Consider the following 57671-nt stretch of genomic DNA (forward strand, 5'->3'; position numbering starts at 1 on the left):
AGCCATCGCCCGTTCGCTGATGAATGACCCAGAAATCATTTTAGCGGATGAACCAACCGCAAGTCTTGATTCCAAAAGAGGCAGGGATGTTGTTGAAATGCTTGCACATGAGGTGAAGTCAAGAAATAAAGCGGCCATCATGGTAACACACGATGAAAGAATGTTGGATTTATGTGATCGAGTAGTCAATATTACAGATGGCAAGGTTTTTGGATGAAGTCATAAAACAAACTCCCATGAGTTGATCATTACAATAAGCCATAAAATGGTCGCCGCCTTTCCAAAGGAATTAGGGGAGGCGGCGGCAGAAATAACCTGGTCAATCGGGCCTGCAATCATGTATAATATTTTGCTTGTATCCCAGGGTTATCTTCGGATTGATCATGTTTTTTAATTTTAAAGAACAAACAGTGATAGGTTGCTTTCACACCTGGTTCATTTCGATATTCTTTGTCGTATATGTTGATTAACTCTCGAAAAAAGGAAGGGCGTTGACAGTAGTTTTCTTTGTTGCTGTTAGCCGCACCAATCTTTTTAATTGAAGTGAAAAATTCACGTACTGTCTGAAAGTGCTCCAGTTCAAACTTTTCCATTTTTGTAATCTCGATTGGAACTGATGATGAAAAAGGGATTGCATCTTCACAAACTTGGGATAATTCTTCTAGAGAATAAAACATTTGACCTGGTGAACTATCAATGGCAAGCTGAAGCTTGTCCTTCGCCTGTTCAAATGACATATGAAGTTCTTGAAATGTATCTATTCCGAACGTTGAAAATATGAGGCTTCCTTTAGCCGTTAATCGTGTAAAAAGTTTTTCAAGGGTTGCAGGAAGATCATTCAGCCATTGAAACGTTGCATTGGAAATAATCAAGTCGTAATTTTCATTAAACGCCATTTCTTCGATATCAGTACATAAAAATGTAACACGTTCTTCATCTGTCATTCCTTTCGCCACTTCGACCATTCCTGGTGCCAAATCAACAGCCGTAATAGCGGCATTAGGGAATGTTTTGACGAGTAACCTGGTTAAGTAACCAGTGCCGCAGCCAATTTCAAGAATATTGATTACATGGTTGGTGTTTATTTTAGGAAGCAAATCCATTAATTGTTTTGCCATGTTTTTTTGAACATTGGCATACGCATCATATGTTTTCGCATGTTCACTGAACCGCTTACTTAACAATCGTTTATCAATCATGAATGTACTCCTTTTGAATAAATGTTTTTATATGCTGCATACATTCCTGTGGTTTTGTGAAAAACGGAGTATGGCCAGCATCCTCGATAATATGAAACTCGGCTTTCCCACCCAGGTTTTCTTTAATGAAAGATGAGGCTTCGAGTGGACAAATGTTGTCTTCCCTCCCATGAAGCAATATAATGGGGGCTTCAATCCGGTCGAGTCTTGCTCTAGCATCTTTCTGAAGTAAATAATCCAAGCCAATAAGAAGCGAAAACACATCATCTCCATGAAACTCGCTTTGAATGGTCTTGATGAATTGATGATATAAACCTTCATCTTTTTCAGCTTCGCAAAACATCGCTTCATAGAAAGAAGCCAAAGTCTTCTCTTTATTGCGCTGTAGTTGTTTCTTCATGCGCCCGACCATTCGTGGATCCCAGCCAAATGAATAATTTTCTCCTGTTATAAACCGACTTGTTGCACCAAAAAAGATAAAACCTTTTATTTTTTCTCGATACGAACTTGCAAGTTCAAGTGAAACCAGTGATCCTAATGACCAACTCAGTATATAAACAGGACCATCGATGGAAGCGATTGTGTCTATGACTCTTTCTTCAAAGTCATTTAGTGCTTTCATATCCCTCCATTCTATAAATGAAAGGTGAAATACATCTGACAGAGGTTTGATTAACGGTTCAAACGCACCTTTTTCCATTCCCCAGCCAGGAAGCATGACTAAATTCGGCTGTTTCATTCAATAACACCCATTTCTTTTCCAATGATTGAAATCTTTTCAACTGCCCAATCAAGATCTTTTTTATCGTGGAGAGCTGTTACGGTAAACCGGATTCTCGCCTCATTTTCAGGAACGGTCGGCGGCCTGACAGCAATAGCTGCAATTCCTTCTTTCTGCAAACGTGCGGCAAATTCCATCGCTTTTTCGTTTTCCCCGATGACGATAGGAACAATTTGTGATCGACTTCCGCAAATATTAAACCCGTTATATGCGAGTTCTTCTCTAAAGTGTTCTGAATGTGTTTGGAGCAGTGAGCGGCGTTCTGGTTCTTGCTGTACAAGTTCAATCGCTGTTTTTATGGCACCGAGAATGGCCGGGGGAAGTGCAGTTGAATAAATGAATCCGCGCATGCGATTTTTTAAATAGTCGATTAGCCATTTTTTCCCGACGACATAGGCCCCGAATGAACCGAGCGCTTTACTGAATGTTCCCATTTGGATATCTATTTTATTTTGAAGTTGGAGATGACCGGCATAACCTTCACCGTTTTTACCGTAGATGCCGCTTCCGTGTGCTTCATCTGTCATTAATAATGCGTTATAACGATCCTTTAACCGAACGAGGTCTTCAAGATAAGCAAAGTCACCGTCCATGCTGAAGACTGTATCCGTAACGATTAATTTACATGCTTCAATTGGTGCTTTTTTCAAGAATGCCTCTAAATGATCTAGATCATTATGACGATAGCGTATATGCTTTGCACGGCTTAAAAGGGCTCCATCGACAATGCTTGCATGATTCAATTTATCGCTATAAATAATATCGTTTCGGGACAGCAGGGTGGAGATGATTCCAAGGTTCGCGTTATATCCACTGTTAATAATGAGTCCTGCCTCGGCTTTCTTCCAATCGACAAGAGCTTGTTCCGCATGCTCGTAAAGGCGATGATTGCCAATAATTAAACGTGAAGCCGTTGCTCCTGCACCATATGTATGTACTGCATCCACCATAGCCTTTTTCAGCCGCTCATCCCCTGCATATCCTAAATAGTTATTAGAAGCTAGATTTAGCATCCTGCACCCATTGATCATAAGCCATGGCTGCTCGGCGAATGCCGTCGATACGAGTTCGCGTTTTTGTGATATCTCTTCTAAATAAGCCAGTTCTTTCTTTATTTTTTCTTCCCAACAAGGTAATTGTTTTTCACTGTGCATGCCCATTCTCCTTTTATATGTTAACTAAAATAACTATAGGTTAACATATAAAATATTCTAATCATGACTCAATGAAACTGTCAAGCTTTGAAAAGGGACTGATAATAAATTAATAATCCATTAATCTGGGAGAAATCAAAGGTCGAAAAAAGACACTTATCAAAAGCTCATTGGTTATTTGCACCAAGTCGAGGAACATGAAACTAACTAGAATAAGTTTAAGGAGAAGGAGGCTAATGATGTTTGATTGGGCAGCGGCTTTGTTAAGCTAATGTATAAAAGAGCTTAGTGAAAATTAGTGCCTTTGTATGTATTAAGCACGTTCATTGAAGATAATCTAACTTCCAAGGTAGTCTTTTTGTTAAACCTTCAAATCTTTGAAGGATTAAATGGAATTCCATGTTACTATAGAGCAGTGAAATTACCGAATTCACATTAACCATTACATAAAGGAAGGGTAATAAATATGAAAAAGATTTCTTTAGATGTTTTCTTTATATTAATAGGAGCTTTTATTTTTGCTTTGGCAATAAACCTTTTCGTCATTCCCAATGAACTTGGTGAGGGGGGAGTCACGGGGATAACCATCATTTTATTTTATCTTTTTGAATGGTCACCAGGGCTGTTAAGTTTGATCATTAACGCTTTCCTGCTCATCGTCGGTTATAAATATTTGTCGAAAATAACAACGGTATATACAATCATAGCCGTTGCATTTAATTCACTTTTCCTTCATTTAACCGAAAGTTGGACGATCTCTTCAGATGAATTGGTCATCAATGCGATATTTGGCGGGGTTTTTGCCGGTGCCGGAATTGGCATGATCATTCGTGTTGGAGGCACTACTGCCGGTACGACGATACTGGCCCGAATTACGAATAAGTATTTAGGATGGAGCTTAAGCTATGGACTTCTGTTCTTCGATTTAATCGTTGCGTTCTCATCTTATTTCATCATTGGTGCAGAAGGCCTGATGCTCACTATCCTTATGCTTTATATTGGAACAAAAACGATGGAATTCATCATTGAGGGATTGAACCCGAAAAAAGCGATTACCATCATTTCAAATGAAGCGGACCAAATTGCAAAACAAGTAACCGAATTGATGGACCGGGGGGTCACTGTTTTTAGCGGTCATGGATACTATACAAAAGCATCCAAGGATATTTTATATATCGTTATAAGTAAGCAAGAGGTACTGAAATTAAAGAGAATAGTGAAGTCGACGGATAGCAATGCTTTTATAGCCATACATGATGTTAGGGACGTATTTGGTGAAGGATTCCTGGATATCTCGAAGTCCTGATGCGATTTGTGGAGGCGGATATGTTATATGTGAATGAAAAGGCCTAATAGGCTTTTTTATTTTGCACTGCAAAAATTCTGTAAATTCCTAATTTTTTGTTATATTATGTAAGTAAGAAAACACACACCTTGAGGAGTGCAGCCATTAAATGTGGAGGTGTCCAAGATGATCCTTTTAAAAGTGGATGACAGAAAGTCCGGGAAAAGCAATATCAAGTACAGTGTCGTTGATAAGGAAACGAATGAATTGATCATTAGCGGTGTGTTTAAAGAATTTGGACAAGCAAGCGATAAATATTATGAATTGAAGGATGAATACGGTTCATCCAATGTGAAGATGATATTGAAGTGAAAAGAGGGGAGCCGACGGGTTTCCCTTTTTTTCGTAGGTAATGCGACGAATGAAGTGGCCCGTACAATAAATAATCGGATAAAGGAATAATCATAGGTTTCTGAATCATATAATTAGGTTAAGAGAGTTCTTGAAATCCTTTTTTTACAATATACTACAATTTTATTGTAAAGTATGGAATTTGGTGGTAATATAAAGCGCATAAATGTAAACGTTTGCAAAAGGTTTTGTGAGGAGGTGATGTAAAAGAAGTACGATAGACTTTGATTTTTATAGAATGAAAGGCTTTTATTTTACTATTTTATGCAAACGTTTTCTTAAAATTGCATGAATCTTATGAAAAAGGGAGAGTCGGTAAGCATGAAGCGTAAAAAATGGTACGGGGGAATTCTTACTGTTTTATTAATTTTTAGTGTGATTTTGGCTGGATGCTCCTCTTCAACTGGTGGAAACAGCGACTCAAAGGATGTCGTGACGCTGGATATATTTCAATTCAAGGTAGAATTCAAGTCGCAATTCGAGGCATTGGCAAAACAATATGAAAAAGAGAATCCAGATGTAAAGATCAAGGTATCGACAGTTGGCGGCGGAAATGATTATAAATCAGCCATTACCGCAAAGTTCGCTTCAGGTGAGGAGCCGGCGGTCTTTAACATTGGCGGACCGGTGGATGTCGAACAATATAAAGATAGATTAACAGATTTAAAGGATACGAAGGCTGCAGCTGCAGCACTTGATGGCACTTTGGATGGTGTGGAAGAGGACGGGCAAGTCCTTGGACTTCCATTTAACCAGGAAGGATATGGCTTGATTTATAACAAACGGATATTTAAAGAAGCCGGAATTAATCCTGATGAAATTACAAGTTATGAAGCCTTAGAGGCGGCAGTCAAGAAAATGGATTCACAAAAGGACAAATTGAAAATCGATGCAGTTTTCGCTTATCCGGTCAAAGAGAAGTGGGTGACAGGAAATCATTTATCCAATGTTTTCTTAGCACCGGAGTTTGATGGGAATGTATTAGAGGCAAGCAAGGCTCCAACGGTTAAATTCACCGATGGTGACAAGTTTAAACAACTGGTCGATATCCAAAATGAATATTCCGTCCAGCCGACAGCAAGCCTCGATTACTCCCAACAAGTGGAAGAGCTGTTCTCACTTGAAAAGGTTGCGATCATTCAGCAAGGCAACTGGGTGTATAACACAGTGTATGATATGGACCCTGAGTTAGCTGAAAAGGGAATTGGCATCATCCCGATTCCAAATGGAGACTCTGCAGGCATGCCGGTCGGCGTACCGAACTATTGGGCAGTGAACAAGAAATCGGATGAAAAGGTACAGGAAGCAGCGAAGAAGTTCCTCGACTGGATGTATACATCCGAGGAAGGGAAAAAAGCCGTTTTGGAAGACTTTAAATTCATTCCTGCATATGAAGGATATGATGTCGAAAAAATTGCCGATCCAATTTCAAAAGAAATTTATAAATACTCCCAAGAAGGAAACACGATTGGTTGGGTGTTTAATGGATATCCGGTTGGTTGGAATGATGATCTTGGGGCAAGTGTCCAAAAATACGTAACCGGTAAATTGACTTGGGAGGAACTTGTCAAACAGAACATTGAAAATTGGGAGAAGATTCATAGCAAATAAGAAATGCAAGTGACCGATCGGCATGAAAACTGTGCCGATTGGTTGTTCCTTGTTATAGAAAAGCCGCTTAGGGAAATTGCCTCGACAAGGGATTCATCAAATAACCCAGTCATGATCTAAAACCATAAACTATTAAATCATTTCAAGGAGGTCGGTTTCGTTGAGAAATCGGGATGCTGCATATTGGCTGTTTTTGACACCTGTTCTTGCTGCACTCATTTTGGTTGTGATCGTGCCACTCATCTACGGATTTTATTATTCCTTTACGAATTGGAACGGTTTAGGGACGCCGGATTTCATCGGTTTTAAGAATTATATAGACTTGTTTACGGATAAAGGGTTCCTTGATACATTTTGGTTCACCATTAAATTTTCCGTAGCGGCAATTGTGGTAATCAATATCATCGGATTAAGTTTGGCTCTCATCGTGACTTCGAAAATTAAATCAAGCAATATACTGCGGACGGTTTTCTTTATGCCCAATTTAATTGGCGGTTTGATTCTCGGCTTTATTTGGCAGTTCATTTTTATTAAGGTCTTCGGTGCGATTGGTGATTTGACTGGGATCGAAGCATTTAATGGATGGTTATCAACGACTGATACAGGTTTTTGGGGATTGATCATTTTAACATCATGGCAAATGGCCGGATATATCATGATCATTTATATTGCCTATTTGCAGGCTGTTCCTGAAGACTTGATCGAAGCGGCAAAAATTGATGGAGCTAACAGCTTCCAGCGCTTTCGCCATATAACTTTTCCACTGGTGGCACCTGCTTTTACCGTCAGTTTGTTTTTGACGCTTTCCCACTCGTTCAAGATCTATGATCAAAATCTTTCTTTGACGAATGGAGCTCCCTATAATTCAACTGAAATGGTTGCGATGAACATTGTAAAATCGGCCTTCACCGAAAACGATATGGCATATGCACAGGCCAAGGCCGTTATCTTTTTCGTGATCGTGGCGGTCGTTTCGCTGACACAAGTCTATTTCAATAAAAAACGGGAGGTTGAGCTGTAATGAGGGGAAAATGGAAATTGTGGCTGATTGGATTCATCGGATTCATTTTGGCCATATTATGGCTCACTCCGTTTTATTTAATGCTTGTAAATGCCTTTAAAATGAAACGGGATATATTTGCCGATACACTGGGACTGCCTGAAACCTGGACATTCGAAAACTTCACTCAAGCTTTCGAGCAATTGGATTTCCTCCGGACTTTATTCAATTCTTTATTGATATCGGGCGTCAGTGTAGTCATCATCATCATTTTTTCTGCGATGGCAGCATACGCTCTTTCCCGAAACAAAAGTAAAATAAGTTCCCTGCTTTTCTTCGTGTTTGTGGCAGCCATGCTAATTCCGTTTCAGTCTGTGATGATACCGCTCGTTGCCCAATTCGGACAGCTTGGGATGTTGAACAAGGCTGGACTGATTTTCATGTATTTAGGTTTTGGCTGCAGTCTTTCCATATTCTTATATCATGGTACCTTAAAAGGGATTCCCATCTCACTTGATGAGGCAGCAAAGATTGATGGTGCTAACCGGTTTCAGGTATTTTGGTATATCATATTTCCATTATTAAAACCGATGTCGATTACAGTTGGTATCTTAAATGTCATTTGGATATGGAATGACTATTTACTGCCATCCCTTGTTATTGGCGGAGCGGGGTCGGAGACCATTCCGCTTAAATTATTCTTCTTTTTCGGTCAATATACGAAGCAATGGCATCTTGCCTTGGCTGGACTTACTTTATCCATCATTCCAGTCATCATTGCGTACTTTTTCGCTCAGAGGCAAATTATCAAAGGAATTGCAGATGGAGCCGTTAAATAACTATTTAAATATAGGGAATATTAAACCATGTGCGGTGAACGGGGAGTGTTGATGAATTTGTCTGTTACTATAAAAGACGTTGCAAAAAAAGCGAATGTCGCTCCATCAACTGTATCGCGTGTAATCCATAACAGCCCGACTATCAGTGAAAAGACAAAGCGTAAAGTACGCAAGGTATTAAAGGAAATGGGCTATCATATGAATGAAAATGCCCGGAACTTAGTCACGAAGTCAACTAAGGCCATTGGGATCGTCATGAAAAGCTCGGCAAGGGAATCACTTTACAATCCCTTTTTCCCAGAAGTGATCCGAGGCATCGGGGATTTCTGTAATAAAGAAGGGTACAGTCTTTCTCTGACAACGGGCGAGACGGAGGATGCCATCTTTGAGGATGTTGTGAAGATGGTTCAGGGCAGAAGAGTGGATGGCATGATTGTTTTGTACTCTAAAAAGGACGATAAAGTGGTGCCGTATTTATTAAAGCAGGGCTTCCCGTTCGTTTTGATCGGGAAGCCAAGTACGAACATGAGCGGTATCACATTCATTGATAACGATAATGTTCAAGCGGCCAGGGAAGTATCGGAGTTTGTAATCAGTCTTGGACATGAGCGAATTGCCTTTTTAGGGGGCAGTCCCGAGTTTGAGGTGATCCAGGACCGCTTGACAGGCTTTCAACAAGCGATGGAACAGGCAGGGGTGGATGTACGACAGGAATATATCAAATTGATTCCTTTAAATCGAACGGATGGAATAAAGGCGATTGACGAATTGCTGGAATTGAAAGAGGCACCAACCGCTTTTTTGGTAATGGATCTATTATTGGGTGTTCTCTTGCTTGGAGTGTTGGCTGAGAAGAACTTGAAAGTGCCACAGCAAATAAGCGTTGTCTGTTTTAACCACTCAGAATTCATAGAATTTTTAAGTACACCGCTGACAACGGTTGATATCCATACGTATCAGTTAGGGTATGAGGCGGCAAAATGCGTGTTCGATCTAATTGCAAATCCGGAAATGATGGAAAAGAGTATCAGCATTCCTACCAAAATCATAAAGCGGGAGTCGCATTTTGTTGCCGAAAAGGAAATTAAAAGAAAAATGTAGAAATGTTTTACCAATTAAAGCTTGATTTTTGCTAACATAAATTTACAATATAGATTACCACTATTATTTTTGAAAATTCATACTTTGAAGGCATAAAGTATGTTCTTATAAATTGATCTTCTCTAACGCAAACGTTTGCGTTATGAATAAAGAGGTAATAGTTAAACATGCAAAGCAAGTTGCCGTGAAATGAATGGAGGAGGTTGTTCATGAGAGTCCTGGTATGGAATGAGTATCGCCACGAGAAAACAAAGCCTGAAGTAGCAAAAGTATATCCGGATGGTATCCATGGTGCAATTGCAGGCTTTTTACAAAGTGGGCAGGTCGAGGTGAGAACCGCCACTCTCGATGAAGAAGAGCATGGATTAACCGAAGAAGCACTGAAACAAACCGATGTACTTCTTTGGTGGGGGCATGTTGCACATGATGAAGTTCAGGATGAAATCATTGCAAGGGTTCACAATCGAGTGCTCGAGGGAATGGGTCTCATCGTCCTCCATTCCGGTCATTTTTCAAAGATCTTCAAACGATTAATGGGCACGACTTGCGATTTGAAATGGCGGGTGGCGGATGAAAGGGAACGGCTCTGGGTAGTTGATCCAAGTCATCCTATCGTTGATGGAATCGGCGAATATATAGAGCTTGAGAAGGAAGAGATGTACGGGGAACATTTTGATATTCCTGCACCAGATCAATTGATATTCGTCAGTTGGTTTGAAGGCGGGGAGATATTCAGAAGCGGTTGCACGTATCAGCGGGGAAAAGGGAGGATTTTCTATTTCCGTCCAGGTCATGAAACATATCCTACCTACCTTAATCCCGAGATTCAACGAGTGATCAAGAATGCCGTTAATTGGGTCAAGCCGGAATTTGGAATCGTAACGAACTACGGGAAAGCCGAACCGTTGGAATCCATCTCAGGCAAAGATCTGAAGTGAAGGAGAGAACAAAATGGGTAAAGTGAAGGTAGGAGTCATTGGATGCGGGAGTATTGCAAAAAACAGGCATTTTCCGGAGTATGATGCACATCAAGAAACGGAGATCATTGCCGTTTGTGATATAGTACCGGACCGGGCGAATGCAGCAGCACAAAGGTATGGCGCGCAAGCATATACTGATTATATAGAACTTTTGAAGAATGAGGAGATTGAAGCGATCAGTGTATGTACCCCGAATTACCTGCATGCACGCATCACAGTTGCGGCCTTGGAAGCTGGTAAGCACGTCCTTTGTGAGAAACCAATGGCTACTTCTTTAGTAGACGCTGAAAAAATGAATGCAGCAGCAGCGAAAAGCGGCAAAATACTAATGATTGGTCATAATCAGCGTTTTGTTCCCTCACATCAAAAAGCGAAGCAGCTTATTGAGAGCGGGGAGGTGGGGAAGGTCTATAGCTTCCGGACGGCTTTTGGACATTCCGGGCCGGAAACCTGGAGCGTGGACGGACTGGAAAGCTGGTTTTTTAAAAAGGATCAGGCAGTCATTGGTGCAATGGGCGATTTAGGCGTTCATAAAGCTGATTTATTAAGGTATATCCTTGGAGAAGAATTTGTTGAAGTGGGAGCCTTTGTGGAAACGACTGCCAAGAAAAATACAGACGTTGATGACAGTGCGGCCTGTATCCTCCGGACGGAGAGCGGTATCATCGGAACGCTTACCGCCAGCTGGTCTTATGCAAAAGAAGACAATGCTACGGTCATTTATGCGGAAAAAGCGGTATTGCGCCTTGAAGACGATCCGAAATACTCACTGATCATCCATCATGATAATGGAAAGACAGAAACCATCCAATTAGGAAGCATCCAGACTAATGACTCAGAAGGACAGCATGACTCCGAAGTGATCAGCCACTTTGTAAAATGTGTGGTGGACAATGAGGAGCCACTTGCCTCAGGAGTTGAGGGATTAAAATCATTAAAAGTCATTCTTGGCGCGATGGAATCAAATGCATCCCGAAAAATCATCCGCTTATAAAGGGGTTAAAAGTCATCATGTACAAATTAAAAATGGGTATTATCGGTGCTGGCGGCATTGCCCAAAAAAGGCATATCCCAGCTTTTCAAAAATTTCAAGATAAAGTGGTTTTATACGCCATTCAGGATATAGATGAAATGAAGGCGCGAGAAGTGGCGCGTGAATTTCATATCGAGAAGGTTTTCACCAATTATGAAGAAATGTTTGCCGAAGTGGATGCTGTTACGATTGCAACGCCAAATAAGTTCCATGCGGAGATTTCCATTGCTGCTCTGCAAGCGGGTGTACATGTGCTATGCGAAAAGCCAATGGCCATTACAACTGAAGAATGTTTAGCGATAACCGAGGCTGCAAATATATCGGGTAAAGTTTTATCGACCGCTTATCATTACCGCTTCATGAAGGAAGCCCAGGCTGCAAAGAAAATGATTCAGGCAGGTGAAATCGGTGAACCATATGTAGCGCGTGTACAGGCAATCAGACGACGAAAAGTCCCTGGCTGGGGAGTGTTTACAAGCAAGGAATTGCAAGGCGGGGGAAGTGTGATCGATTACGGCTGCCATTTGCTTGATTTGGCTTTATGGCTGATGGATGACCCAGAACCGATTGAAATCGTAGGTTCGACATATAATTATGTCAGTAAGGGTGTCGATCAAGTCAATTTATGGGGGAATTTCGATGCCTCTGTATTTGAAGTGGATGACCATGCCACTGCATATATCAAATTCGCCAACGGAGCATCGCTATTATTCGAAACATCCTGGGCCGCGAATATACGTGAAGAAGCAACTGTTTTAAGTTTATCCGGGACGCAGGGCGGACTTGATGTGTTCCCGCTGGTCTTAAATCAGGCTAAGCACGGCATGCTCTTAAATAGTGAGGCAGTATGGATGCCAGGGGAGGATACACCAGACCTGCAGCAGGCAGAGAACTTTATTAATAGCTGTCTGGGGTTGGCAGAACCATTGGTAAAACCATCGGAAGCCATGAAAGTTTCGAAAATAATCGAAGCCATTTATCAAAGCTCGGCAAGTGGGAAGGTCATGAGCATAAATTAATGAAAAGGTGAGGTGGGGCTTGTGAAATTAGGGGTTTTTACAGTGCTATTTGCTCAAAAATCATTCGAGGATATGCTTGATTATGTCGCAGATTCCGGATTAAAAACAGTTGAAATCGGTACAGGCGGGTATCCAGGCAATATCCACTGTCCGCTCGATGAACTGCTGGAAAGTGAAGAAAAACGCCAAAAATACCTCGAAGCCGTTCAAACAAGAGGATTAACGATCAGTGCATTCAGCTGCCACGGCAATCCGATCTCTCCAGATGAAGCATTCGCTAAAGAAAGTGATGAAACATTGATTAAAACAATCAAGCTTGCATCCTTATTGAACGTCCCGGTAGTCAATACCTTTTCTGGTACAGCCGGTGATCACGAAGGAGCTAAATATCCAAACTGGCCTGTCGCCCCATGGCCGAATGAGTATACAGATGTGCTGAAATGGCAATGGGAAGAAAAATTGATCCCCTATTGGAAAAAAGCAGCCGCGATTGCCGATGAGCACAATATAAAAATCGGACTTGAACTGCATGGGGGCTTTCTCGTCCACACACCCTACACCTTGTTAAAGCTGCGGGAAGCTACATCTGATGCAATTGGCGCCAACCTTGATCCAAGCCATCTTTGGTGGCAGGGCATCGAACCAGTCGGGGCCATCAAAATCCTAGGGAAAGCGGGAGCAATCTACCACTTCCACGCAAAAGACACATACTTGGATCAGGATAACATCAATATGTATGGATTAACCGACATGCAGCCATATGGAAATATCCAGAGCCGTGCCTGGAACTTTCGCTCTGTAGGATGCGGCCACAGCCTGCAAGAATGGTCCGACATCATGAGCGCCCTTCGCACATACGGTTACGATTACGTTGTCAGCATCGAACATGAAGATCCGCTGATGTCAGTTGAAGAAGGATTCCAACGGGCTGTTACCAATCTGAAAACTGTACTCATTAACGAAAGCCCAACTGATTTATGGTGGGTATAATTTATAGCCATAACGAGCAGCCTATTGCAGGTTGCTTTTTATATTGGTCCTTACTCGTGAAAAAGTGGAATTCACGAGTAAAAGCGTGAAACTCACGAGTAAAGTGGAATTCACAAGTAAAAGCGTGAAATTCACGAGTAAAAGCGTGAAATTCACGAGTAAAAGCGTGAAATTCACGAGTAAATGAGCAAAATTCACGAGTAAAAGCGTGAAATTCACGAGTAAAAGCTCAAAATTCACTATGGCTTTAACCAATGTAGATAACTGGTTTAAAAAAAATTCAAATTGACAGTCACACTACTACGTGTTACGGCATACCTTATAGTAAGTAGCACTGGATACCGACAGCACTGAATAGTGAAGTTGCAAAAAATATTTTTAAGAAAAAGTTGACACCTCTGCTACTCGGTGATACAGTTTAGATGTAATAAGTAATACTAAATAGCGTGTTTTCCCAAAAGCTATTCAGTAAAAATTCCCCTCAGAACTAAGTTTTACTTAATATAAGTCACAAAATAGAGGAGGCTCTGAACATGGAAAATTTAACTGAAATGCTGAAGGGTTCGCTGGAAGGCTGCGTACTGGAAATCATCAGCCGCCATGAAACCTATGGCTACGAGATTACCCGCCGCCTGAACGAGCTTGGGTTCACTGAAGTCGTGGAAGGGACGGTCTACACCATCCTCGTGCGATTAGAAAAGAAAAAACTGGTGAACATAGAGAAGAAACCGTCAGATATGGGGCCGCCCCGCAAGTTTTACTCACTTAATGAAGCTGGCCGCCAGGAACTTGAATTATTTTGGAAAAAATGGGATTTTGTATCATCGAAAATCAACGTCTTAAAGTCAATCTAGCTTCATAAGATATTCCGTACGATATTTTTAGGAGTGTCTTGTTCTGCTTTATAAAAAAGGAGGAAAAATAACATGATGGAATTGTTCAAAAAAATGATTGGTGATAAAAAAGAGTATAAAATGATGATGGCCCGGGTTGAAGCCCTGCCAGAGGACTACCAGTTTGTATTTAAGAAAATTCAAAACTACATGTGGAATTTCTCAGCGGGCAACGGGATGGATATGCTGCGTATGCAGTATGAATTAATCGATTTGTTCGAAGCCGGTGCGGCGGAAGGCAGACAAGTGCTGGAAATCACTGGGGACGACGTGGCGTCATTTGCCGACGAACTAGTGGCAAATGCTAAAACCTATTTCGCCAAGTATCGTGAAGATTTGAATGAAAGTATCATGGAGCGATTGGGAAAAAATAAATTCAATAAATAATTTCGACTGAATAGCTGGTTACAAATGTGAAATGCCACCTACGCTATTCAGTAATATTTTAGCCCGGTAATAAGTTATACTGATTATCAGTCAGACTAAATAGAGAAGTATAGACAATCTGTTCCGCAAGGCGCTCGGAAGGATAATTAGGGTTCCTACAAGAGGCTTTGCTGCGCTATTAACTATTAAAAGGAGGAAAAAGTATGAGCAATGCAGCGATTTCTGTAAAAGGGTTAAAAAAAACCTTTAAAGACAATGAAGTCTTAAAGGGGGTGGATTTCGAGGTACGGCGTGGTGAAATTTTCGCACTGCTGGGCTCGAATGGAGCGGGCAAGACGACGACGGTCAACATCCTCTCGACTCTGATGAAGGCCGATGGCGGCGAAGTAGGTATTTGCGGCTTTGACGTTCAGCGTCAACCTGATCATGTTCGCCAGAGCATCAGCCTGACAGGGCAGTTTGCAGCTTTAGACGGCATGCTTACAGGGCGGGAAAACCTGCTGATGATCGCCAAGTTGCGGGGAGTTTCCAATCCCGCTCAAGTCGCCGACAATCTGCTTGCGAGATTCAGCCTGACCGATGCGGCCAACCGCCGGGCGGATAAATATTCCGGCGGGATGAAGCGCCGGCTTGACATCGCCATGAGCCTGATCGGGACGCCAGCAGTCATTTTTCTAGACGAACCGACTACAGGGCTTGACCCCGAAGCACGGATTGAAGTCTGGGATACCGTCAAGGAGCTTGCCGGCGGCGGCACGACAATCTTGCTGACGACCCAGTACCTGGAGGAAGCCGAACAACTGGCGGATCGTATTGCCATCCTGCATGGCGGAAAAATCATCTCGACCGGGACCCTTACCGAACTCAAGGAGATGTTTCCGCCAGCGAAAGTGGAGTATATCGAGAAGCAGCCGACATTGGAGGAAATTTTCCTCGCGATCATCGGCAAAAAGGAGGAGATGTAAATGAATAGCAAAACAGGGGTATTACTAGGGCGTTTAATGCGCAACATCATGCGCAGCCCGGATACAATTATCACGGTGGCGATAACGCCGATTATGATGCTGCTGCTGTTTGTCTACGTATTTGGTGGCGCCATAGAGGCAGGCACGGACAACTACGTCAATTATTTATTGCCGGGAATATTGCTGATGGCTATCGCATCCGGCGTCGCTTACACTTCCGTGCGGCTGTTTACGGATGTAAAGAGCGGGCTGATGGCGCGTTTCATTACCATGCCGATCAAGCGCTCGTCGGTATTGTGGGCTCACGTGTTGACCTCGCTTGTATCCAATGCGCTTACTGTCGTCGTGGTTATCCTCGTCGCGCTCTTGATGGGCTTCCGTTCCAGCGCTGATATCCTGGATTGGCTCGCGGTAGCTGGGATTCTCGGGCTGTTTACGTTGGCGCTGACATGGCTGGCGGTCATTCCAGGATTGACAGCGGGGTCTATGGAAGGGGCGACAGCCTACTCGTACCCGCTGATTTTCCTGCCGTTTATCAGTTCGGCCTTTGTCCCCACCGAAACCATGCCTAAAATTGTCCGTGCGTTCGCTGAGAACCAGCCAGTGACTTCAATCGTGAATGCGATTCGTGCCTTCTTGTATGAAGGGTCTGTTGGCAATGATATCTGGATCGCGCTTGCCTGGTGCGTCGGCATCATGGCCATCGCTTACTTCTTTGCCAGTAAAGTATTTAAACGCCAGTTAGGGTAAGGACATCATTATCGGATTAGCCATATCAATAGTCAGGTGCTGCGATGAATGCATTTGCTATCACATGGAAGGCTGCTTAAATGCTGGGGCAACCATTGATGAAAACATGGAAACCTTCAAAATTGGTGTGTTTGGTGGCGCCACTTATCCCAACATGAGATTTGCCATTAGAAGAATTTACAGTGAACGGGTAGTGGTCTTTCGCAGAAGGAGAAATTAAAAGAATAAAGCCCATAGATGTAATTGACAGGTAAAGAGTGGAAGCAAAACCGCTTTAGTTATCAATGTCTTTAAGGAAAAATAAATTCCTTTCATTATCATTAAAAGCGTGAAGCTTACAAGTATATCCGCAAAACTTAAAGCAAATGTTTGCTGAAAGTTCTTCTGAAATTAAAAAAGCGATGCCCCCGGAAATCTGGGGGCATCTTCATTATCATCTTTGCCTTGGGGTATAATCCAATTCCTTAAATAGTTCCGTCAATTCATCCTCGGTCAGGTCGCGCCATTGTCCGATCGCCAGTCCGTCCAGATGGATGTTCATGATCCGGATTCGATGTAAATCACGGACTTCGTACCCTAGTGCGGAGCACATTCGGCGGATTTGTCTATTCAGTCCTTGCATCAAAGTAATGTTAAATGTATATTTGGTCAACTGCTCAACCTTACATGGAAGTGTTTTCGTATCCAAAATCTCCACTCCGGATGACATATCTTTAATGAAGGAAGCGGTAAGTGGTTTATCCACGGTTACGATGTATTCTTTTTCATGTTTGTTTTCTGCACGAAGGATTTCATTTACGATGTCTCCATCATTTGTAAGAAGGATCAGACCGCTTGAGTCTTTGTCCAGCCGTCCAATATGAAAAATGCGAAGCGGATGATTTACAAAATCAACGATATTCCCTTTTATGTGTTTTTCCGTCGTACTTGTAATACCTATCGGTTTATTCAGTGCAATATAGACATTTTGCTGTTCCACTTTTATCGGCTTGCCATCTACACGAACATCATCACCGGGTTCAGCTTGACTGCCGAGCTCAGCTACAGTGCCATTAATCGTCACACGGCCCTCGGCAATCCATTTGTCTGCGCCTCTTCGCGAGGTAATTCCGGATTCACTGATAAATTTATTGATCCTCAACTAAAGCACACCTTTACAATCAGATTTTCTTCTTTAAAGGATAACGTAAATCATGGTGCATAGACAAGGGGAAAAGACAAGAAAGCATAGTTGGTGAGAATTACTGGATGCTCTTTAAGTTCTTCGTGAAATCTTCCGGATATGCTTTTTTCTTTTTGCTTGTCAGGTAGACGCCAATGAAGACAAAAAGACCTCCTAGGATTTGGATGATCGTAATCGCATGACCCAAAATCAGGCTAAGAATGGCGGTAAATACAGCAATCAGATTTAGATAAATTCCAGCCTGGCTAGCATTGATATGACGAAGGGAAATATTCCAGAAAATAAAGGACCCGACAGATGGGAAGATTCCAATATATAAGAGACCCGTGACGGCTTCACTGCTTAAATCAAGGTTGATTCCCGAGCCAATGGCGAATGGAGCGACGAGAATCAATCCGAGAAATACGGAAACGGCAGTGGCTGAGATTATCGGAATGTTTTTTAGTTTTTTACCAATTATTGAATAGAAGGTCCAAACGAGAATTGCCAGGATCATCAATAAGTCGCCTTTATTGTATGTGAGCTGAAAAATATCCAGAAGGTGACCTTTTGTCAAGACCAATAAAACGCCGAATAAAGATATGATAAGTCCGAGTGCATGAAGGGATGAAATTTTCTCCTTTAACAGCAAAGCGGAAAAAAGCACAATTAAGGCAGGGTTCATGGAATTGACAAGAGCGGCATTCATGGAAGTTGTATAGGTCAGAGCCCAATAAAGGAAAAAATTATAACTGATGATTCCGAGCACACCCATGACTAACAGCAATCTCCATTCTTTCCATACACTCTTCCAATTTGGCTTTTCGATCCATTGGCCTAAAGGAAACAATAAGAAAACGGCTATTAGCCATCGCGAAAATGTTAGTTGGATCGGGGAAAGTTCGGTCACAACGTATTTTCCGAAAATGTAATTACCGGCCCAAAACAAATTTGCCAAGATAAGAAATAAAATAACAATGGATTTTTTCATCAGACTGCCTCTTCCTTAATTGATGGAATATTCACTAAATATATCAAAATAGGAGTACCTAAGCAATATAACGAGCCTAGTAGTCAATTTTTGTACAAGGATGTACCAAAGGGCAGGATAAATAGAAAAAGGCCGTTCAACATGAGCTGAACAGCCTTTTTTCACATCTATGTTAAGCGAAAATGGCACTGATTTCGGCAATTTCATCCATGGTTAAATCGACATCCAATGCTTGTAAGTTGCGTGTGACCTGTTCTGGCTTTTTCGCTCCGGGAATCAGTACATCTATCGAGTGCCGAGTTAAATACCAAGCTAGTACGACATCGGCGACATCGGTATGCTTCCTGTTGGCAATCGCCCGGACTTCTTCCACTTTTTGCAGGTTGCTTACAAAGGCTTGTCCTTGGAAAAGCGGACTTTTTGCCCGGCCGTCCTCGAATGTTGATTCCTGATTATATTTGCCGCCGAGCAGACCGGAAGCAAGGGGGAAATAAGGAATGAAGGAAATATTATTTTCGGCTGTATATGGCAGTAGGTCTTGTTCTGCCTCCCGTTTGAATAGATTGTACTCGGATTGCAACACATCGACATAGCCGTCTTTATTCGCTTCCTTCAATTGTTCGAACGAAAAGTTCGAGACGCCGATCGACTTGATTTTGCCTGCATCCTTCAATTCCTTTAAGGCACCTACAGCTTCATCTTTAGGGGTATCCTCATCAGGGAAATGGATATAGAATAAGTCGATGTAGTCCGTTTGTAGCCTTTTTAGACTCGATTCCACAGCACTTTTCAGAAAAGCCGGAGAGTTATCAAAGACGATGTTGCCATCGGCAAATTTATGTGCCCCTTTAGTGGCAAGGACTATATCCTCGCGTTTGCGACTCTCTTTAAGGATTTCACCGATAAGTTCTTCTGAACGCTCAGGACCGTAAATGTAAGCTGTATCCCAAAAGTTGATTCCCTCTTCCAATGCCGTTCTCAAAACATCCCTTCCTGTATCCTCACTTAGATTAGGGAAAAGGTTATGTCCGCCAATTGCATTCGTGCCAAGGCCAATCGGATTTACATACAGATCTGTTTTTCCAATACGGGTTTGCTTAGACATATTACTTATCATCTCCTTCGACCCCATCATAACAAAAAGTGGATGCCGATTTCCAAAATAAAGCAATGCAGGCGTGTACAAAATAAGCAGATGACCGGTAAAATCACCTGCTTACTTCATTATTATAGTGTTTCGATTTCCAACTCTTCAGCTTTAGCTGTTTGTCCAAATTGACTGAGAAGAAGGCCAAAGGCTGTACCGACGAGAGCAGGGATGATCCACTCCATGCCGTAGGCAGAAAGGGGAAGGGCATCACTCAACGTTTGCACGGGTCCTAATTGTAAGCCGAAAGCATTCAGTCCGTCCATCAAGGCGAAAACTCCTGTGAAAATCATTGCACTGCGATAAACCATCTTCGGGTTTTTGAAATGACGGCTGAAGAATGTCAGGACAATCAGGACGATCGTTAACGGATAAGCCATCACAAGGAATGGTACAGATACTTTCAAAATTTGATTCAGACCCATATTTGAAAGGATGAAACCGATGATTGTTACAATCAGAATGACGGTTTTATAGTTCAGCTTGGGGAAAAGTTTCGAGAAATACTGTCCGCAAGCAGTCGTTAACCCGACTACGGTGGTGAAGCATGCTAAAGTGAAAATGATGCCGAGAAGTACCTTCCCGCCAGTTCCAAGTAAAAGGGTGGATGCGACAGTGAGGATATCCGTTCCGTTTTCGAATGCCCCATCGGCTGCCATGCGTGCTCCCATTACACCTAAGGAAATATAAACTAAAGAAAGCAAAACACCAGCGATGAGCCCCGCCTTTACTGTATATCTCGTCAATTGTTTTCGTTCGGAAATCCCCCTTTGCTGGATTGAAGTAAGGATGACGATCCCAAAAGCCAAGGAAGCTAGAGCATCCATCGTGTTGTAGCCTTCGATGAACCCCTTCGAAAATGCTCCTGCAGCATATGCTTCGGTTGGAGCTTGGAATGGGGCATCAAGCTTTATGAAACCAACGACACAGAGAATGACCATGGACAAAAGTAGAACGGGTGTAATCCAGCGTCCCATGAAGGTTTCCATTTTTTCTGGATTCAATGAAATGGCATAAACGATGATGAAAAATATGGTTGTGAAAATGAATAGGAATAGTGATTGATTCATTGAGTCGCCAAGGTATGGCCTGAAGCCCATTTCATAGGCAACATTCGCATTCCGTGGAATGGCTAGAAAAGGCCCGATGCTTAAATAAATGACTACCATGAATAACGTGCTGAATAGAGGATGCACACGGGCCCCGATAGTTTGTGCCCCGCCTTTAACAAGTGAAACTGCAAGAAGCACTAAAATTGGCAAGCCGACTCCGGTGGTGACAAAACCGGCAATGGCGAGCCAGAAAGAAGTTCCTGAAGATGCTCCTAAAAAGGGAGGGAAAATTAGATTCCCCGCTCCGAAGAACATTGAGAAAAGCATAAGGCCGATAAATAATGTGTCTGTTTTTTTCATGGTGATTTCTCCTTTTTTTAAAATGATATCTCCCGCCGACTGGCCTGAAAAAGGCTGATTAAAGTGTTTTTTGCAAATAAAAAACTCGCCCCTGAAAATCAGGGACGAGTTTGTGCTCGCGTTACCACCCATATTCCGCGCTTCAAAGAAGCTGCGGCACTCAGTCAACGTACGTATTCATACGTGATCCATTGTAACGGCGGAAACCCGTCAAAGCCTACTGCATTTTCAGCTTTGCATCTCAGAGATGATTTTCGGATAGGCCTTGGACATCGACTTCCACCACATGTCGACTCTCTGTGGAACAGGGTTCTCATCGTACTCTTTCTCTTCATAGATTTTATAATATAAAGATAATTTAGCAAATTCTGATTATGAAGTCAACATAATTTATCATTAATCCTTTTAAAGGAGCAGGAAATTAGTCCCCCGTTGGCGAAACTTCCTTTATCCAGAAGATTTTTTGAAGAAGAATAGGCTATTACTCCCTATTATCTTTCTAATCGCAACTATATTATAATAGAAGGCAGAACACTAAAGGAGACAACAGTATGTCTGAAAATAAAAAATTAAGCCTGGCGGATGCAGTCAAACAAAAACTGGCTCAAAAGCAAGCGGGATCAAGTAAAGATAAATTGGAAACAGGCGTTGTGAAGAAAACGAAACAGCTTAAAAGCCAGTTGACCAAAAAGCCGAATAACCAACGTAAGCGTACAGGGGTATAATCCTAATTTGTCAAAGGACAACGACTGTTCGGAGCTTATCAGAGAGCAGTTACCTTTTATGAAATAGGGTACTGCTTTTTTATATGAACAAAAAAAATGGGAATTTAGTAATGGACGAGGTGAAGTGATTATTTTTTATTACCGTTTTTAAGTAGTTGAAGGGCTGGGCTTCTGGTAATTTAGAGGTATAAAGAATGGTTCGCTCACTTCTATCTGATATGTGGTAAAACTAGAAAAAACATATTTTCTCGAATATGGAAATGACATTTATGTATCGCTTTATTAAAAACATTACAGTTCCATTTGTTTCTGTTTTAAAATTGTAAGAGTGGTGACATGTTGTTACCATATTGTTTTGCTAAAATAATATTTTAAGGTTTTGTAAATGATTTTTTAACTAAAGGAACCTATAGATTGAAGTTAGGTCTACTAGAAGGCATATAGAATCAGTGATCATCCTTTAATTGAAAATATGAAATATATCGGGGGAATAAAGATGGACGAACGGCTGATCGGCAAAAAATATTATGAAACGATGATCGAAGATACAAGGAAGCACCCGATTCAAGCTTTGGGTGAAATGTTTCTCGTGGAACAAAAAAAGGAAATAGCGGATTTAACCGCAATTCGATTTGCCCAAGGAGAAGTATATTTTCAGCATCATGACTATGAAGCAGCCATTTTTAAATGGGAGAACATAGAAGGGGAACTTGGTTCATGGGCGAAGAAAAACATCGCTGATGCTTATTTTGAACTGGAAATGTACTCTACCGCAGAGGATATCTATAAATCCGTCAATACGGATGAAGCGGTCTTGAAAACAGAGGTTCTTTTGCAACTTTTTTCCCTGTACATAGTGGAATCGAGAAATGACCTGGCTTCCAAAGTCGTGAAAGAAGCAGTCGAGTTTCAACCGGATTACCCGAATGTCACGGAAATCGCACGCGCCTTTTTCGAAGAACAAAAGGATTGGAACAGTGCGGTGGTATTAGCGGCCAATGAAAGTATCCGTACAGAATCAATGGGCTGGTTCGATGTGCTGAAGACGTATATCCAGCAGGGTGTTGCCCAATCCATGGATCCGGATTATTTTTCAACTGTCCTTGGTTCTCTATACACACTCGACCAGGAACGTTTTGAAAAGGTGACTGTTGCCCTTTGGAAAAATTATAAATATACGGATTCTTATTTCGAATGGCTTAGAGTGATTAATAACTTGATAGATACCATCGAATTGAACGATGCGGATATATGGGATGAGCTTTCCGACTATTACAGGGATGCATATGCAGGTCTGTTAGAAGGAACGCACCTAATCAAAGAATTAAGTCCCGTCGTGCCAAGGTTGCTGGAAAACTGGCTCAAAATCGCAGATGGGGAACTCTCGCTGTTTGCGGCGGCATCAGCTTTGTCATGGAATGAAATCTTCCCGGATACGATCAATGCGCTGGTCATTCAGGATGCAGAAAGCCTGCTTTCGAAATCCCCTAAATTAGGGGGCGGACTGGAAGCGGGAGAGAAACTGTTCAATTCCATTATCCAGTGGGCTGAAGATAATGATTTAAAGGTTGGCAATAAGCTTAAATGGATGGTAGAGGGGCTTAAGGATACCCGGAATTTCAATCTTCTTCTTGCAGGAAGTACAGGAAATGGCAAGACATCCTTCATTCAGTCAATCGTGGGTGAGAGCATTGCCGCTGAAGATCATTCGTCACTAGTCAGTGTCAAAGACGGGGATGATTTGGAAATCCTTGAAATTACCGATACAGATAGCAAAGTTGTCATGGAGCTAACTGATTTGGATGAAACACGCCGCCAGCGCGGGACTATTGTCGATGTGACAATCATAAGTGACTACTTAAGAAATAATCATCTGAGATTATTGGATACACCGGGGTTCAATGGGGAAAAAAGCGTGGAATCCGATTTCCAAGGCTATTTACATGGCAGTGATGGCCTGATGTTCGTCCTTGACGCCCGGGCTCCTTTCACTGGCAGCGAACGGGATCTGTTATTGGAAATTCAAATGATGGCTCCGAAACTGCCGATTCATTTCTTATTAAATAAAATGGACACGATATATAGTGATCAGGTCGCAGTCCGGATGGAAGACGAAACATGGGATAAAGTGAATGCATATTTCCCGAATGCGAAAGTATTCGCTTTCTCCAAACATTACGACAGCAGGCAGCAATTGAAGGACCTTTCAGCCTTCCTTCAATCGAATTATCAAGATGATAATTGGAAGGAAAGAAGATCTGAAAAAATCCTGGCATTCATTCGTAAAACTTTATCTTATCTGTTAGAAAAACGGACAGCCAATGAGCGGAAATGCGAGCATTCCATCTCTTGGAATGAATCGATGGAAGTCAAACTGAATGGGGCGGTCAATCAACTGGCTGATTTGGAAAAAGAAAAAAGTGAAAATATCATAAGGTCGTATCGTCTGCTTAAGGATGAAGTGAAAAATCAGCTTTCTTCTAAAATTCCTGAATTACTGAGGGATTGCTCTAAATCATTAACGGAAAGCAGTGATTTCAGCCAGGTCCATGTACAGTTAAACCAGGAAATGAATGAGCGGATTCAAAACTTCATTTCTGACAAGATCATGCCTCAATATTACCGTTCTCTTCAAGACTGGATTGCCAGTTCCCAAATGGAGTTCTCACAAAGCCAGCAGTTTATGGATGAGATGAGTGCCGGATTCAATGAATTATACAAAGAAGAACGGATTACGCTTGCAGGTGACTTCAGGGTATTGGATGACTGGCGCCGGGATGCCGATCGGATGACAAGCAGTATCCGCATCGAAAACGTTAATATCCTTTTGCGCAGGACTCCATCACAATTGCTGCTTAAAGGAGCAGGAAAGCTGTTTGGGGCGATACCGCAAAATAAAGCCAATATGTACAATCGTTATAAGAAATATCTGGAAAGTGAAGATTACCTGGATGTTGCGGAAATGATCACGGAACGTTTCCTTACCCAATTTGGATTGTTTGAAAAATCTTTGGATCGGGACATTTCACTTTTCTATCGCAGTTCATTTGCCTTACTTCAAAAAACGATTGAACAAACGCAGACCGAGATAAAAGACTACCAGGCTGCATTGGAGCATATGAAAGAAAATCCGGAAGTTTACCGTGACCCGATCACTTTGTTCGAAGTGAAATTAAGGCAGTTGGAGCGGCTTGAAAAAATCGAGAAAAAGCGTCTAGCCCAGCTTCAAAGAAAATGAAAAATAACGGGGAACATTTCAAATATTCAAAAATCTATTGACTTTACGACTATATCCCTATAAAGTGATAATTACGAAAACGTAACACAATATATCTCTTATCAAGAGTGGCGGAGGGACTGGCCCTAAGATGCCCAGCAACCGTTCCATTAGGAATTGGTGCTAAATCCTGCAAAACAGAAATGTTTTGACAGATAAGAGAGGGACAAGTCTGCAAAACAGCTGATTAAACCTCTCTATATTAGAGAGGTTTTTATTTTGGGATTTACACCAACTTAACTGATAAGACTAATTAGAAAACATGGAGGGAAACAAGATGAGAAGATCTATTAAAGGGATATTCATTTCAGCCATCGCTTCGGCTTTGCTTTTAACGGGTTGCTCCACTGGGCAAAGTTCCACAGAATCAAAGAAAGAAGAAAAAGTATCATTTGAAAATGTACCGGAAAGATTTGCAGATGGGGACGGAGCCAAGATCAAAGTGATCCGTAAAATTGGCGGTGATGATCATACGGCCCAATACCTGGCGGGGGCGAAGGAAGAAGGAGAAGCACTGGGGTTTCAAGTGGATACATATACAGCCAATGGTGATACGGCTAAATTCCATGATGCGATAGCGCAGGCTTTGGAGGAAGATTACGACGGCTATATCATTTCCCATGGTGATGATGCAGCAACTGTGAATGACGTTCAAAAGTTGGTTGATGCAGGTAAAAGCGTTGTCACGTTCGATTCAATAAGCGATCTATCTAAAATAGATGGCGTGACATTAACCTCACAGGATGATGAAGAGTTGGCAACACTGGCTTTTGATAAACTGATAAAAGAGCAGAAAGGTACAGCGGCAATTGCCTATCTTTGGGTGGATGGCTTCCCACCAATGGTAAGAAGAAATGCAGTCTATCAGGAAAAACTAAAAGAAAATCCTGGGATTAAAGAAGTCGAAAGATTCGGAGTGGCATCTGCTGATACTTCTGTTCAGACACAAAATGCTGTAGCCGCAATGCTGAATAAATACCCTAAAGGTAAATTGGATGCCATTTTCGCAACATGGGATGCCTTTGCCATCGGTGCAGCCCGGGCGATTAAAGAAGCGGGCCGCGATGAAGTGAAGATATATGGTATTGATGTATCTAACGCAGATCTCCAGGAAATCCAATCTGCTGATAGCTCATGGTCCTACACGGCAGCGGTCGATCCCAAGTTGATCGGTGCAGTGAATATGAGGTTATTGGCTAAAAAATTAGCGGGCGAAGATACTCCGCAAACCTATGACTTAGAGGCTTCACTTATTTCACAAAAGCAAGTCCAAGCTTCAAAAGAAGCGGTAAACATGGCCAATTTGTCTGGTATTGTCGATGGCTGGGGTGAATCTACGGAATTTGAAGAAGATTGGATGAAAGTTTTGAAAGATCATTATAAAAAGTAAAAAGAGACACTCTCTTTCCAGTGAAGGGAGTGTCTGTTCAATAAGGGGGAATGGACATGGGCACGCAACTAGAAATGAAGAAGATTTCGATTGAATTTCCGGGGGTGAAGGCGCTGAGTGAAGTTGATTTTTCCGTACAATCAGGGACAGCCCACGCATTGGTCGGTGCAAACGGAGCAGGGAAATCGACATTAATGAAAGTTTTATCGGGAGCCCATGTTCATTATTCAGGTGACATTTTCATTGATGGGGTGAGGCGGGATATCCTCTCGCCAAAAGCGGCTCAGGAACAAGGCATTCAAATTGTTTATCAGGAAGTGGATACAGCCCTAATCCCTTACTTAACGGTTGGGGAAAATGTAATGTTGAATGATATGGTCCAAAACATGGGAAAAAAACAGAGGGTCCGATGGAAAGAGCTGCACAAACGAGCCTCTTATATTCTTGAAGATATGAAAATTCGTGTCCCTTCGAAAAAGCTGGTAACAGACCTTACCTTGGCTGAAAAACAGATGGTCCTGATAGCAAGAGCTGTTTCGACAGAATGTAAGTTCCTGATTCTCGATGAGCCAACTGCTCCGTTAAGTCATACGGAAACGACAGAACTTTTTCGAATTGTAAATGAATTAAAGCAAAAAGGCGTGGGAATCATTTTCATTTCACATCGTCTGCCTGAGATCTTTGAAATCTGTGAGGAAATTACGATCATGAGGAATGGGGAGCGTGTCACTTGTCGAAAGAAGGAGGACATAACCCGTAACGAAGTCGTAGAGAATATGCTCGGGAAAACCATGGATGAACAGTTTCCAGAAGTGAATGCTTCGATCGGAGACGTCATTCTGGAAGTGAACGGATTGTCAGATGCCGTGAAAGTCAAGAATGTCAGTCTGAACATTAAAGCAGGCGAGATAATCGGCTTGGCAGGGTTGGTCGGGGCGGGAAAAACGGAGCTGTGTAAAACCCTTTTCGGTCATACTTCGATAACAACGGGGGAAGTGATCTTGAATGGTCGAAAGCTTTCTTTGAAATCACCGCACGTAGCAGTAAACAGCGGTCTGGCACTTGTACCTGAGGAACGCAGGAAAGAAGGGGTCCTCGTTCAGGAATCAGTCTCGGCGAACTTGACTGCAGCCAGTCTCGGCAAATTCTGTAAGACGTTCAGTTTCGTGGATCGTAAGGCTGAAAAGGAAAAGGCGAAGGAAATGATCGCAAGTCTCGGCATTAAAACTCCTTCAGGGGAAGTGAATGTCGAAAACCTTTCAGGTGGTAACCAACAAAAAGTTGCCATCGGAAAATGGCTTATGGCCGATGCGGATGTATACATATTCGATGAACCAACCAAAGGGGTCGATGTTGGAGCCAAAAAGGATATATTCGAATTGATTGCAAAGCTTGCAAGGAATGGGAAAGCGATCATTTATGCATCATCCGAGCTTTCCGAAATCATTGGCATTACCAACCGGACATATGTGTTATATGACGGGAGCACTGTCATCGAACTAGAAACGAACAAAACGAATGAAGAAGAACTACTATTCTATTCAACAGGAGGAAAATAGGATGAGCATACCCATTCCTGTTACACAAACAGCGAAAGCGAAGAAAAAGCTGGAACTATTCGACTTTTTCTATAAATACGGCACAATATTGACGATTATCATTCTGATTGGGATTTTTGCCGTGTCCAATCCATCTTTCATTCAAACTACTAATCTGGTCAACATCCTGCGTTCCATTTCAATCGTGACCATCATTGCGATCGGCATTACGATATCCCTGACGGTGGATGGCTTCGACCTTTCCGTCGGCTCCGTCGCATCATTGGCCAATGCCATCGTCATATCAATGTTCGTCTGGTTTTCGCAGGATACATTAATCGCCATATTAGCTGCTATCGGCGCCTCGCTTGTCGTAGGGGCTTTGAATTCATTCATGATCGTTAAATTGAGAATTCCCGACATGCTGATGACATTGGCTACCATGTTCATTATCCAGGGAATTGCCCTTACTTATACAAAAGGGGCAACGGTTTCGCAAAATATGGTCATGCCCGACGGAACATTCGCAACAGGACTGATCAGTCCATTTTTCGCCAAAATTGGCCAGGTACCATGGATAATCCTGATCATGGCAGTCATTGTGATTGCGACCCATATCTTTTTGACTTATACGAAGCATGGTCGTTATATGTACATTATTGGTGGAAATAAGGAAGCGGCGAGACTTTCCGGGATATCGGTCAATAAATACAAAATCCTTGCCTATCTGCTTTCAGCCCTATTAGCTGCAATCGGGGGGATTGTTCTAGCTTCAAGGGTCATGACCTCGGAAATCAATTCAGGTTCCCCCTATTTAATGGACGCCGTTGCAGCAGCCTTCATTGGCTCCTCCGTTTTAGGAGCGGGAAAACCGAATGCCTTTGGAACCTTTGTCGGTGCAGTCCTGATCGGAATCCTTCAAAATGGTTTGATCATGATGTCCGTTCCGTATTATGCGATGGATATCGTCAAAGGAACAGTGCTGGCCCTTGCGCTCGCGGTAACCTATTACAAACAAAAACACTAAAATGGTTTCGTCCCGTTAATCTACAGAAATCCTATAATTGTGAATTTTGAAGATTGATAAAAATCCTGTTGGAATGCAACAGGATTTTTTCCTTTTAAAAAGGGGCGGGCTATGGATATAAATTTTCGCCATCTTACTTAATGATATTTATTTACACTAATATGGAGTAGCCACGATAGCGAAACTTAAAAGGGACCTTATTTACCTTTTAATAAGATTGATAATGATCTATTGTAAAGTATGAACATTCATACCCTATACTTTTCTAAAGGAGAGTGTAAACTTATGCGCGAAACCTGTGTTCCGACTGGCGTGAAACCAAATGACACTGGCTTTGGATATACGTTGTCTTTAATAGGCGGCAAATATAAAATGATCATAATGTATTGGCTGTCTGAAAATAAGGTTATGCGGCATAATCAGCTGAAGCGAAGTATCGGTACCATTTCATTTAAAACGCTAAGCATCATGTTAAAAGAGTTGGAGGCTGACGGTCTTGTCATACGCAAGGAATTTCCCCAAATACCTCCAAAAGTAGAATATTCATTATCTGAACGTGGTCTATCTCTCATTCCATTGTTAAATATGATGTGCGAGTGGGGAGAGAAAAACAGTTTGCAAGCTCAGGAGACTGTACAGCCGAAGGTGTAGCCATTTTGATTAAATCAAAAGAAGTATTTCCTTAACAAGGAAATACTTCTTCAATGAAACCGCCTATTAAAGGTTGTCAACAAAATACAAATAATCTTGTGCGCTTTTTTCCAATTCGCTTGCAGGCGGCTCATTTTCAGCACCATAAAACGCAAAGAATGAACGATAATCTGCATTACAGTATAGGAAGGTAGTTTCAAAGGGAGATAATAAATGTTCAAGTGTATAGCGATATCTTCCATCTTCACGATAATCCTCTTTGTTAATCCCGGCAGAGACAGCTAAAGCAGCTTTGCGATCCTTTAATTTATCGCCTCCATTTGTACCATAAGCCCAACCATAAGTAAAAACATCGTCAAGCCATTTTTTTAGGAGAGGCGGACAATTAAACCAATAAAAAGGGAACTGTAAAACAAGGTTACCATGCGATTCAATTAACTGCTGTTCTTTTTCCGCATTAATATTTCCGTCAGGGTAAACCTTATTCAATTCGTGTACTGTATATTTTTCCGGATATTTCTTGAGTTCTTCTACCCACCGCTTATTTATGATGGATGTTTCTAGACTTGGGTGTGATACGATAACAAGAGTCTTCAAAGACTTCTCCTCCTTAATTTTATTTATGTTAAGTATAAAGTCCACCCTGCAAGTATGTAAGTATGCACTTTTAGTATAGGTACTTACCTAAAGGAGAGTGTAAAGCAGGTATAACTAAAAAAACGATCTGTAAATTCCGATATGAGGAAGATATTAATAAGGGAATCTTAAAAGGTCAGATAGACACGCTCTTCCTGCCACTTTTACATAGGAGGGATATGTACGGCTTTGAATTAGCCCAAATTGTTCGTGAAGAAAATATTACAGACTTACATCAGTGGGTGAAGAAGGCTTTAAACAAAGGCGCTTGGAATGGGAATTTGTAAGAGATGTGATTGATTCCTGTTTAGATTGGGGGAAATAAGGAAGCGGCTAGACTTTCCGGGATATCAGTTAATACGTATTTGATTTCAGCTCTATTTGCTGCAATCGGGGAAATTGTCCTTGCTTCAAGGGACATGAAATCGGAAATCAATTAGAATCCCGCTATTGATGCCGTCGCGGCAGCCTTCATTGGTTCCTCCGTTTTAGGAGCGGGAAAACCGAATGCCTTTGAAACCTTCATCGGTGCAGTCCTGATCGGAATCCTTCAAAATGGGCTGATCATGACGTCCGTTCCGTATTATGCGATGGATATATCCTCAAAGGAACAGTGCTTGGCACTTGAGCTAACGTAACCTATTAAAAGCTAAAACACTAAAATGAATCCGTTAATTAAAATGGCTAAGTGATAAATCTGTAGGGGATTTAAGAGGCTGGTAACTAGCGGTAAGTTTTACGAAAGATTAAGAAGAAATAGGAAGAGGGTTCTTTTTAACCCTCTTTCCAATACACTCTCTATATTTTGTTTTTATAAATGACTTTGCTAACATCGTGTCTTACTGTTTTGTGACCTTCTTTCATTCCTTTCCCCATGGCAATAAGCATAACATCTAAATACCTATCGGAAATGTTTAAGGCTGACTTTAATTGTTCGGAATCATACCCGGACATTGTAATGGTTTCAAGACCTGCCTCGTTCGCCAATAAAACTAACGACATTGACGCCATGCTTGCGTCTCTTATTAATTCAACCTTTAAATCTTCTTTTGATTTATTTAGATAATAATTGATTGCCGCGTTTGTTAGATAATCTCTTACTGATGCGTCAAAATAACCTTTTTGAAATTCATCCTCATGTATCATTATGATATTTTCTTTTTCAAATGCTTGATAATCACCTAGTATAACAATCAGTAGTGAGGCTTCAATTACCTGTTGTTGATTAAAAGCGATGGGCAGTAACAAATTCTTTAAATATGGTTCATCTATAACCAGGTATCGTGTTGCTTGAATATTGTTTCCGTTAGGCGATTTACTGGCTCCTTCAATAAGTGTCGCCAACGTTTCTGGACTAATTTTATAATGGGGATCATACTGCCTTACGGAACGTCTTTTTTCTATAGTCTCTCTTACACTCATCGTGTTCACTCCCAATGTTATATTTGCCTTATAATCAGAGTATAATGGACCCATGATGTAGAAGAAAATAACGCACAATAAAGTGGCATAGCCACCTTTATGTGCCTATTCAGGAGGAATGAGGAATGAAGAGTCTAAATACGGGAATAAATATTTTCATGAATACTGTAGGAGGAAAGTGGAAATGCTTAATCCTCTTTTTTTTGAGTCAAAAACCAATGAGGACAAAAGAGTTTTATATTCTAATACCGGCCATAACCCAGAAAGTCTTAACCGACCAATTAAAGCAGCTGGAAAGAGATGGGCTTGTCCGAAGAGAAGTATATAAAGTAGTACCACCAAAAGTAGAATACAGTTTAACTGAGTTAGGTCAATCATTTGTACCTGTATTAAATACAATGTGTGAATGGGGCACTACATATGCAGTCGAACAAAACCTCGAAAGACAAGATCAAATTTGTCGTCATCATAAATAAGTAAGTAAGATCTGCATCAACTAGGAGTATGGATTTTTTTACAAGTTCAGTAAGGCAAGCAGAATTTAATACTTTATTAGAGGAAATGTCTTTAAGATAACTTTTGGCATTCTCTCTAAAGATTGTATTAAGCTAACAGGTGCTTTTACTTTAAAGTTGCTTTGCCCCGCCCCGCTCTTTTTTTAGTGTAACGGTTAGTTGCATAAGATTTTTTTTGCTTTATAATTAGTACCAGGTTTTAATATCAAGTTATAAAATGATGCAATTCATACACACGAGGTGGCTATTCTATGTTCAAATCCAAAGCACGTATTACTGCGATAGGTTCGTATGTTCCTGAAAAAAGGTTAACAAATAAAGACTTAGAAAAAATGGTTGAAACCAATGATGAATGGATTGTTAAACGTACCGGTATTAAAGAACGAAGAATTGCACATGAAGAGGAGTTTACTAGTGATATAGGTTATAAAGCTGTAAAGGATTTAATGGAACGGTATGATAAATCTGTCGAAGATGTTGATATGATCATTGTCTGTACCTTTACACCTGATTTCAACACTCCAAGTGTAGCATCTTTAATCCAAGCAAAGCTAGGTATTAAGAATACTGGAGCTATTGATTTAAACGCTGCCTGTGCAGGATTTACTTATGGGCTGCATGTAGCTAATGGATTAGTAACATCGGGATTAAATAAGAAAATCCTAGTTATTGGAGCGGATACTTTATCAAAACTTATGGACTATGAGGATCGAGCCACTTGTATTTTATTTGGAGATGGCGGAGGAGCAGTTCTTGTAGAATATGATGAAAGACAGCCAAGTTTTCTTTCTTCACATTTATATTCGGAGGGTGAAGGCGGAAAACATTTATATAGTACAAACCTATCGACACGCATAAATGGTGAAGACTTAAATGATAGCGGCAACCTTGTACAAAATGGACGTGAGGTTTATAAATGGGCTGTCACGACCGTTCCAAAAGGAATGCAAACTGTGATGAAAAATGCCGAATATCAATTGAATGATGTTGATTGGTTCGTACCGCATAGTGCAAATTTAAGAATGATCGAGTCAATATGTGAAAGAAGCGGCTTTCCAATCGAGCGAACTCTATATAGCTTAGTGGAGTATGGAAATACTTCTTCAGCAACAATTCCATTATCTTTGGAAATAGGGATAAAAGAAGGGAAGCTCAGTGGTGGTGAGAAAATTTTATTATATGGTTTCGGCGGCGGATTAGCTCAAGCTGGATTGCTTATCGATTGGACCCTATAAAGCTATTTTCTACAACCGATAACTGAGTTTGCACATTAAGAAGGCCTCTCATTGGGGGCCTTCTTATGTTATGACTCTCCATAGGTATGTCCCAACATCCTTTTTCAAAAACAGAACCTTTGAACTGAAGCGTACCATAATGTTAGGCATTTAGAGGGGCATGAACCCGGTTATCTACCGGGCTCATGCCTTTTAATTTTACTATGATCAGCTAATAATGGATAAATCCTTCTGGTTCTTTTATGAATTGCAAAGGGTCTATGGGATTTTTCCTTACAGCATGTAAAGTGTCATTTGTCGTATATTCAGTCAAAAAACTGCACCTCCAATTTGGGGTGCAGTTCATTTTAGTGTTATCTTTTTTCTTACTTAACATTCTTCTCTGAAGCGTCTGTTCCCTCTATCGAACCAATCTCTTGTTTTATTGCATTTTCAGCGATATTCAACTTTTTTCTCATTGGGAAGTAATATAAAACAGCTGGGACAACTAACCCAATAATCCAAGCGATATCTGCCCCTTCAAAGGCCTTGGCTATCGGTCCTACATAGAATGATGTATTTATAAAAGGGATTTCCGCCAAGATTGATACAAGAAATGCCATACAGGTAATCCAATTTATTTTTCCATACTGACCGTTCACATCAAAAATATCTTTAACATTGTAACGGCCATGTCGCAGTAAATAATAATCAACAAGATTAATGGATGTCCAGGGAATTAAAAAGTAACTAATGAAAAAGATGAAATTCAGGAAAAAGGATAGAAAATTACTCTGACCCAGTAAGCACAATACGGTTCCTGCAACTGTTACACAGAATATCATTCCTATTCTAACTTTCGGAGTGACCTTTAATTTGATAAACGGTTCAATTGTCGTTATCGTTGCCATGAATGCCCCATATAGGTTAAAGACATTTATAGCAAGCTGTCCAAAGATGATTATAAAGAACATGATTAAAGCAAAATTTCCAAACAAGCTGGCCAAATTACCGCCAGAGTGATCAAGGAAGTTAGGAATTGCAATGGTTAAGGTTGCGCCTAATGTCATCATCCATATAGTACCGATGACAGTGCCAGCGTAACTATACCAAAATGTATGGGCAGTGGGTGTGGTTATCGGTAGATAGCGAGAATAGTCCGCAACGTAGGGGGCATATGCCAGTTGCCATGTGGCAACCATGCTGACGGCCAATAAAAACACTGGTATATCCAAATTCCCCATTGCCCAACTGCCTGCCGGAACTTGCAATTGGAAGACTATATATGTAGCTACAATATAAATGCAGAGAGACGCCCAGGACAATAATTTTTGCATTTTATGAATTAAATTATAGCCATAAATGGTGGCCACGAAACAAAGAACATTTAACAGTATTATGCTCCATGTTTGGTCGATCTTCGTTAAGCTGCTTAAGGTTTGAGCTGCAAGCAAACCGCTGCTGGCAAAGAAACCTAAATAGACAAACATAACGAGAAACAAGGGGAAAATGGCTCCGATTACACCAAATTGAGCCCGGCTTTGGATCATTTGCGGAATTCCGAGTTGAGGTCCTTGAGCTGAATGGGAGGCCATGAAAATGGCGCCTAATAAGGTACCGACAATTATTGCAGCCAAACTCCAAAATAAATTAAGACCTAATGTGATCGGCAATGCCCCGGTCACAAGAGTGGTAATATGCATATTTGCCCCAAACCAAATTGGAAATAAATCACGGGCCTTGCCATGGCGTTCATTTGCCGGAATATATTCTATACTGCGAGTTTCAACTTTCATCAATTTACCCCCTATCAAATTCGTTATACTACCATGTACCATGCAAGCTTATTTTATAGAATCACTATAATTGTAAGCGTATACAGATGTCAATATTTTCAGAAAAAATAATTTTTATGGGGATTTTCCTATATGATCAGTCCATTCATCTAGTAAATTTCAATAAATCAGATCGATTATTAGATTGAAAATATGAAACTCCAATTTAAAAATTATGGAACAGTGTATCTTCGATTGAAAAAAAATATATTTTTTGAATTGACAGTCTATTTAGCATGACCTATAATTGCACTTATCAAGAACTTGCATGGTACATGGTACAAACTTTTAGAAGGAGGGGCTTTTCATTACAGCTATCTTAACGTTGGGGATTACGGCTCAGGTTACGAATGCCATACGCGAATCAATAGTAACTGGAGAATATGAACCGGGACAAAAATTATCGGAAACAGTTTTATCTGAATATTACAAAGTTAGCAGAACCCCTATTAGGGAAGCATTTAAACAGCTAGAAAGAGAAGGGTTAGTCGAAATCATTCCAAGAGTTGGAACATGTGTGACCAAACCAACTGAAAAGGAACTAAATGAGTTATTTACTTTAAAGGAAGTAATGGAAGGGCTTGCAGCAGGTTTGCTCGCAGAAAGCGGCAATGCTGAAGACATTAATAAACTTAAGCAAGCGGTGTCCGACATGGAGATTGCAATACAAACCTCGGATAAAAAGCTATACGTCGAGGCTAATGATGTTTTTCATTCAGTCATTCAAGAAGGCGCCAACAACTCTAAATTAAGTTACATGCTAAATTTGCTGCTCAATCAAATACCTTATAGACAGTATGTCTTTTTAACCATCGAAGATCCGGTTCGCCGTGAGAGATCACTAAAGGAACATCAGGCGGTCTTGATAGCCATAGAAAAAGGCAATCGGGAGGAAGCGGAGAAGGCAATGCGGGAGCATGTAAAAGCAAGTGGAATGCAGCTTAAGATGGACATAGCAAAAAAACTTGGTCAAAAAAAGTGATATGAGGGGGAATGAGTTTTATGAAATTCGGAATCTTTGCAAATCTTGCAGGACAGGGAAGACATGATGAGTATTATAAAGTGTTGGATGAAGCCCGTGAGCAAGCCATTTACTGTGATGAAAATGGTTATGAATCGATTTGGTATACCGAACACCACTTCGGTCATGAAGGAAATGAACTGATTTCTAACCCGATCTTAATGGGTGCCGATATTGCTGCACGTACAAAGAACATTCGAATTGGCCAAGCTGCCAATGTCGCCACTTTCTGGCATCCACTGCGTTTGGCGGAAGACATAGCAATGCTTGATCAGTTAAGCAAAGGTCGTGTGGAAGTTGGCCTGGCTCGTGGATTATACGGAAGGGAAGCGGCCAATCTAAACACTTTGGCAGATCCAGCAAATCAAGAACAAAACCGGGCACTGTTTGAAGAAACATTGGAAATTTTAAAAAAGGCATGGTCAAACCGTTTCTTTTCACATCAAGGTGACATCTATCAATTTCCTCCTAAAGGTTTAAAGTGGAGTCACCCTATGAGTCCATCAACTTCGGAATTCATGGATATGGAAAAAGGCGAAATTGATAAAATTTCCCTTATGCCTAGACCTTACCAGCAATCACTTCCGCTGTGGCAAGTAATTGATTCACCGCGTTCCATTGAATTGGCTGCGGAGAACAATATACAAGGAATGTTTTGGATGCCTACCGTAAAAGAACTAAAAGGCCGTTTTGAACTGTATCGTGAAAGGGCTTCCAAATCCAAAGGCTATGAAGTACCACTTGGTCAGGGTATTGCTTTAGTACGTGATGTATATGTAGCGGAAACCATGGAACAGGCACGTCAGGATGCGGCAGAAGCAGTATTGAACAATTATCGCTGGATTTGTCATTGGAGGGGGCTAAGCAACCTTATGGATCCGGGAGAAACAGTAAAGGAAGGACAGGAATTGAACTACGAATTCCTACATCCAAGAAATTTATTGTTTGGTACACCTGAATATGTAGCTGAGAAAATTCAAGAATTGAAGGAAGAGCTGAATTTAGAAACATTACTGCTTTGGGTGAACCATAATGGTTTACCACATGAAAAAATGATGAAAAGTTTAAAATTGTTCACGGAAGAAGTTATGCCAAAATTCACAGAAACTAAAATGGGGGTAATGTAAATGTTAGATATTCGTAAAGTGTATACAGCTATTGAAGAAACACGTATTGAGGGCGGTAAAAAAGTAGAGAATCCCATCAAGATGATAATAACTATGGCGGTTATCAAAAACCCATGGGCTGGTAGAGGGTATGTTGATAATTTAAAACCGGAAATTGACGAATATGCACCGCAAATTGGCGAACTATTAGTTGCTGAACTATTTAAGCACATTGGTTCGGCCGATGATGTCGAAGCATTCGGCAAGGCAGCTGTCGTGGGAGTGGATGGGGAAGTTGAACATGCATCAGCTTTTATCCATACCTTGAAATTCGGTAATAAATTCCGGGACGCTGTGAAAGGAACGAGTATCTTAAGCTTTACTAATAAGCGTGGTGGCGCTGGAACTGCGGTGCTCATACCGATGGTACATAAGACAGATGATTCTGAACGTTCTCATTTCATTACATTTGAAGCTTCTATACCTGATGCACCGAGGGCCGATGAGATCGTTGTTGCTATTGGGGTTTCTACCGGAGGACGTCCACATCCAAGAACAGGAAACAGGCACCAAGATATGGTTGAAATGGGGCTGGTTTAATGCCAACTACATTGCATGGAAAAGATTCGCTTCATTATGAAGAGAAAGGGATTGGTCAATCGCTTATCTTTATTCATGGTGTTGGTCTTGATCTTTCGATGTGGGAAGAACAAGTCGAAGATTTGTCGAAACATTTCCGTGTTATCACATATGACATGGTTGGGCACGGAGGATCCGAGCATCCTCCGGGTCCTTATTCCCTTTCACAGTTTGTTGAGCAGTTAGCAGAACTAATGAATCACCTACGAATTGAGAGAAGTCATATTATTGGTTTCTCCATGGGGGGGATGGTCGCTCAGGCATTTGCATTAAAATATCCGGATAAAGTGAAAACGCTAACAATCATGAACGCAGTGGCCAATCGGACGGAGGAACAGAGGAAAGCCGTTTTAAAAAGAGTGGAAGAAGTGAAAATAACGGGACCTTTGGCAACAATTGAACCAGCCATTAAACGCTGGTTTAATCCAGAATTCTTAAACTTTCAAGAAGAAACAGTCAGTAAGATTCGGAAAAGACTTCAGACAAACGACGCTCCTTCATATTTAGCTGCCTATACACTTTTTGCAACAGCAGATGAAGATTTGTGGCCGCAGATTCACCAGATCAATATACCGACCCAAATTATAACAGGGGAGCATGATGTAGGTTCAAATCCTGAAATGGCGAGACAAATGCATGAAAAGATTGTGCATTCAGAACTAATGATAGTACCTAATATGAGGCATATGCTACCGATGGAAGGATCCAAAATAGTGAACGAAGCTATTAGGTCGTTTATTGAAAGGCAAAAGCAAAGGGGTGACTCGATGTGAAAGAGCTGAAGAAATATCAGATGTATATAAACGGAGAATGGGTAGAATCATCAAGTGGTGAATATTTCGATAGTTATAACCCTGCAACTGAAGAAGCTTGGTGTCAAGTCGCAAAAGGGAATGTTGAAGATGTAAATCATGCGGTTCAATCTGCGCATAATGCATTCTTGCATTCAGGGTGGACTGATATGACATTCACAGAGCGGGGGCGCCTGGTTAGAAAGCTTGGAGAGCTGATTGCTATTCACTCTGAAGAGCTTGCGAAAGTCGAATCACTGGATAATGGGAAATTAATACGTGAAATGCGTGGTCAGGTAAAATATTTACCTGAATTTTTCTATTACTATGCAGGGCTAGCAGATAAAATCCATGGTCAAACCTTACCAATTGATAAAAAAGATATGTTCGCTTTTACATCCAAAGAGCCGCTGGGGGTAGTAGCCGCCATTACTCCTTGGAATTCCCCTCTTTATTTAACAACCTTGAAGCTTGCACCTGCACTTATAGCAGGAAATACTATTGTCATTAAACCTTCAGAAATGACTTCGGCATCTCTATTGGAGCTGGTGAAACTGGTTGAAGAAGCTGGTTTTCCACCTGGTGTAGTCAATGTCGTTACCGGCTTTGGAATGCCTGTAGGCGATACACTCACCTCCCATCCTCTTGTAAGGCGTGTGGCCTTTACGGGAGGTTCGGAATCAGCACGGCACATTGTTCGTAATTCGGCTCAAAATTTTGCTCAGGTATCACTTGAACTTGGAGGGAAATCACCGAATATCGTGTTTGAGGATGCTAATACGGATAATGCCGCGATGGGAATCATAGCTGGTATATTTGGTGCTTCGGGGCAAAGTTGTGTGGCTGGTTCACGTGCATTTTTACATGTCGACATTTACGATGAAGTGATGCAAAAACTCGTAGATCGTGTATCGAAAATTAAGATTGGTGATCCTTTTCAAGATGATACAGAAATGGGACCGCTGGCAACTCAAGCCCAATTGGAGCGTGTCCAAAAATACGTAGCTATCGGGTTAGATGAAGGTGGAAAACTTGTTTGCGGAGGTAAAAAGCCTGAATATTTAGATAAAGGCTGGTATTATGAGCCCACGATCTTCGAACATCGCGATAACGATTCCCGTATGACTAAAGAAGAAATATTTGGTCCTGTGTTAAGTGTTATCCCTTTTAAAGATGAAAAAGAGGTTATTCAATTAGCAAACAGTACTGATTACGGATTAGCGGCAGGAATTTGGGTGAGTGATATTGCAAAAGCCCATCGAGTCGCGAAAGCTATACGTGCTGGAATCGTATGGGTGAATACCTATCGAAGTATATCACCAATTGCTGCAATCGGCGGCTCTGGCCTAAGTGGTTATGGAAGAGAAGGCGGTTATGAAGCGATTCATGAATATATGCAAGATAAAGTGGTTTGGATCAATACATCATCTCAACCGATTCCTGACCCGTTCATAATGAGGTAGTGAAATTTGAAGGGTAGACGCCTGGTATCAAATTGTAATAATAAGGAGGAAAAGTGAAATGAAGTTACTGGGAATTTCAGGAACGATAATAGGAACAAAGACGAAAGTTGTTATTGAAAAGGTTTTAGAGGAGGTTAAGAACAACCATCCTGATATCGAGGTCGAACTGCTTGATTTGAAAAAGTATGATGTTCAATTTTGTGATGGCCGTAATCCGTCAACATACACTGGAGATACGAAAAAAGTAATTGATATCGTTACCTCAGCAGACTTTTACATTATAGGAACACCAATATTCCAAGGGTCGATTACGGGTGCTCTTAAAAACTTATTTGATTTAATACCCCCGAAGGATTTCCGTAATAAAGTAATGGGGCTTGTGGCTACTGGTGGAACCTACCAGCATTATTTAGTGATTGAAAATCAGCTGAAACCGATAGCCAGTTATTTCCGGGCATTTGTTGCACCTGGCTCTGTTTATGCTCATAACGACCATTTCAATCCACAAAACGAACTGGTTGATGAGGAAGTATTAGAACGTATTTCAATGCTGGGTGAAGAAGTCGTTTTTATGCAAAAAGCATTGAAAAGTACTAAACCAGAGCATCAATTAAGCTAAAAGATAGTAGATTTATAAAATGAAAAAAACTCCAGCTGATAAATCGTTTTGGAATTGAGTACATTTCAATTAACAGAGCTAAGTAGCAAGGAGGGGACAAATTGCTATTAGATGTAGAAGAGATAATAAACTTAACTGATTTATCCTTTATAAAAGTCTGTAATGAACAGTATGGGATCAATAGAGGGGTTTATAATACCATTGATGCTTGGTTTTATAAACAAGGAATTAGTAACATTCTAGAAAGACGAAATAGCATATTATATTTTCTTGAATTTATTAAGCGAAATTCCGGGAATGAAAATAACCACTGTAAATTTGGTCACGGTGGATTAACGACAAAATTAGAAGAATATTATTTTCCAAGAATGGAATCGACCGTTTCAAAAATTGCCTCTAATCTTTAAATGAATCACATACAAAGAGTGAAGGGTGGCTGGGAACATGACAATCATAGATAAAGTAGAAAAAAAGCATTTACTAATTAAAGGGGAATGGGTGGAGGCCAAGGAGTATAGTCAACTACGATCTCCTTTTTCAGGAGAAGTCATAGCTGAAATCCCCCTGGCTACAGACGAAGAAACGGACCAAGCTATCGAAGCGGCGCAAAAAGCTACAAAGGTGATGGCAAAAATGCCGGCCCATCAACGGGCGAAAATCCTTGAAACATTGGCCCATCTTCTTGAGGAGCGCGCAGATGAAGCCGCTCAAATCATATCTATTGAGTCAGCAAAGCCGGTAACAACCGCGAGGGGCGAGGTGGCGCGAACCATTGAAACGTACAAGTTTGCCGCTGAAGAAGCGAAAAGAATTCATGGAGAAACGCTTACCCTGGATGCCGCCCAAGGTGGCGAAAACCGACTTGGTTACACTGTACGTGAACCGATTGGAGTGATTGGGGCCATAACACCTTTCAATTTCCCTATGAATCTAGTCGCTCATAAAGTAGGTCCTGCCATCGCCGCAGGAAATACAATTGTATTAAAGCCAGCAAGCCAAACGCCTCTATCCTCTTTGTTCCTCGGAGAACTATTACAGAAAGCAGGATTGCCTGCAGGAGCATTAAATGTGGTCACGGGTGGAGGAAGAGTGGTTGGAGACAAATTGGTCACTGATTCTAGAGTAAGTATGATTACTTTTACCGGTAGCCCAGGAGTTGGGATTGGCATTCGCAACAAAGCTGGATTGAAACGAGTGACGCTTGAACTGGGATCCAATGCAGCAGTCATCATTGACAGGGGTGTGGATATCGATAAGATTATTTCTCGTTGTGTGACTGGAGCATTTTCAAACCAGGGACAAGTATGCATTTCTTTGCAAAGGGTTTATGCTCATGAAGAAGTATTTGATCGTTTTGTTGAAAAGTTTATAGAAGCAACGAAACTATTAAAATTAGGTGATCCGCTTGATCCGGAAACGGATGTTTCCGCATTGATCTCCCCAAATGATGTTGAAAGAACCCTCAATTGGATTGAGGAGGCGAAACAAGATGGGGCCAAGATTGCAACAGGTGGAATAGCGGAAGGAAATATCCTTCATCCGACCGTCATATTGGATGCTGATGCTTACTCAAAGGTATCTTGTCATGAAGTGTTCGCCCCAATCGTTTTAATAAACAAGGTTCAATCAGTAGAACAAGCAATTGATTTAGTGAATGATTCGAATTACGGCCTGCAAGCAGGGATTTATACGAACGATGTACGTACGGCACTGGATGCGGCAGAAAATTTACAAGTTGGTGGAGTCATGATCAACGACATTCCGACATTCCGTGTGGATAATATGCCGTACGGTGGAGTGAAGGAAAGTGGAACCGGCCGTGAAGGATTAAAATATGCAGTGGAAGAAATGACAGAAATGAAGCTGGTTGTCTGGAACCGGAATTAGGGAGTGGAAAAGCATGGCTTATTATGCAGCAATTTTACATATGATTGATGCTGAAAAAAATAAAGAAGTGCGCCCACAGCATATTGAGTATTTAAACGAACTTGATCGTAAAGGGAAGGTTTTTGCAAGAGGGCCTTTTGCAGATGGCTCAGGCGGCTTGGTTGTCTATATTGCAGATACATTTGAAGAAGCACTCTCATTAGCGGAAAATGATCCCCACGTTGTACATAAGGTTCGTAGACTGGAATTAAAAGAGTGGATCATTTAAACGAAACGTTATGAGTGTTGCAATGAAATTATACCGGGAGCTTGAGACAGTTCCTTCATTTATAGGGAGGGTTGCCGAGGCAACCTTTTTTTTATGCATTGCAGGTCAATTTCATAATGAAAAGATAAAGTTCTGCCAAAAGGGAGTAAAGATATTAATCAGTCCTTACGATCCTTTGATAACTGCCAGTTGTTAAAGGTGAAAGTATTAGTGTAAAAAGGTCCAAAGAGCGAAATATAAAAAATGCTTCGTGAAATTAAACAAGCGGGTTACACCGGTTTTATAAAAAATAGGTTTAAAAGTCTTGTCTATACAAGGCTTTTTTTGAATTATGGTCAATTGGTTAATTCTTGATATATGTATTAGTAAGATGGCTTATTGGATTGAATAATTATATGCTGGAGTAGCTGCTTACAATAACTACTCTTAGTTTTAGGCTGTTTTCGCATACTTTGCTGCTATTTACCAAGTAAAGCGGTGTGGTTGATTTCCCCTCCAGATGCTCGCTTTCCGCGGGGCGGGCGGTGAGCCTCCTCGGCGAAAACACCTGTGGGGTCTCACCTCTCCCGCTGCTCCCGCAGGAGTCTCGCACTTGCGCTCCAATCAACCTTAAATCGTTTCGTTCTTAAAAAAACAATCTTTACGAAAAGAGCCTAGTTTTAAGAAATTTAAGACACTCTGTCGAATAACTGGCTGCAATTTTTTAAAACTTTAACTTCTATAGCAGTTCCGGAAAATTAAACTGATTCCTTGATATATCAAGGTTTTCTTCGGTGTCACTCATAAGTTGCATAGTAATGCGCTTATTACTATCTTTACTTTGCATAATTCATCTCACAATACTAGGAGTAGGAAAGGCGATGAACTCATTATGATTTTTAGCGAACGATTAAAAAAAGAACGGGAAAAAAGAAATTGGTCACAAAATGATCTTGCAGAGAAGATTCACGTGAGTCGCCAATCTGTGTCCAAATGGGAAACCGGAAAAAATTATCCAAGTATTGAAGTACTCATTAATTTAAGTGATTTATTTCAAATTACGGTAGATGAATTATTAAGGAGTGACGAGGAATTGAAAGAAAAAATAATACGGGAAAGTAAGCAGTTAGCATTTCCAAAAAGGAAAATGTTTTTTGATATCGTGTTTATAATAGGAGCATTTTTGTTAGTGTCCAAATTAATCATTTTTGGTCTTAATAAATTTGCTGGCACCGATATTACAATTTTAAAAAGCATGCCAGTTGTATCGAATTTTTTACCATTAGCATTGATGGTTATTGGTGGTGTAGGCTCAGACTATTTGAAAGATAAATATGTAGATTGAAAAGAACCTGCGTATAAAACTGTATAATGAATCACAAAATGGAATATTTCCTCCCTTTTATTAGGAAAGGGAATATTTTTGATTGAACTTGATCATAAAAGAACAGAACCTTTGAAATTCAGGTTCTGTTCTTATTTGTTATTTGAACTTTTGCACTTCTTCTGTTCCCTCGAATTTGTTATCTTTCAATATGCCGATTTCTTCAATATGGTTTCGTGCCGTTTCATCCCCTAATTTATAAATGATGGCATAAAGTCTTTTCATGGCTGCATCGTATTTATCATTTGCCCGGTCATGATGATAGAGAAGGTAGGGCACATGTGAACGGGCATATGCCTCCAGGTCATCTGTCCGGTGTTCCTCCAAGCATTGTTTCAATTCTGCAAGTTCCTCATCAGTTGCGTGTATTGTGAAGCTCGGATTCTCTTCAAGTTTTTGCCCGAGTACGTCGCCGCTGACCAAATCGACATGGTATGTCTGTTTTTCCTGCATCATCCTGCACATCATCCTTTCAAGCGTTTATCTATTCTGTACCACTATTTGTAAAAAGTTAATCATTAAAGCTAAACATTTCCTTAATGAAAAAGATAGAAAATAGAGGTATCGGATTTCTTATCAAATGGTTTAAGATGGATTTACAGAATATTATGGAAAAGCGAGGAGTGACATAGTGAAGAGGTCAATCATGGTTATTTTTTTTGTGTTGATTGCTTCAGGCTGCGTAACAAGGAATTATGATTCCAATATGGATTTAGGGAAAAGTCAGTTGAATGAGGAAAATTATTTAGAAGCCCATGAGGCATTTGAATTAGCTTATAAAGAAGCAAAAACACCGGAAGCAAGGGAGTTAATGGTTCTTTCAGGTATTCTGGCAAGTGGGATGAAGAATTACGGCGAACAGGATTTTGGTTTGGCCAAAAGCGATTTTGAAAAAGCAACCGCATATAAAGCAAAATACCGGGAAGGTAAACAAATGGTTTCAAAGGCGGTGGAAATGCACCCGTTATCGGATTCCGCCACGATAGAAACTGTAGAGGGGAATGACGAACCGGTGGAGGAAGCAACTGAGGACGGATCCAAAGTAGAAGATAAGGCGGCAACGGAAACGAAAGGCGAAGGAATCAAGGATTCGGTCAGTACATTAAGTAAATCTCAGGCGGAAAAGCTTGTGAAGGATTATGTAGACATGAAAAATTTTTCTAATTTGCATATCGAATATGATCATGATGCCGAAAAGGGAGATTACATTTTTCATGTATTCGAGGTGGATGAACCGAAAAGTGGCCACAAAACCACTTGGGGCTGGTATGGCGTGAATAAGAAGACGAAAGAAGTTTATGAAGTCATGTAAGGATAACTGAATGGTCGGATTGAGGGCCCTTGTTGGGGCCTTTTTTATTTTGTGGCGCGGCAAAGTACAGGATTCGATAAAATTTTAAAATTTTTGTAAAAAGGTAGCCTTAATCTTTATTTTCTTAAGAATTTTTTAATATTTACTGTTTATGATTGAGCCAAGTAAAGGACAATCCTAGGAGGGATAAAGATGGAAAATTATAATGGTGATGAGCAAGTCAGAGTCAAGGCAGAACGGAAAAAGGGTAATTCTCTTTGGATAACCAGTCTTGTTTCCGGAACGGTTGCTTCTATGGTTACATCGTCAGTATTTCTATTTGGCGGGGATTTTATAGATCAAGGGAAAAGTCCGGTGAATGAGTCAACCGAAACGGCAGGTGTACAGCAAACGGAAAGTGTTGAAAAGGATAAAAGTGTCACGGCGGAAAAGTTATCGACAAGTACGGATTCAAATGATAGGGCAGATATGGTCGAATCAGCATCCAAATCGATTGTAGGGGTCGTGAATTTACAGGAGATGCAAAACCAGAACCCGTACCAGCGGCAAAGCACGGAGAGCCAAACGGTTGAGAGCGGCACAGGCTCAGGGGTCATTTATAAAAAAGCTGATGGGAAAGCTTATATCATCACGAACAATCATGTTATTGAAGGAGCTAAGGAAGTCGAAATTTCATTGTATGATGGACAAAAGGCAACGGCAGCGGTTGTCGGCGCGGATGCTTTGACAGATTTAGCGGTTTTGACAATTGATGCCTCGAAAGCACCGGAGGGAATTAAATTCGGTAATTCTGATAGCATGCGTCCAGGTGAAGAAGTATTGGCAATTGGCAACCCACTTGGACTTGATTTTTCACGATCGGTCACACAAGGGATCGTCAGTGCGACCGGACGCTCCATTTCAGTCGATACCTCGGACGGGGAGTGGGAACTTGATGTCCTTCAAACAGATGCAGCGATCAACCCCGGCAATAGCGGCGGTGCATTGATCAACACTGCTGGGGAAGTGATCGGCATAAACAGCTTGAAGATTTCCGAAAATGGTGTGGAAGGCTTAGGGTTCGCCATACCGAGTAATGATGTGATTCCGATTGTTACGGAGCTGATTGAAAATGGAAAAATCACGCGCCCATATTTAGGAGTCAGCTTGGCCAGTATGGAAGAACTGCCGCAATATTATATTCAAAATGTTCCAGAGGCCGTAAAGTCCGGTGTAATGGTGACGAGTATAGAAGCGGGATCGTCTGCGGCGAATGGAGGACTTAAGCAACAGGATATCATCGTTGAGATTGATGGAACGAAAATAAATACTGCCGCTGCATTAAGGAAGTATTTATATACAGAAAAGAAAATCGGCGATAAAGTAAAGGTTAAAGTATATCGGGGTACTGAAGAGAAAACGGTAACGTTAACCTTGCAAAAACCATAGAAAGAGGTAGGGCCCCTGATTTTTCATCAGGGCCTAAGTTTGTAGACAAAAGGGGTTCGGAATTAATAAATCCGAACCCCTTTTTCCCTTTGAATCTTAGGCGATTTTTGAAACTTACCATGTACATTTGGCCATCTTCTTTAAAATAAAGGCAGCGAAAATAAGCATCTGCTGCATCGACAATTTTTTAAGTCCCTTTAATGTAATCCAACATATACCATACTTGTAACAATAAAGATCCAGGCTAAAAGTTTTTATCTAAAAGTTAAAACAAAGTTGATTGGAGCGGGTGTGCGAGACTCCTGTGGTGAAAGCGAGCGCATGGAGTGGAAGACAACGTTCAAATTGTACAAACCCCTATTTAATAGTATACAAAAGGTTAATATCGGAAAAATAGATAGTGTATTTGCACTGTTTTTCAGATTTCACAAATAGTCTTTAATGCCTAGATGCTAATAGTGGCGCGTTCTATTTGTCAAGGTTTTCATTGTGAATATGTTAAAAAATAGAAAAGATTTGACAAATTTGTGAAATGTCATAAAATAGAAAGAAAGGGGATGAAATTATGGAAGCTAATCAGAAGATGTTAGATGCAGTGAAATGGGTATCGGGCACAGGTTGTGTAATCGGAATTATTATTTTTGCTTTAAGTTTCTTTGTAAGCGATTACAATAAAGATTATATATTTACCGCCGTTGGAATCGCCATCACACTAAGCGCAGCTGCAATTTTTCTAGTTGGTATATTTTTTGTCCTGACAGAAGAAATGGTAATGAAAACACATAAAGGTGAAATTGTACCGGAAACGACTAAAATCATAAAAATGAAAACAAAGGCTAACACTCAAACAAAAAGAAGTACGGAATTCAGTAACTAAAACGAGGAATATAGCATAATGAACTTGCATTCTATCATCAGATTTACTAACATGGATGAACGCCTGCCTAAAGAATTTGAGTATACGTGATCCGAATGATTGAATGCGCTTTCATTTTGTGGAGGACTTGGATTAATTATCAGTTGGCTACTTTTTAATTCAATACAATATAATGCACTCGTCATGTACCAAAAAAATATTTCAAGAAACCCTTTGTATTTAAAATTCATACGATGTGCTTGGACATTCAAACCAAACTGCCTGAACGCCAGGAAGTTTCACTTTGCATATTGAACTATATCCACGAGAAAAGGACACTTTGTAAAAGTCCTTTTTTTGTGGATTTTTTATGTACTTTTCCTTGAAGATACAAAAGGGATGCCGTGGGTTTTTGAGTAGTGAGTTTCCAAAAGCCGGAGTTTATTGAACCACCAAATGTACTTTTATAAACAACTTGACTAGTTGTAACTAGTTTGACTGCCCCCTGAATTACTTCACCCAAGACTACTGCTAAACGGCTGTTTAGGAATACTGACAGGGCAATAAGTATTGCGAGGAAGATAAAGCCAATTACATTTCACACTCGTTATTTCCTTATATATATATAATATTGACCAGTGTAGGATCATAAGGGTATTGAAGCATGGAAACATCATCTTGTACAATGCGGACACCATTTGCCAACTTCCATGGCCCAGTGAAAAAAATCCGCTATAAATCATGTTCTCCAACGATAGATACCTAATTAGCAGGATAGGTAAAATACGTCATAATCTTTATGAGTCTTGAGGCAATAAACGCGGTGAATATAATGTGGAAATTTTATTTTATTATATTAGAATAATATTAAACGGAAAGTGACCGATACTGTCAGCAATCCTGTACTAATAAGTGAATTTTCCATAGGTAATTTATTAAACAATTATTATATTTCATTTGCTGAAGTTTTTCGAACATTTCTGTTCATTTACCATCTTCTTACTGCTCTTTATTGAACTTTATGTGACAGATGTCACTTTATATTGTCTTTTTTTACACTTGGGATTAATATTGGTATGTCGGGTTTGTGAACATGGTAACACTTTGTCCGAATAATTACCAATTGGAATTTTATTATGTAAGAAAGGGGTAGTACTATGAAAATAAAATGGGCTCTATTAACTATACTTTTTACAATTGCCACTGTACTAACCGGTTGCGATAACCCATTAATGGTCTTGGACCCTAAAGGGCCAGTAGCTGCAACACAAGCAGATGTTATTATGATTTCGATATGGACAATGTCCTTTGTCGTCCTTGTCGTTATGGTACTGTATATCTTCATGATAATGAAATATCGTGCTTCCAAACAACGTGATGATTATGAACCGCCTCATATAGAAGGAAGTAAGGTTCTTGAAATAATTTGGGTTGCGATCCCAATTTTGATCGTCGCTTTCCTATCCGTTGTTACTGTTAAAACAACAAATGAAGTTGAGGCAACACCTAAAGGGTACGGAGATCAAGAACCTTTAGTTATTTACGCTTCATCTTCCAACTGGAAATGGCATTTTAGTTATCCGGAAGAAGATATCGAAACAGTCAACTACCTGTTTATACCTACTAACCGACCAATCGAATTTAAACTTTACTCATTCGGTCCAATCTCAAGTTTCTGGATACCGCAACTTGGAGGACAAAAATACGCGATGTCGGACATGGTTAATACGTTGCACTTAGCAGCTGATGTACCAGGTGAGTACATGGGTCGAAATTCAAACTTCAGTGGTTCAGGTTTTGCTCAGCAAACGTTCAACGTTAATGCACTGTCAGCAAAAGAATACGATAAGTGGGTAGATGAAATTAAAGCTACTGCTAAACCGATTACTGAGGAAAAATTCAATGAATTATTAAAACCTGGTCATGTGGGACAATCCACTTACACTGGAACTCACTTAGAGTTTTCACCAGCTCCTGAAGGGGAAAATGCTGGTCATGACCACGGATCTTCTGATACTGAAGAAAATGATTCCAAGGATACACACGAAGAACATTCAGAACACAGCAACATGAATCATGATCACTAAGAATTAATTTCGTTCGATAAAACAACTAGGTTTACAAGATAAGGAATATCTTCCTGAAAGGAGTCACAAAAGTATGGATTACTTTGATCGATTTGCCGTACCTCATCCAAGTCCTGCGATTTATGCATCCATGGTTGCCATTGGTTTAACCATGATTGCGGTTGTTGCCGGAATTACCTATTTTAAAAAATGGGGTTACTTATGGCGTGAGTGGTTAACAACGGTTGACCATAAACGTATTGGTATCATGTACATCTTGGCAGCACTACTTATGCTTTTCCGTGGTGGCGTCGATGCTCTTATGATGCGTGCTCAAACGGCTATTCCAGATAACGGTCTTTTGGATGGACAGCATTATAATGAGGTATTTACAACACACGGGGTCGTCATGATCCTGTTCATGGCTATGCCATTCATCATTGGGTTAATGAACATTGTTACACCATTACAAGTTGGAGCGCGTGACGTAGCATTCCCACGTCTGAACGCAGTAAGCTTCTGGTTATTCTTCATGGGGGCAATGCTATTTAACATCTCTTTCGTAGTCGGTGGTTCTCCTGATGCAGGCTGGACATCTTACTTCCCGCTGGCAGGTAACGATTTCAGTGAATCAGTAGGTTCGAACTATTACGCGATTTCACTTCAAATTGCAGGTATCGGTACATTAATGACTGGTATCAACTTTATCGTAACCATCTTGAAAATGAGAGCACCTGGCATGACCTTAATGAAAATGCCAATGTTCACATGGTCTATCTTGATCACAAACTTCATCATCGTTTTCGCTTTCCCTGTATTGACAGTGGCACTTGCGTTGATGACAATGGATCGTCTATTCGGAACTCAATTCTTTACGATGGCCAATGGCGGTAGCGATATGCTTTGGGCGAACTTGTTCTGGGTTTGGGGACATCCTGAAGTTTATATAGTAATTCTTCCAGCTTTCGGTATTTACAGTGAAATCATTTCGACATTTGCACGTCGTAACCTGTACGGGTATAATTCGATGGTTATCTCCATGGTAGCTATTTCTACTTTATCTTTCATTGTATGGGCTCACCATTTCTATACAATGGGTCACGGTGCAATGGTTAATGGTATCTTCTCGATTACCACGATGGCAATTGCCGTCCCGACTGGTGTTAAGATCTTCAATTGGTTGTTCACACTTTGGAAAGGTAAAATCGTATTTACCGTTCCAATGCTATACTCTTTAGCTTTCATTCCGATTTTCACGCTCGGTGGGGTAACAGGGGTAATGCTTGCCATGGCAAGTGCTGACTACCAATACCATAATACAATGTTCTTAGTAGCTCACTTCCACTACGTATTGATTCCAGGTACTGTATTTGCCGTACTTGCCGGTTTTACGTACTGGTGGCCAAAAATGTTCGGTTTCATGTTGAGCGAAAAAATTGGGAAATGGTCGTTCTGGTTTATTATAATCGGCTTTAATGTAACATTCTTCCCGATGTTCATCACTGGTTTAGATGGGCAGGCACGTCGTATGTATACGTACTCTGAATCAACAGGGTATGGTCCATTGAATATGCTCTCTTTCGTTGGAGCGATTGGCTTGGCAATAGGTTTTGCACTTATTGTGTACAATATCTATTGGAGTACTCGTTATGCATCAAGAAATATTTCGAACGATCCATGGGATGCGCGTTCTCTAGAGTGGGCTACACATACACCAATCCCTGAATATAACTTTGCAGTTGTACCAACAGTTGATTCTACAGAAGCATTCTGGGATTCAAAGAAAAAAGGCTTCAAATTATTTGGCGGTAAAGTAGAAAAAATTCATATGCCAAATAACAGTGGCGTGCCGTTTATCATGAGCTGTATCTTCTTCGTTTGGGGATTTGCATTGGTATTCAGCATGTGGATCATTGCAATCATTGCAACGATCGGTATCTTTGCTTGTATGATTCACCGTTCATTCGAAAAAGATCACGGACGTTATATCTCTGTTGAAGAGATCGAAGAAACTGAAAATAAATTGCGAGGTGCTAAGTAATGAAAATAGATAACTCGCTGCCACTAGAATATAGCACGGAAGAAAATCGCTTAAAGATTTTTGGGTTCTGGATTTTCCTTGGGGCAGAAATAGCTCTTTTCGCTACACTGTTCGCCACTTATTTTGTATTAGTTGATGGTACTGGAAATGGTCCAACAGGGGAACATCTTTTTAAAGTCCCAACCCTAATGTTTCAAACAATCTTTCTTTTAACTAGTAGTTTTACCATAGGTCTTGGAATCAATGCAATGAGACTTGGCAGGCAGAAAGCAACGATTGGTTTCTTCATTATCACCCTTATTCTTGGTTTAGGCTTCTTAGGAGTCGAAATTTATGAATTCGTGGAGTATGTACATGAAGGAGCAACGATTCAAACAAGTGCTTTCTTATCTAGTTTGTTCACATTACTAGGTACGCATGGAGCTCACGTTACACTTGGTTTATTCTGGGGAACCTTCATCATCTTGCAAATTAAAAAGCGCGGTATGACTCCACAAACAACAAACAAGGCTTTCATCTTTTCACTTTACTGGCATTTCTTGGACGTTGTCTGGATTTTCATCTTCAGTTTCGTCTATCTGAAAGGAATGATGTAATATGAAAGAATTATTCCCACGGGGCCAAGTTATGGGATTTGCCTTTTCACTAGTCCTGACTTTGGTCGCACTATCAGTTATTATGTTTGATCTATCTCTTAAAATGGCTATGATCATCCTGCTTGTTACAGCTTTCATGCAAGCTGCACTTCAATTTGTTATGTTCATGCATGCAGGAGAGTCTGAAGATAAAGCATCGATTTACACAAACGTTTATTACGGATTGTTCGTTGCATTGGTTACAATTTTCGGTACATTGCTAACAATGATTTGGGGATATCAATAATCCTTCCGGAAAAGCTGGGCGTCTTGATGACGCCCAGTTTTTTTGTATTTAAAAGTAATAAGGAGAATTTATATACGATTCATCCACTTCATACTTTTAAGATGTTGATGAACCCACCATGTTTAGTATAACCATTCCGGAACATAATATTTGTAATGGAAAAATTCTTCTCTTTTGAAGCACGGCCGTGCGTTCAATTGCAATGTTTTACAAAAGTAAAACGTTAATAGAGAGTACACATTTTCTAAGAAAAACTGTCAGACCTTTTGATATAATAAGCGATATAAGTAATTTATAACGTTGCGGAGATGATAAAATTGACATTGCCGGTCTTGATTTTGACCATCATCTTAAGTTTGTTAAAAATATTGGTTTCCTGTCTTCCAACCGATGCAGTTAATTGGATTATCAGCAAATTTAAAATACATTCAGAAATTAGTGACGAGAATGCGATCGTAACCTTTGACGGAAAACGTTTGGAAGGTGAAGAAAAAATTCAAGTCATTAATTATTTTAATAACTCTATATTTTTGAAAAAAAATCATATATTCCCAGGGAACGAGCAATTGTTTTTACATCCAGAGAACAGTGGGACGCCATTGGTCATTGATACTAAAAGAAGCAAAAAAGGGTGTTAGGTTATTTGTGTACATTTACAATGACCACGTGGATGTAGTTAAACAGTACAAGAAGAAAGTCATTTCTTATAGTCTGCTTTCAGATAGCCTCCAAGAGCGTTCCGTGCCATTAATAAGAAATTTAGTTTAATAGAAAAAGACGGTCTCTTTAAGGACCGTCTTAGACTGTAGACAATTTAACCGTTAATTTCCACTCCAGGTACTCGCTTTCCGCGGGCGGTCCCGTGAGCCTCCTCGGTGCCTTTGCGCCTGCGGGGTCTCCCTTGGACTCGCTTTTCCTGAAGGAGTCTCGTACCCTCCGTTCCAATTAACTTTATATAGAACCCTTTTGTCCACAAACTGAGACCGATTTTTAATGAATTTTTTAAAAAATCTAGTACACAAACTGACGTCTTAATTTTAGTTTCTTTTGAAAAAAACAATTAAAAGTGTTTTTAAGTAGGAGGGAATTGCTGCAAGAGGGTCTTTAATCGTGCATATGGAAAATACTTTGGATAGTATTTGTATTTAAGGTAATAAAAAAGCAGGTATCTATTGCGATGCCTGCCTTTTTATGCCTTCCATTGTTTTTCAACCTGATGAAGCGCTTGTTGTAAAATTACTTCATGATCTGTATCCGGTTTAGTAAGGACGTTAGTTTGATAAGATTTTCCTTGAAAATCAACTGTTACTGTAACTTTTACCATTATGCATCTTTCCTTTCCTATTTCAGAATTAAATGATGTGGTTGTATCTATTTCTTTAATACCCGTTGCAGAGGATTTTTCAAACATTCCAAAAGCGGTAAAAACTAAAGGATTAATATTCAAAATTATCTGATATTTTTCAGGAAGTGTCAACACTTTTTTTTACCACGATATTTCCGGGCAAAATACAAAACGACCTGGCTTGTACTCATGACAGCCGGGTCGTTTTTGTAAATGAACTATATTCATATTTTAGTCAAGATAATGCCGATCAATGCTGCAAGAACGCCGGCAATTTGATAGTTTTTTAGTTTTTCCTTGAATAAATAGCATCCTGCGAATACGACAACTAAACAGTTCAGGCTGACGACAGGGAATATGATGCTTGCGATGCCGGTGTTCAACGCAAAGAAATAACATCCATAGCCTATAGTGCTTAAAAGGCCTACTAAGGAACCGATTTTGACTTCCGGTAGCTTGATTTTTTCCTTTTTAAAGGACAGAGCCGAAAGAAGATAAAGAGTTCCGCCTCCATACATTGATACCAGGATATCAAGGGAATTTAAATGAAGACGTGTTGATGTCGTCATAAGAACCCCGAGTACACCAAAAGATAAAATGGATAATAATGTGTGCATCATCCAAGGGACATATTGGTGGTTACCTTTAGCATTGGGTGTATACTGAATGACCAATGTAGCGAGAAACATGCAGACGATTCCAGTCCATTGCAAAGTAGAAATATGTTCGTGAAAAATTAAAGCTGCACAGAGAATGGGGAATATTGCATTCGCTGCGATTAATGGAGATGTCAAGCTTGCCGGCCCTTTTTCAAAGGCGCTTGCCATCTGGATATTACCATTAGCGTTCAGTACCCCAATGGCTCCACCAAGCATGATGGACAGCCAGTTAAACTGTAAACCATCCACAAATAATCCATAAGATATGGCTAAAATAAAAGCTGAAAAATAAAAGAAAAATTGGATATGTACTTTTGAGTAACCCTTTCCGCTACTCCATTTAAAAATGCTGTTATTGATTCCGAAACATAAACTAGTGATGAGGGCTGCAAAAATCCACATTGACGTAATCTCTTCCTTCATGTAGGATAAACTTCTTCTACATTTTAAGCTGAATGCATGCAGGAATCAAACCAAATTTAAAAAGTATGATTGACAGATTAGATATTTTTTTCTATATTTACTATGACAATTTTAAAATATTTCCCGATAAACGGGAGAGGTTCATAGCATCACCCTCTTAAAAAAACTATGGCTTTGATATTTTTCGCGAATCAACCATATCTTTGAGGAGATATGGTTTTTGTTATATAGAGGCCCATTTTATGAATCTCCCTGAAACGTGGGATTAGGAGGACTTTTAATGTCTGGAAGAAAAGAAGAAGAATTAAAAAAAGATATCACGCTGCTTGGGAATCAAGGAACAAAATATACATTCGACTATGCGCCTGAGATCCTTGAGTCATTCGATAACAAGCATCCGAACCGGGATTATTTCGTCAAATTCAATTGCCCGGAATTCACTAGCTTATGTCCGATAACGGGCCAACCGGACTTTGCGACCATTTACATCAGCTATATTCCAAGTGTGAAAATGGTGGAAAGCAAATCTTTGAAACTTTATTTATTCAGCTTCCGCAATCACGGTGATTTCCATGAAGACTGCATGAACATCATCATGAATGATTTAATCGAATTGATGGATCCAAAATATATTGAAGTCTGGGGCAAGTTTACACCTAGGGGCGGAATTTCCATAGACCCTTACACGAATTATGGAAAACCAGGTACGAAGTATGAGGAAATGGCGGATTACCGCTTGATGAACCATGACTTATACCCGGAAACCGTGGATAATCGCTAAAGAATAGGAGAGACAATGGGCAAATGCCCGTTGTCTTTTTTAGTTTTTTAGCCATTATCGATCAGCGGTCTAGTTGTTTTGTCTTTTTAAAAAGTACAAATGTCCTTCAGTAACGGAATTTATACTTGATTGTTTCGAGAAAAAGCGTAATAATAGGGAGAGTTAATTTTGACAGAATATTTACGAAAATAGGGGATGTCGAGATGAAAGTTGCGAAGTTTGGTGGAAGTTCACTTGCGTCAGGTGAACAGTTAAGAAAGGTATTCGAAATTGTCGTTTCTGATCCAGAGAGGAAGATTGTAGTCGTTTCGGCTCCAGGGAAACGCAATTCCGATGATATAAAGGTGACGGATTTATTGATTGAAGCTGCGGAACAGCAGCTGCGCGGGGATAACGGAGAGCATTTGATAGAAGATGTCGTATCCCGCTATGCGAGCATTGCTGAAGAACTCAATATATCCGAGAGTGTCGTCACTGGGATTCATGAAAATTTAATGGCACTGTTGCATGCAGACCAAACTAACCCGAAGCGCTATTTGGATACCTTGAAGGCCAGTGGCGAGGATAATAATGCGAAGCTGGTCGCAGGTTATTTCCAAAGCCTTGGAGTAGAGGCGCAATATATAAATCCGAAGAAGGCAGGCTTGATCGTAACGGATGAAGGTGGGTTTACCAAGGTGCTGCCAGAGTCTTATGAACGGTTATATGCTCTGCGTGATGAGCCTGGAATCATAGTATTCCCAGGGTTCTTCGGATATACGTTAGATGGTGATGTTTTAACCTTCTCAAGAAGCGGTTCCGATATTACTGGTTCGATTCTTGCGAATGGGGTCAAAGCTGATTTGTATGAGAACTTTACAGACGTGGATGCCGTTTATGCGGTGAATCCAAATGTGGTTTCCAATCCAAAGGGAATCCGGGAATTAACTTATCGTGAAATGCGTGAGCTTTCTTATGCGGGTTTCTCGGTATTTCATGATGAGGCGCTGATTCCTGCATTCCGTGCGGGAATACCTGTCCATATTCAGAATACGAACAATCCGGCGGCACAAGGGACCCGCATTGTGAGTACACGGGATAATACGAACGGGCCGGTTATTGGCATTGCAAGTGATAAAGGATTTTGCAGTATTTACATTAGCAAATATTTGATGAACAGGGAAGTTGGTTTTGGCCGGAAACTGCTGCACATCCTCGAAGATTATGGAGTTTCATATGAGCATATTCCATCAGGCATCGATGATGTGACGCTTATTCTAAGGCAGGACCAGATGAAGGGTGAAGCCGAGAAGAAAATCATTTCACGAATCAAGAAAGAGCTTCATGCTGATGAAGTGAATGTTGAGCATGATCTTGCCTTGATCATGCTTGTAGGGGAAGG

56 protein-coding genes, 2 pseudogenes, 2 riboswitches and 1 other annotated feature (2 of these 61 cut by a window edge) are annotated in these 57671 nt (G+C 40.7%); of the genes and pseudogenes, 45 read left to right on the forward strand and 13 right to left on the reverse strand.

Going from position 1 to position 57671, the window contains the following annotated elements:
* Nucleotides 1–217, forward strand: the final stretch of a protein-coding gene (locus QNH43_RS02375) for an ABC transporter ATP-binding protein (RefSeq protein ID WP_283916669.1). 461 nt of this gene lie to the left of the window's left edge; only the last 217 of its 678 coding nucleotides appear in the window; its start codon lies off the left edge, out of view; the stop codon is at nt 215–217.
* A 118-nt stretch (nt 218–335) separates the two neighbouring features.
* On the opposite strand, the gene bioC is transcribed toward QNH43_RS02375, so the two are convergent.
* From bioC to bioF, 3 genes are read right to left on the reverse strand one after another with little or no spacing between them, the layout of a single operon-like run.
* Nucleotides 336–1199, reverse strand: a complete 864-nt coding sequence (gene bioC, locus QNH43_RS02380) for a malonyl-ACP O-methyltransferase BioC (RefSeq protein WP_283916670.1) — start codon at nt 1197–1199, stop codon at nt 336–338.
* Nucleotides 1192–1938, reverse strand: coding sequence for an alpha/beta fold hydrolase (locus QNH43_RS02385; protein ID WP_283916671.1), 747 nt, complete (start codon nt 1936–1938; stop codon nt 1192–1194). The genes bioC and QNH43_RS02385 overlap by 8 nt, the downstream gene beginning before the upstream one ends.
* Nucleotides 1935–3134 carry an 8-amino-7-oxononanoate synthase gene (gene bioF / locus QNH43_RS02390; RefSeq protein ID WP_076370701.1) on the reverse strand — a complete coding sequence of 400 codons (1200 nt, stop codon included), beginning with the start codon at nt 3132–3134 and terminating at the stop codon, nt 1935–1937. The genes QNH43_RS02385 and bioF overlap by 4 nt, the downstream gene beginning before the upstream one ends.
* Before the next feature lie 466 nt (nt 3135–3600).
* On the opposite strand from bioF, the gene QNH43_RS02395 reads away from it, so the two are divergent.
* The 15 genes from QNH43_RS02395 (at nt 3601) to QNH43_RS27700 (ending at nt 16618) form a co-directional block, all read left to right on the forward strand.
* On the forward strand, nt 3601–4440 hold the full coding sequence (locus QNH43_RS02395) for a YitT family protein (protein WP_283916672.1): 840 nt from the start codon (nt 3601–3603) through the stop codon (nt 4438–4440).
* A gap of 165 nt (nt 4441–4605) precedes the next feature.
* Nucleotides 4606–4791: a hypothetical protein gene (locus QNH43_RS02400; protein WP_076370705.1), complete on the forward strand. Its 186-nt coding sequence runs from the start codon at nt 4606–4608 to the stop codon at nt 4789–4791.
* A gap of 360 nt (nt 4792–5151) precedes the next feature.
* Complete coding sequence (locus QNH43_RS02405) at nt 5152–6441, forward strand: ABC transporter substrate-binding protein (RefSeq protein WP_283916673.1); 1290 nt, start codon at nt 5152–5154, stop codon at nt 6439–6441.
* A gap of 160 nt (nt 6442–6601) precedes the next feature.
* Nucleotides 6602–7462: a carbohydrate ABC transporter permease gene (locus tag QNH43_RS02410; RefSeq protein WP_034305954.1), complete on the forward strand. Its 861-nt coding sequence runs from the start codon at nt 6602–6604 to the stop codon at nt 7460–7462.
* Nucleotides 7462–8280: a carbohydrate ABC transporter permease gene (locus QNH43_RS02415; protein WP_076370711.1), complete on the forward strand. Its 819-nt coding sequence runs from the start codon at nt 7462–7464 to the stop codon at nt 8278–8280. Before QNH43_RS02410 ends, QNH43_RS02415 begins: the two co-directional genes overlap by 1 nt.
* A gap of 57 nt (nt 8281–8337) precedes the next feature.
* Nucleotides 8338–9381 (forward strand): LacI family DNA-binding transcriptional regulator, encoded by a 1044-nt coding sequence (locus QNH43_RS02420; RefSeq protein WP_076371187.1) that lies wholly within the window; start codon nt 8338–8340, stop codon nt 9379–9381.
* A gap of 209 nt (nt 9382–9590) precedes the next feature.
* Nucleotides 9591–10319, forward strand: a complete 729-nt coding sequence (locus QNH43_RS02425; protein ID WP_283916674.1) for a ThuA domain-containing protein — start codon at nt 9591–9593, stop codon at nt 10317–10319.
* A gap of 13 nt (nt 10320–10332) precedes the next feature.
* Nucleotides 10333–11355, forward strand: a complete 1023-nt coding sequence (locus QNH43_RS02430) for a Gfo/Idh/MocA family protein (RefSeq protein ID WP_283916675.1) — start codon at nt 10333–10335, stop codon at nt 11353–11355.
* 17 nt (nt 11356–11372) lie between these two features.
* A complete protein-coding gene (locus QNH43_RS02435) occupies nt 11373–12413 on the forward strand; it encodes a Gfo/Idh/MocA family protein (protein WP_034305944.1) in 1041 nt (346 codons plus the stop codon).
* Between the two features lie 21 nt (nt 12414–12434).
* Nucleotides 12435–13403, forward strand: coding sequence for a sugar phosphate isomerase/epimerase family protein (locus QNH43_RS02440; protein WP_076370717.1), 969 nt, complete (start codon nt 12435–12437; stop codon nt 13401–13403).
* Nucleotides 13404–13936: 533 nt separating this feature from the next.
* Complete coding sequence (locus QNH43_RS02445; RefSeq protein ID WP_016131412.1) at nt 13937–14257, forward strand: PadR family transcriptional regulator; 321 nt, start codon at nt 13937–13939, stop codon at nt 14255–14257.
* A 72-nt stretch (nt 14258–14329) separates the two neighbouring features.
* Nucleotides 14330–14683, forward strand: a complete 354-nt coding sequence (locus tag QNH43_RS02450) for a DUF1048 domain-containing protein (RefSeq protein WP_076370721.1) — start codon at nt 14330–14332, stop codon at nt 14681–14683.
* A 203-nt stretch (nt 14684–14886) separates the two neighbouring features.
* Nucleotides 14887–15648, forward strand: coding sequence for an ABC transporter ATP-binding protein (locus QNH43_RS02455; RefSeq protein WP_076370723.1), 762 nt, complete (start codon nt 14887–14889; stop codon nt 15646–15648).
* On the forward strand, nt 15649–16398 hold the full coding sequence (locus QNH43_RS02460; protein ID WP_283916676.1) for an ABC transporter permease: 750 nt from the start codon (nt 15649–15651) through the stop codon (nt 16396–16398).
* A 64-nt stretch (nt 16399–16462) separates the two neighbouring features.
* Nucleotides 16463–16618: a carboxymuconolactone decarboxylase family protein gene (locus tag QNH43_RS27700; RefSeq protein WP_434060147.1), complete on the forward strand. Its 156-nt coding sequence runs from the start codon at nt 16463–16465 to the stop codon at nt 16616–16618.
* Between the two features lie 213 nt (nt 16619–16831).
* Here the strand turns inward: QNH43_RS27700 and rluF are convergent, their stop codons facing one another.
* The 4 genes from rluF to brnQ form a co-directional block, all read right to left on the reverse strand.
* Nucleotides 16832–17539 (reverse strand): 23S rRNA pseudouridine(2604) synthase RluF, encoded by a 708-nt coding sequence (gene rluF, locus QNH43_RS02465; protein ID WP_076370727.1) that lies wholly within the window; start codon nt 17537–17539, stop codon nt 16832–16834.
* Between the two features lie 100 nt (nt 17540–17639).
* Nucleotides 17640–18551 carry a DMT family transporter gene (locus QNH43_RS02470; RefSeq protein ID WP_283916677.1) on the reverse strand — a complete coding sequence of 304 codons (912 nt, stop codon included), beginning with the start codon at nt 18549–18551 and terminating at the stop codon, nt 17640–17642.
* Between the two features lie 172 nt (nt 18552–18723).
* The gene (locus QNH43_RS02475; protein WP_283916678.1) at nt 18724–19656 is read right to left on the reverse strand and encodes an aldo/keto reductase; all 933 of its coding nucleotides are present in this window, start codon (nt 19654–19656) and stop codon (nt 18724–18726) included.
* A gap of 122 nt (nt 19657–19778) precedes the next feature.
* The gene (gene brnQ, locus QNH43_RS02480; protein WP_283916679.1) at nt 19779–21110 is read right to left on the reverse strand and encodes a branched-chain amino acid transport system II carrier protein; all 1332 of its coding nucleotides are present in this window, start codon (nt 21108–21110) and stop codon (nt 19779–19781) included.
* Nucleotides 21111–21207: 97 nt separating this feature from the next.
* Nucleotides 21208–21454: a binding site (T-box leader), on the reverse strand.
* A 207-nt stretch (nt 21455–21661) separates the two neighbouring features.
* On the opposite strand from brnQ, the gene QNH43_RS02485 reads away from it, so the two are divergent.
* The 6 genes from QNH43_RS02485 (at nt 21662) to QNH43_RS02510 (ending at nt 29718) form a co-directional block, all read left to right on the forward strand.
* On the forward strand, nt 21662–21835 hold the full coding sequence (locus QNH43_RS02485; protein WP_164468807.1) for a hypothetical protein: 174 nt from the start codon (nt 21662–21664) through the stop codon (nt 21833–21835).
* A gap of 496 nt (nt 21836–22331) precedes the next feature.
* Complete coding sequence (locus QNH43_RS02490) at nt 22332–25073, forward strand: GTPase domain-containing protein (protein ID WP_283916680.1); 2742 nt, start codon at nt 22332–22334, stop codon at nt 25071–25073.
* A 95-nt stretch (nt 25074–25168) separates the two neighbouring features.
* A riboswitch (SAM riboswitch) is annotated at nt 25169–25274 on the forward strand.
* 115 nt (nt 25275–25389) lie between these two features.
* Nucleotides 25390–26502 (forward strand): sugar ABC transporter substrate-binding protein, encoded by a 1113-nt coding sequence (locus tag QNH43_RS02495; protein ID WP_283916681.1) that lies wholly within the window; start codon nt 25390–25392, stop codon nt 26500–26502.
* A 56-nt stretch (nt 26503–26558) separates the two neighbouring features.
* Nucleotides 26559–28061, forward strand: a complete 1503-nt coding sequence (locus QNH43_RS02500; RefSeq protein ID WP_283916682.1) for a sugar ABC transporter ATP-binding protein — start codon at nt 26559–26561, stop codon at nt 28059–28061.
* A 1-nt stretch (nt 28062) separates the two neighbouring features.
* The gene (locus tag QNH43_RS02505) at nt 28063–29067 is read left to right on the forward strand and encodes an ABC transporter permease (protein ID WP_283916683.1); all 1005 of its coding nucleotides are present in this window, start codon (nt 28063–28065) and stop codon (nt 29065–29067) included.
* A gap of 285 nt (nt 29068–29352) precedes the next feature.
* On the forward strand, nt 29353–29718 hold the full coding sequence (locus QNH43_RS02510; protein WP_283916684.1) for a winged helix-turn-helix transcriptional regulator: 366 nt from the start codon (nt 29353–29355) through the stop codon (nt 29716–29718).
* Between the two features lie 66 nt (nt 29719–29784).
* Here QNH43_RS02510 and QNH43_RS02515 read toward each other — a convergent pair whose 3' ends face one another.
* The gene (locus QNH43_RS02515; protein ID WP_283916685.1) at nt 29785–30315 is read right to left on the reverse strand and encodes an NAD(P)H-dependent oxidoreductase; all 531 of its coding nucleotides are present in this window, start codon (nt 30313–30315) and stop codon (nt 29785–29787) included.
* 350 nt (nt 30316–30665) lie between these two features.
* Between QNH43_RS02515 and QNH43_RS02525 the strand changes: the two are divergent.
* A pseudogene (locus QNH43_RS02525) lies at nt 30666–30992 on the forward strand (ABC transporter permease); the annotation flags it as partial.
* A 160-nt stretch (nt 30993–31152) separates the two neighbouring features.
* Here the strand turns inward: QNH43_RS02525 and QNH43_RS02530 are convergent.
* A complete protein-coding gene (locus tag QNH43_RS02530) occupies nt 31153–31776 on the reverse strand; it encodes a nitroreductase family protein (RefSeq protein WP_283916686.1) in 624 nt (207 codons plus the stop codon).
* A 125-nt stretch (nt 31777–31901) separates the two neighbouring features.
* On the opposite strand from QNH43_RS02530, the gene QNH43_RS02535 reads away from it, so the two are divergent.
* On the forward strand, nt 31902–32252 hold the full coding sequence (locus tag QNH43_RS02535) for a winged helix-turn-helix transcriptional regulator (protein ID WP_034305903.1): 351 nt from the start codon (nt 31902–31904) through the stop codon (nt 32250–32252).
* Between the two features lie 290 nt (nt 32253–32542).
* On the forward strand, nt 32543–33526 hold the full coding sequence (locus QNH43_RS02540; protein ID WP_283916687.1) for a ketoacyl-ACP synthase III: 984 nt from the start codon (nt 32543–32545) through the stop codon (nt 33524–33526).
* A gap of 365 nt (nt 33527–33891) precedes the next feature.
* Here QNH43_RS02540 and QNH43_RS02545 read toward each other — a convergent pair whose 3' ends face one another.
* Nucleotides 33892–35301 (reverse strand): purine-cytosine permease family protein, encoded by a 1410-nt coding sequence (locus tag QNH43_RS02545; RefSeq protein ID WP_283916688.1) that lies wholly within the window; start codon nt 35299–35301, stop codon nt 33892–33894.
* Nucleotides 35302–35665: 364 nt separating this feature from the next.
* Between QNH43_RS02545 and QNH43_RS02550 the strand changes: the two genes are divergently transcribed.
* The 10 genes from QNH43_RS02550 to QNH43_RS02595 all read left to right on the forward strand — a co-directional run bounded on the left by QNH43_RS02550 (nt 35666) and on the right by QNH43_RS02595 (nt 44458).
* Nucleotides 35666–36322 (forward strand): GntR family transcriptional regulator, encoded by a 657-nt coding sequence (locus tag QNH43_RS02550; protein ID WP_283916689.1) that lies wholly within the window; start codon nt 35666–35668, stop codon nt 36320–36322.
* Between the two features lie 20 nt (nt 36323–36342).
* A complete protein-coding gene (locus QNH43_RS02555; RefSeq protein ID WP_283916690.1) occupies nt 36343–37488 on the forward strand; it encodes an LLM class flavin-dependent oxidoreductase in 1146 nt (381 codons plus the stop codon).
* Complete coding sequence (locus QNH43_RS02560) at nt 37489–38067, forward strand: amino acid synthesis family protein (protein ID WP_076370755.1); 579 nt, start codon at nt 37489–37491, stop codon at nt 38065–38067.
* Complete coding sequence (locus QNH43_RS02565) at nt 38067–38879, forward strand: alpha/beta fold hydrolase (RefSeq protein ID WP_283916691.1); 813 nt, start codon at nt 38067–38069, stop codon at nt 38877–38879. The genes QNH43_RS02560 and QNH43_RS02565 overlap by 1 nt, the downstream gene beginning before the upstream one ends.
* Nucleotides 38876–40360, forward strand: a complete 1485-nt coding sequence (locus tag QNH43_RS02570; RefSeq protein ID WP_283916692.1) for an aldehyde dehydrogenase — start codon at nt 38876–38878, stop codon at nt 40358–40360. The genes QNH43_RS02565 and QNH43_RS02570 overlap by 4 nt, the downstream gene beginning before the upstream one ends.
* 58 nt (nt 40361–40418) lie before the next feature.
* Nucleotides 40419–40979: an NADPH-dependent FMN reductase gene (locus QNH43_RS02575; RefSeq protein ID WP_283916693.1), complete on the forward strand. Its 561-nt coding sequence runs from the start codon at nt 40419–40421 to the stop codon at nt 40977–40979.
* A gap of 101 nt (nt 40980–41080) precedes the next feature.
* Nucleotides 41081–41386: a hypothetical protein gene (locus QNH43_RS02580; protein ID WP_076370761.1), complete on the forward strand. Its 306-nt coding sequence runs from the start codon at nt 41081–41083 to the stop codon at nt 41384–41386.
* A gap of 37 nt (nt 41387–41423) precedes the next feature.
* Complete coding sequence (locus QNH43_RS02585) at nt 41424–42866, forward strand: aldehyde dehydrogenase family protein (RefSeq protein ID WP_283916694.1); 1443 nt, start codon at nt 41424–41426, stop codon at nt 42864–42866.
* A gap of 13 nt (nt 42867–42879) precedes the next feature.
* Entirely contained in the window at nt 42880–43134 is a 255-nt protein-coding gene (locus QNH43_RS02590) for a YciI family protein (RefSeq protein ID WP_283916695.1), read from the forward strand.
* A gap of 871 nt (nt 43135–44005) precedes the next feature.
* Nucleotides 44006–44458, forward strand: coding sequence for a helix-turn-helix domain-containing protein (locus QNH43_RS02595; protein WP_283916696.1), 453 nt, complete (start codon nt 44006–44008; stop codon nt 44456–44458).
* Nucleotides 44459–44596: 138 nt separating this feature from the next.
* On the opposite strand, the gene QNH43_RS02600 is transcribed toward QNH43_RS02595, so the two are convergent.
* Nucleotides 44597–44953, reverse strand: a complete 357-nt coding sequence (locus QNH43_RS02600) for a hydrolase (protein ID WP_283916697.1) — start codon at nt 44951–44953, stop codon at nt 44597–44599.
* A gap of 190 nt (nt 44954–45143) precedes the next feature.
* Here QNH43_RS02600 and QNH43_RS02605 point away from each other — a divergent pair, with 190 nt between their 5' ends.
* The 8 genes and pseudogenes from QNH43_RS02605 to QNH43_RS02640 all read left to right on the forward strand — a co-directional run bounded on the left by QNH43_RS02605 (nt 45144) and on the right by QNH43_RS02640 (nt 53850).
* A complete protein-coding gene (locus tag QNH43_RS02605; protein WP_283916698.1) occupies nt 45144–45809 on the forward strand; it encodes a hypothetical protein in 666 nt (221 codons plus the stop codon).
* Between the two features lie 192 nt (nt 45810–46001).
* Nucleotides 46002–47237 carry a S1C family serine protease gene (locus QNH43_RS02610; protein ID WP_283916699.1) on the forward strand — a complete coding sequence of 412 codons (1236 nt, stop codon included), beginning with the start codon at nt 46002–46004 and terminating at the stop codon, nt 47235–47237.
* A 565-nt stretch (nt 47238–47802) separates the two neighbouring features.
* Entirely contained in the window at nt 47803–48114 is a 312-nt protein-coding gene (locus QNH43_RS02615; protein WP_283916700.1) for a hypothetical protein, read from the forward strand.
* Nucleotides 48115–49250: 1136 nt separating this feature from the next.
* Nucleotides 49251–50180, forward strand: coding sequence for a cytochrome aa3 quinol oxidase subunit II (gene qoxA, locus QNH43_RS02620; protein ID WP_283916701.1), 930 nt, complete (start codon nt 49251–49253; stop codon nt 50178–50180).
* Between the two features lie 73 nt (nt 50181–50253).
* On the forward strand, nt 50254–52200 hold the full coding sequence (qoxB, locus tag QNH43_RS02625; RefSeq protein ID WP_283916702.1) for a cytochrome aa3 quinol oxidase subunit I: 1947 nt from the start codon (nt 50254–50256) through the stop codon (nt 52198–52200).
* Nucleotides 52200–52796, forward strand: coding sequence for a cytochrome aa3 quinol oxidase subunit III (gene qoxC, locus QNH43_RS02630; protein ID WP_076370785.1), 597 nt, complete (start codon nt 52200–52202; stop codon nt 52794–52796). The genes qoxB and qoxC overlap by 1 nt, the downstream gene beginning before the upstream one ends.
* 1 nt (nt 52797) lies before the next feature.
* Entirely contained in the window at nt 52798–53082 is a 285-nt protein-coding gene (qoxD, locus tag QNH43_RS02635) for a cytochrome aa3 quinol oxidase subunit IV (RefSeq protein WP_283916703.1), read from the forward strand.
* A 308-nt stretch (nt 53083–53390) separates the two neighbouring features.
* A pseudogene (locus QNH43_RS02640) lies at nt 53391–53850 on the forward strand (YfmQ family protein).
* 421 nt (nt 53851–54271) lie between these two features.
* On the opposite strand, the gene QNH43_RS02645 reads toward QNH43_RS02640, so the two are convergent.
* On the reverse strand, nt 54272–54559 hold the full coding sequence (locus QNH43_RS02645) for a BA3454 family stress response protein (RefSeq protein WP_283916704.1): 288 nt from the start codon (nt 54557–54559) through the stop codon (nt 54272–54274).
* 92 nt (nt 54560–54651) lie between these two features.
* Nucleotides 54652–55509: an EamA family transporter gene (locus QNH43_RS02650; RefSeq protein WP_283916705.1), complete on the reverse strand. Its 858-nt coding sequence runs from the start codon at nt 55507–55509 to the stop codon at nt 54652–54654.
* A gap of 130 nt (nt 55510–55639) precedes the next feature.
* A riboswitch (PreQ1 riboswitch) is annotated at nt 55640–55685 on the forward strand.
* Nucleotides 55686–55789: 104 nt separating this feature from the next.
* Here QNH43_RS02650 and queF point away from each other — a divergent pair.
* Nucleotides 55790–56290: a preQ(1) synthase gene (gene queF / locus QNH43_RS02655; protein WP_061461394.1), complete on the forward strand. Its 501-nt coding sequence runs from the start codon at nt 55790–55792 to the stop codon at nt 56288–56290.
* A 203-nt stretch (nt 56291–56493) separates the two neighbouring features.
* Nucleotides 56494–57671 carry the 5' portion of an aspartate kinase gene (locus QNH43_RS02660; protein ID WP_283916706.1) on the forward strand. Its footprint extends 169 nt past the window's final position, so the window shows 1178 of its 1347 coding nt (coding positions 1–1178); its start codon is at nt 56494–56496; its stop codon lies beyond the right edge, outside the window.

It is taken from the genome of Peribacillus simplex (assembly GCF_030123325.1).
In the GTDB taxonomy this organism is placed as follows: Bacteria; Bacillota; Bacilli; order Bacillales; family DSM-1321; genus Peribacillus; species Peribacillus simplex_D.

What these genes read in the sequence shown, in the direction of transcription:
- QNH43_RS02650 (WP_283916705.1), bottom strand. Translation starts at nt 55,509, where the DNA reads ATGAAGGAAGAGATTACGTCAATGTGGATTTTTGCAGCCCTCATCACT.
- QNH43_RS02595 (WP_283916696.1), top strand. Translation starts at nt 44,006, where the DNA reads ATGATTTTTAGCGAACGATTAAAAAAAGAACGGGAAAAAAGAAATTGG.
- QNH43_RS02485 (WP_164468807.1), top strand. Translation starts at nt 21,662, where the DNA reads ATGTCTGAAAATAAAAAATTAAGCCTGGCGGATGCAGTCAAACAAAAA.
- QNH43_RS02510 (WP_283916684.1), top strand. Translation starts at nt 29,353, where the DNA reads ATGCGCGAAACCTGTGTTCCGACTGGCGTGAAACCAAATGACACTGGC.
- QNH43_RS02475 (WP_283916678.1), bottom strand. Translation starts at nt 19,656, where the DNA reads ATGTCTAAGCAAACCCGTATTGGAAAAACAGATCTGTATGTAAATCCG.
- QNH43_RS02495 (WP_283916681.1), top strand. Translation starts at nt 25,390, where the DNA reads ATGAGAAGATCTATTAAAGGGATATTCATTTCAGCCATCGCTTCGGCT.
- qoxD (WP_283916703.1), top strand. Translation starts at nt 52,798, where the DNA reads ATGAAAGAATTATTCCCACGGGGCCAAGTTATGGGATTTGCCTTTTCA.
- QNH43_RS02505 (WP_283916683.1), top strand. Translation starts at nt 28,063, where the DNA reads ATGAGCATACCCATTCCTGTTACACAAACAGCGAAAGCGAAGAAAAAG.
- qoxB (WP_283916702.1), top strand. Translation starts at nt 50,254, where the DNA reads ATGGATTACTTTGATCGATTTGCCGTACCTCATCCAAGTCCTGCGATT.
- QNH43_RS02425 (WP_283916674.1), top strand. Translation starts at nt 9,591, where the DNA reads ATGAGAGTCCTGGTATGGAATGAGTATCGCCACGAGAAAACAAAGCCT.
- QNH43_RS02445 (WP_016131412.1), top strand. Translation starts at nt 13,937, where the DNA reads ATGGAAAATTTAACTGAAATGCTGAAGGGTTCGCTGGAAGGCTGCGTA.
- QNH43_RS02600 (WP_283916697.1), bottom strand. Translation starts at nt 44,953, where the DNA reads ATGATGCAGGAAAAACAGACATACCATGTCGATTTGGTCAGCGGCGAC.
- QNH43_RS02565 (WP_283916691.1), top strand. Translation starts at nt 38,067, where the DNA reads ATGCCAACTACATTGCATGGAAAAGATTCGCTTCATTATGAAGAGAAA.
- QNH43_RS02405 (WP_283916673.1), top strand. Translation starts at nt 5,152, where the DNA reads ATGAAGCGTAAAAAATGGTACGGGGGAATTCTTACTGTTTTATTAATT.
- QNH43_RS02490 (WP_283916680.1), top strand. Translation starts at nt 22,332, where the DNA reads ATGGACGAACGGCTGATCGGCAAAAAATATTATGAAACGATGATCGAA.
- queF (WP_061461394.1), top strand. Translation starts at nt 55,790, where the DNA reads ATGTCTGGAAGAAAAGAAGAAGAATTAAAAAAAGATATCACGCTGCTT.
- bioF (WP_076370701.1), bottom strand. Translation starts at nt 3,134, where the DNA reads ATGCACAGTGAAAAACAATTACCTTGTTGGGAAGAAAAAATAAAGAAA.
- QNH43_RS02385 (WP_283916671.1), bottom strand. Translation starts at nt 1,938, where the DNA reads ATGAAACAGCCGAATTTAGTCATGCTTCCTGGCTGGGGAATGGAAAAA.
- QNH43_RS02585 (WP_283916694.1), top strand. Translation starts at nt 41,424, where the DNA reads ATGACAATCATAGATAAAGTAGAAAAAAAGCATTTACTAATTAAAGGG.
- QNH43_RS02455 (WP_076370723.1), top strand. Translation starts at nt 14,887, where the DNA reads ATGAGCAATGCAGCGATTTCTGTAAAAGGGTTAAAAAAAACCTTTAAA.
- QNH43_RS02470 (WP_283916677.1), bottom strand. Translation starts at nt 18,551, where the DNA reads ATGAAAAAATCCATTGTTATTTTATTTCTTATCTTGGCAAATTTGTTT.
- QNH43_RS02415 (WP_076370711.1), top strand. Translation starts at nt 7,462, where the DNA reads ATGAGGGGAAAATGGAAATTGTGGCTGATTGGATTCATCGGATTCATT.
- QNH43_RS02605 (WP_283916698.1), top strand. Translation starts at nt 45,144, where the DNA reads ATGGTTATTTTTTTTGTGTTGATTGCTTCAGGCTGCGTAACAAGGAAT.
- QNH43_RS27700 (WP_434060147.1), top strand. Translation starts at nt 16,463, where the DNA reads ATGGAAGGCTGCTTAAATGCTGGGGCAACCATTGATGAAAACATGGAA.
- QNH43_RS02590 (WP_283916695.1), top strand. Translation starts at nt 42,880, where the DNA reads ATGGCTTATTATGCAGCAATTTTACATATGATTGATGCTGAAAAAAAT.
- QNH43_RS02435 (WP_034305944.1), top strand. Translation starts at nt 11,373, where the DNA reads ATGTACAAATTAAAAATGGGTATTATCGGTGCTGGCGGCATTGCCCAA.
- QNH43_RS02555 (WP_283916690.1), top strand. Translation starts at nt 36,343, where the DNA reads ATGAAATTCGGAATCTTTGCAAATCTTGCAGGACAGGGAAGACATGAT.
- bioC (WP_283916670.1), bottom strand. Translation starts at nt 1,199, where the DNA reads ATGATTGATAAACGATTGTTAAGTAAGCGGTTCAGTGAACATGCGAAA.
- QNH43_RS02400 (WP_076370705.1), top strand. Translation starts at nt 4,606, where the DNA reads ATGATCCTTTTAAAAGTGGATGACAGAAAGTCCGGGAAAAGCAATATC.
- QNH43_RS02615 (WP_283916700.1), top strand. Translation starts at nt 47,803, where the DNA reads ATGGAAGCTAATCAGAAGATGTTAGATGCAGTGAAATGGGTATCGGGC.
- QNH43_RS02460 (WP_283916676.1), top strand. Translation starts at nt 15,649, where the DNA reads ATGAATAGCAAAACAGGGGTATTACTAGGGCGTTTAATGCGCAACATC.
- QNH43_RS02540 (WP_283916687.1), top strand. Translation starts at nt 32,543, where the DNA reads ATGTTCAAATCCAAAGCACGTATTACTGCGATAGGTTCGTATGTTCCT.
- QNH43_RS02395 (WP_283916672.1), top strand. Translation starts at nt 3,601, where the DNA reads ATGAAAAAGATTTCTTTAGATGTTTTCTTTATATTAATAGGAGCTTTT.
- QNH43_RS02545 (WP_283916688.1), bottom strand. Translation starts at nt 35,301, where the DNA reads ATGAAAGTTGAAACTCGCAGTATAGAATATATTCCGGCAAATGAACGC.
- brnQ (WP_283916679.1), bottom strand. Translation starts at nt 21,110, where the DNA reads ATGAAAAAAACAGACACATTATTTATCGGCCTTATGCTTTTCTCAATG.
- QNH43_RS02530 (WP_283916686.1), bottom strand. Translation starts at nt 31,776, where the DNA reads ATGAGTGTAAGAGAGACTATAGAAAAAAGACGTTCCGTAAGGCAGTAT.
- qoxC (WP_076370785.1), top strand. Translation starts at nt 52,200, where the DNA reads ATGAAAATAGATAACTCGCTGCCACTAGAATATAGCACGGAAGAAAAT.
- QNH43_RS02535 (WP_034305903.1), top strand. Translation starts at nt 31,902, where the DNA reads ATGAAGAGTCTAAATACGGGAATAAATATTTTCATGAATACTGTAGGA.
- QNH43_RS02560 (WP_076370755.1), top strand. Translation starts at nt 37,489, where the DNA reads ATGTTAGATATTCGTAAAGTGTATACAGCTATTGAAGAAACACGTATT.
- QNH43_RS02500 (WP_283916682.1), top strand. Translation starts at nt 26,559, where the DNA reads ATGGGCACGCAACTAGAAATGAAGAAGATTTCGATTGAATTTCCGGGG.
- qoxA (WP_283916701.1), top strand. Translation starts at nt 49,251, where the DNA reads ATGAAAATAAAATGGGCTCTATTAACTATACTTTTTACAATTGCCACT.
- QNH43_RS02610 (WP_283916699.1), top strand. Translation starts at nt 46,002, where the DNA reads ATGGAAAATTATAATGGTGATGAGCAAGTCAGAGTCAAGGCAGAACGG.
- QNH43_RS02450 (WP_076370721.1), top strand. Translation starts at nt 14,330, where the DNA reads ATGATGGAATTGTTCAAAAAAATGATTGGTGATAAAAAAGAGTATAAA.
- QNH43_RS02575 (WP_283916693.1), top strand. Translation starts at nt 40,419, where the DNA reads ATGAAGTTACTGGGAATTTCAGGAACGATAATAGGAACAAAGACGAAA.
- QNH43_RS02430 (WP_283916675.1), top strand. Translation starts at nt 10,333, where the DNA reads ATGGGTAAAGTGAAGGTAGGAGTCATTGGATGCGGGAGTATTGCAAAA.